Here is a 57,671-nt window from a genome sequence, read left to right on the forward strand (position 1 = left end):
AAATGCTGCAGCTGGCCTATATTGATGAGCTGACCCAGTTACCGCAGCGCCGGGCACTGATGGGGCATTTAAACCGGCTCGGTAAAAAAAGCGCCGTCACCATGCTGGATGTCGATCACTTTAAAAAATTTAATGACACTTATGGCCATGATGTCGGCGATCAGGTACTTCGTTTGCTGGGCGCTATTTTGGCTAAGCAGCGCGGCATGACCGCCTACCGCTATGGCGGCGAAGAATTTACCCTGGTCTTTCATCATGCCAACCCGAAAAAGCTGAAAGAGCAGCTGGAGCAAGTGCGCCAGCAAGTGGCCGATTACCCGCTGGTGGTGCGACAAGCCGGCCGCCCCAAAGACAGCGATACCGGCAAAAAGCAGCGTAGTTCAGGGAGTAAGCGTGGTGGCAATGGCGGCAGTAAAACGGTGCAAATCACTATCAGTTTAGGCTGCGCCATCCGCCTGACCGGCGAAAAACCCGAGCCTTTACTTAAACGGGCCGATGAAGCTCTCTATAAAGCCAAGAAAAAAGGCCGCAATTGCGTGGTGCTGGCAGCCAGCTAACAAAAAGCCAGGCAAAAGCCCGGCTGGTTTGAGGTCGTAGCACTGTTCAAGAGGTTTTAAAACGGGCTACCTGCTTACCTAAGTCGGTGGCAACACGCTGCAACGCGGCGACAGCACCACGGTTTTGCTGCATCACCACGGCATTATCGCGCGACATACTGGCAATTTGCTCAATATGCTGTGCCAGCTCAGTCACCGCAGTGGATTGCTCTTTGGTTGAACGGGCCACATCCCGGACATTGTTCAAAGAGTCCATCGCCTGGCTGCGAATTTGTTGCAGCATGCTGGCGGCATCATTGGCTCTGGATAAGCCTTGCGCCACCCTGGGCGCCGCTTTTTCCATGGACACCACCGCCAGCTGAGTATCATCCTGCACCAACTGAATCATGCCGGCAATTTCGGTGGTCGCTTTGCTGGTGCGCTCGGCCAGTTGCCGCACTTCATCGGCTACCACTGCAAAGCCCCGGCCAGATTCACCGGCTCTGGCTGCTTCGATGGCTGCATTTAGCGCCAGTAGATTGGTTTGTTCGGCAATGCTTTTAATCACATTGGCAATACCAGCAATTTCCTTGGAGCGCTGCTGTAACTCGCCAATTTTGCTTGCCGATTGCTCCACTGTTTCGGCGACTACCGCTATTTCTGTGGCAGCGTCTTGCACCAGCCGCGCGCCCTGGTCCGACAAATCCGCTGTTTTTTGCGAGTTCTGTTCCGTTAAATCGACCACGCTAGCCACCTGCTTCAGACTCACGGTCATTTGCTCGATGCTGGCCGCTGAAGCGGTGGATGAATGGGCCTGGTGTTGGGTGGATTCCAGCGCCTCCAATGCAGTCTGATCCAATTCATCCGCCTGAGCCGATACCGTGGTGGCAGCATCAACCACTTCGCTCAAGGTCTGGCGAAGCTGCAACTGCATATTGGCCACTGCCGCCAACATGCTGTTTGGCAGGCTGTCACGGATCTGGGTAGTCAGATCACCAGCGGCAATCTGGCTGACCAGCTCGGCGGCTTCATCTGGCTCGCCTCCCAGTGCCTTTCGCAGATAACGCTGAATCCAAACCGCCATGGCGACGCCGATGAAAATAGCCACCAGAGTGAGTAGCACCATGGTCAGGGCAAAGGCACCAGCCACGCCTTGCGCGCTGTCGGTCGCTTGCTGATTTTTGGCTTCCTGATAGTCGATAAAAGCATTGATGCTGGCCAACCAGTCGACAAAGACCGGCCCCGCTTGTGCCAGCAACAAACGCTGCGCTTCACTTTGCTGGCCTTGCTGGCGTAACTGAATCACTTGGCTGGCTAAAGGCAGAGCTCTGGCTTCGACAGCATCTATCGCCTGCAGCAGTTGCCGCTCCGTCGGGCTAACGCCATTTCGCTGAGCAAAGATATCGTCCATCAAGCGCCTGGAGTCGCGGTAAAAGCCTTCCAGCCGTTCGATATCACGGAGCAACGCCGGGACTTCACGCAGGTTCTCTACCAAAGTGACATCACGCAGCGAAATGGCCCTGTCGTGCACGCTGCCACGAAAGTTAATGGCATAGCGCTGTTTCACCGAATTTAACTCGGTCATCTCGGTCAAGGTTTGATTGATACGCTGGACGCGCTCTACCCCAATCAGGGTGAGCCCCACCATCAGCAACAGCACGATGCCAAAACCCAGGCCAAGTCGCTTGGCCACCGTCATCGATTGCTTCTTTTGCATCACACACCTCATTACTGCTTAAAGGCGACATGCCCATAATGAGGTGCACTCTAGCTGTAACAATCATCAGTGACTATTGCATTAAACAAGAAGGCTCTTTCGAAAAAGACGACTGATCCGATGTGTTTAAATCACCGTAGCACAATGATAAACCGCATGTATTACTTGCTCAGCAATGGTTCTAAAGCCTCGGCCAGCAAGGGTGCCATGCTGATGGCGTTGCTAGGGTGTGCGATGCAGTCGGTACTCCAGACGTGCCTCACACCGGCTGCCTGAATGGTGGCAAGCGCATCGCCAGCGAAAAGAGCATGCGTCACCGCGACATCGACCGACGCCGCTCCGGCTGCTAGCAGTTGCTGGCAGGCCCCGGCCAAGGTACGGCCAGAGCTGGCGACATCGTCCATCAACACCAACTGACGCCCTGCCACCGGCATATCGGGCAGCGCAATCACCACCTCTTTATCGCCATGACGTACCTTGCTGCAGACGCCAAAATCACAGCCAATGCGGGCAGCTGCCAGCTCGACCCATTGCCGTGATTCGGCATCCGGACCGATCAGCAACGGCTGCTGGCATTTTTCAGCAATCAAATCGGCCAGCCTTGGCGCTCCGCTCAGCGCTATGGCATCTCCCTTTGGAATAGCCTCACTTAAGTGCTCGATGCGATGCAGGTGCGGGTCGACCGTGATCACCGCATCAAATAAATCCGCCAACAGGCTGCCAATGATTTTTTGGCTGACAATTTCTCCTGGATGAAAAGCAATGTCCTGCCGCATATAGGCCAGGTAAGGCGCGACCAGCAGCAGCCGCTTTACACCACAGCCCCGCAAGTGCTTTGTCAGCAGAATCAGTTCGACCAACTTATCATTCGGCCGGTCCAGACTGCGATACAACACCAGTTGGGTTGGTGCATCGCCATCGGCAAACGGCAGGGTCAGCTTTAGCTCATCATCCGGGAAACGATGCTGCTGATAGCACAGCAGCGGCAGCTTACAGGCATTGGCCAGCCGCTCTGCGGCAGCTTGTTCATCGGGGGAACACAACATCATCGTCATCAGATTCAATACTCCACATGCAGGGACAACAGCTGACTGGCATCGCCAATCCGGTAGCCAGAGCTGCGCTCACAGGCCTGGCGAGCAAAAGTCAACTCGGTTGGGTAGGCGGCATACACCCGATAAAGTGGCTGGCCGGCAACAACCGTGTCACCCAGTTTGACCAAGAGGTCAACCCCGGAGCCCTTAGCGCGCGGCGCACCGGCCGAACGGGCAATACGCGCCAGCTGAATGTTGTCTATCGCCACTACAGTACCGGACTCCGGTGCAACGATGTCAAACGACAAGGGCGACAAAGGCGGATTTTCAGGGTCAAAGTCGCGCTGGCCCTGGGCCTCCATTATGGCCTGCATTTTTTCCAGTGCCCGGCCCGAGTCCAGAATATCCCGGGCAATGCCAAAACCATCCCCCCCACGTACATCCGGATCAAACTCCAGCATGCGGCCAGCCAGCCGCAAGGATTTTTGCCGCAAATCATTGGGAGCTTTGGGGTGGTTTTGCAGGACCCGCATCACATCACGCGCTTCCAGCGCCGGGCCTATGCCGTTGCCAATTGGCTGGCGACCGTCGGTAATCACCACATCGATGGTTAGCCCCATGCGTTTGGCGACAAACTCGAATAATTTACGCAGGCGCTGTGCCTCCGGCATGCTGCGCACCTTAGCCGTTGGTCCAATCGGAATATCCAGCAGCAAGTGACTGGAGCCGGCGGCCACTTTTTTCGACAAAATAGAGGCGACCATCTGGCCTGGCGAGTCAATCGACAAAGGCCGCTCCACCGAAATCAGCACATCATCGGCCGGTGATAAATCGCTGGTACCGCCCCAGGCCAGACAACCCCGATGGCGATGGACGATCTCGGTTAATTGTTCAAACGGCATATCCACCGCCGCCAGCAGTTCCATGGTATCGGCCGTCCCGGCCGGCGAGGTAATAGCCCGCGATGAGGTTTTGGGGCATAGCATGCCATGAGCTGCCACAATCGGCACCAGCAGCATCGAGGTACGATTGCCGGGAATGCCACCAATGCAGTGCTTATCCACCACCGGATGCTCCTGCCAATCCAGCTTGCGGCCCACTTTACTCATGGCATCGCTTAAAAAGAACACTTCTTCGCGGTCCAGCTCGCCTTGATTACAGGCCACTACAAAGGCGGTCAGCTCAATTTTGGAGTAGCGATGGGCGGCAATGTCTTTGACGATGTGGGCAAAGTCATCCCGAGTCAGGCGTTCACCGGCAATTTTACGATGCAAAGCGGGAATCGAGTGTGGCGGCTCGGCCGGTGAAACGGTGACTGCACCGCCGTCGGGCACTCCCAGCAAACTAAATGCCTCTTCCGATAAGCCCAGTTGCTGGCCATTGACGATATTGGCATCGTCCACCACATTAAGACTGGCCAGTATATGCTTGCCGTTGGCAGCGATTTCCACCTTAGCCAATGCCTGAAAGCCCTCAGCGCGGTAGATTTCACAATCACGATGCAGATAAGCAACGTTTTCATGGTAGGTATCAATGCCCACTCGTTTCAGCGCTAATTGTTTAGTTGTGTTTGGGCTTTTGTCGGCAGGTGATTTCATCGTAAAACTCAGCACCATAAAACAACTACTCTAGCTGTCTGACCGCCTGGTGCCAAGTTTTAATCTTGCAGGTGTTTTGATGCAGATCTAATTGCGATGCTTATATTGGGTGGGACAATAAGCTCTGAGTACCCCATCGGATCGAAGGCTGGCATGTTTCGTCACACGACCGGCAACGCGCTGACGCCAACGCCGGAAGCTACCAGCTGTTAGCTCCTGACGCATAAGACGAATGACCCCGGCTTCACTGAGGCCATAGTTTTGTTGGATCGCTTCAAAGGGGGTGCGATCCTCCCACGCCATTTCAATAATGCGCGAAAGCTGCTCTTGATTAAAGTTCTGTGTCATTCTGCGGTACCCACATGCTAAGCTTTGAATCTTAATTACGCAGGTTTGGCCTTAGTGGATGCACACCATGACAACGAAGACTTCAAAGAACAGGCTGATGCACTTTTTACTGGTTGCCTTGCTGCTAAGTGGTTGTAGTGGCACACCCAATACCGTTCAGCCGGTAACACCTTTCGAGCTCGCATCCTATCTGGGTGACTGGCATGAAATCGCCCGGCTTGATCACCGGTTTGAGCGGGGTCTGACAGAGGTGACCGCCAGTTACAGCTTGCGCGATGATGGTGGCGTTCGGGTGCTGAATCGCGGCTACCATGCTAACCGCGATGAATGGCGTGAAGCTGAAGGACGGGCTTACTTTGTCGATGACAGCAACACTGGCAAGCTGAAAGTATCTTTTTTCGGGCCCTTTTTTGCCAGCTACAACATTGCCAAACTGGAGCCGGACTACAGCATGGCGCTGGTGGTGGGCCATAACCTGAATTACGCCTGGATTTTGGCACGCAGCCCCAAACCGGATCGGCAGCTATGCCAAGCCTATCTGCAAAAAGCCAGGGACATCGGTGTAGACACCGAAGCACTGATTTGGCTGAGTGATTGTGTTACAACCACAATACCGGATTAAGCCGGTAAAACTGCTGCAATTGCTGATAAAGCTCCGGCTCTTGTTGTTGCAAGGCGTGCGGTTGTTCAAAGAAAACCTCCGAGGCCACGGCAAAAAACTCGGCCGGATTGGTGGCAGCATAAGGATCAAACACACCGAGCTGACCCCGGTTTAATTGTTGCTGCAGTCGGGCAAAGGATTGTTGAAATACCGCAGACCAGCGGCTTAGATCCAGGCCGGCCCCCAGCACAGGAGCACCATTGGCATAGCCTTTTTGCTGGTCAAGCTGATGGGCAAACTCATGGATCACCACATTATGGCCATCGAAGGGATCGGCAGCGCCTTTTAGCGAATCCTGCCAGGATAAAATCACCTGCCCCTGCCCCCAGGACTCACCCAGCAGTACCCCAGCCCCATCATGCACGATACCGGCACCATCCGGCTGCCGGTTCGGTACCACAAAGGCCGCCGGATACACCAGAATTTGCCGTAAACCGGGGTAGAGATCATTCGGCCGGCCCAGCAGCAGCAAACAAGCCTGGGCAGCAATGGTGACCCGGATTTCATCATCAATCACCAGTCCGGCACAGCCCACAAAATCTTTTTCTGCCACAAACAGCTGGATCAGCTTTTTCAGCTTTAGTTGCAAGTCGGCCGGCAAAGCCCGAAAATAAGGCAGCCGGCGTTTTAAAATCTGTCGCCAACTGTGTGGAAAAGGCTGTTTGAGTAGCCGCTGACGCTGCCAACGTCGCCAGTAAGGTTGCCCCAGCAGCCAGCCAAGCAACAACAGCGTAATCAACGCCAGCAGAACCATTGCCATAAAAAGCACTCAGATAATCATGAACTGATCTGTACAATTGGGTAGTTGCGTAAAAAAATCAAGCAGCTGCCCGCGCTAACAGGAGTAGGTATGTTTCAATTATTTAAGCAATTGCTGGATCGCAGTGGCGCCGAACCGATCGCCGACTGCCCGGCGCTTAAGCTGGTGAACGAAGCTCAGTTGATGTCGGTGGTGTTGATGCTGGAAGTGGCAGCAGCTGATTTTCAGGATGCCAGTGCCGAACACGATTTGGTACTTAACTACCTGACCGGCGAGTATCAGTTAGATGCAGCCGATGCCGAGGTGGTGTTCAGCCGGGCAAAAGAACTGAGCAGCGATTCAGTCTGCCTGCACCGCTTTACTTCTAAAATGAAAGACTTAAGCTATCCTGAGCGGCTGGATCTGCTGGAGCAGCTTTGGCGTATTGCCTACCATGACGGCGCGCTGGACCCACACGAAGAAGCCATGCTGCGCAAAATTGCTGATTTGCTGTTTATCCGCCACAGCGATTACATTCAATGCAAACTGGCGGTGCAAGCATAGCGACAACAGCATACCGACAACGGTATTGATAAGGTTCCGCTACTCTTCTTTTTTGCCGACCACTTCGCCTTCAATTACACGATGCCCGGACGGGCTCTGCTGTTCCGCCTGCTGTTGATACTGCTGCTGTGCTTGATTGGCCGCCTGCTGAAAGGCTCGCATTCTGCGGCGATAACGCCAGTAAAACAGCGGAATAAGCAACCAACTTAACACCAGCATCAGCAACAACAGGAAAAAACCAGCCACCAGCAAGACACCCATGACCAGCCAGGCCAGAATGCGCTGCAGTGGGCCTGCTGCTTGCTGTTGTCGCCAGATTTTTTGCCACTGGCCGTTTTGACGCTGAAATGAAAACATGATCGTACCTTTTCTTTAAGGCCTGCCAGCAAAAATGACTGGCACATGGGCATCACCAGAGCACCCATTGTACTGCCTTAGGCTGAGCGGCCACTGAACAAAGCAGCCGCTGAAAGACTCTTGATATGGGCTAATCGCTCGAAAAACAACTCAGGCTTGTTGCGCCAGTATACCAAGCTTTTGAATCGCTTGCTCCAGCTCCGGCTGCCAGCGCACGCCAAAGCTCAGCCGAAAGCAATTGCGAAACTTTTGCGAAGGCGAGAATAAGGTGCCCGGTGCTATACTGATGCCCTGCTGCAAGGCCTGCTGAAACAAGCGACTGCAATCCGCCTGCTTAGCGAGCTCGACCCAGAGCACAGCGCCACCTTGCGGATTACTGACCTTGGTCCCTTCAGGAAAATACTGCTGCACCAGCGCCATCATCCGCTCTTTATTCAGTTTAAGTACCTGCCGCAGCTTTTTCAGGTTGCGATCGTAATCACCACTGGCAATAAACTCCGACATAGTCCACTGGTTCAACAAGGAAGAAGCAAAAGAAAGCGCCCGCTTTAAGCGCCATACTTCGGTGCCAAAACGCCCCGGTAGCAACCAGCCGACCCGGTAACTGGGTGCCACGGTTTTGGAAAACGAGCTGCAGGTCAACACCAAACCTTTTTGGCTAAAACACTGCGCTGGCCGGCCGCGGGCCGCACCAAAATAAAGCTCGCCATAGACATCGTCTTCAATCAGCGGAATGCCGCGCTGCTCCAGCATCTGCACCAGTGCTTCGCGCTGCGCATCCGGCATAAAAGAGCCCATCGGATTGCTAATGGACGATGAAAAGACACAGGCACGGATGGGCTGATGTGCCAGCGCATGCTGTAAATCATCCAGCCAGATGCCATCGTCCGGACAGACCGGAATTTCCACCGCCATCATGCCCAGGGTTTCAATCAACTCCAGCACGCCAAAGTAAGTCGGCGATTCCACCGCGATCACATCACCGGCTTTGGCCACAGCCTGTAAAGCGATGGCCAGCGCTTCCTGGCCTCCATTGGTGATGATCAACTCATCCGGCTGCAAGGACAAGCCAACATCCAGATAACGAAAAGCCAGTTGACGCTTGAGCGGTGCAAAACCATCGATGGGGCCATAATGCATCACCTGCTGACCGGCTAGGGTTGTTACCCGGCGCATGGTGCGCAGCAAGGCTTTTTCTGAGGGCTGCGCCATGCTGGGCTGGGCAATACCCAGTGGCAAGATCCCCGGTTGATGCACGGCCTGATAAAACTGCTCCAGCAAACTTTGCTGGCGCACCGGCACCGGCTCACTGCTCAGTGGTAAGCGGGCAGGCCGGCACGTCGGCCGGTTTTCTGCTTTTAGGTAATAGCCCGAGCGGTCCCTTGCTTCAACTACACCCAGCCGCTCCAGCTCCTCATACCCCTGGCGTACCGTTGGGATGCTGATGCCAAGCTGCTGGCTGAGTTGACGCAAAGATGGCAAACGATCGCCGGCCCGCAGCAGCTGTTGCTGCTGCAACTGCCGAACCAGCCGCACCACCTGCTGGTACAAAAACTCCGCTTGATCGCGCTGAATCGCCGGGTTCATCATCACCTCAACTGTATAGGTCATATTTCTTATTTTCTGTACATGGTGAGTATACAGAAATTCGCTACCATACACAGGCCTGCCTAGCCCGCTTCGGAGATTTTATGCAAACCGCCTTGCTGTATTTGATGACCGTGCTGATCTGGGGATCCACCTGGTTTGCCATCGAGTTCCAATTGGGTGAGGTGGCAGTTGAAGTATCGCTGGTCTACCGGTTTGGATTGGCTGCGCTGTTGCTCTGGCTGTGGTGTCTATGGCGAAAGCTACCGATGCAAATGCCTGCACCCATGCACCTAAGTGTCGCCCTGATGGCGCTGCTGAACTTTGCCCTGAATTATTTCCTGTTGTATCAGGCCCAATTGCACCTGACCTCGGCCATGGCCGCCATTGCCTTTTCCACCATGTTGTTGATGAACATTATCAATACCCGGCTGTTTTTTGGTCAGCCGATCGCCAAACGGATTTATGCTGGCGCTTTGGTTGGTATCGCCGGTATTGCCGTGCTGTTTGCGCCGGATTTAACCGAGCTGTCGCTGGCCAATACCAGCTTACTGGGTTTACTGCTGGTTCTATCCGGCACCTTAAGTGCCTCTTTTGGCAATATGCTCAGTGTGCGCAACTCGCGGCACGGTCTGGCTATCCTGCCAATGAATGCCTGGGGCATGCTGTATGGTAGCCTGGCGCTGGCAGCCCTGGCGCTGCTAAATGGTAAAACCTTTACCATCAGCAGCGAGCCGGCTTACCTATGGTCACTGCTCTATCTATCGGTGTTTGGCTCGGTCATTGCTTTTGGCAGCTATTTTGCGCTGTTAAAACGCATGGGTCCGGAAAAAGCCAGTTACGTTATTGTGCTGTTCCCTTTAGTGGCTGTGGTGTTCAGCTCTTTGTTTGAAGGTTTCCAGTGGCAAGTGAGCACTGTGGTCGGTTTTTGTCTGGTGCTCACTGGCAATGCACTGGTACTCACTCCATTTTACAAACTGAAGCAGCTTTGGTTGCGCTTCAAGCCAGGCAAGCGCCTACCAGTCGTTACTTAGCGCTATACATAGTCTGTTACAAAGGTTCACAGAATGAACGCTTGATCGTTTTTTGAATCTGATTCAAAATATGCCACCTTATCAACTGAGGTGGTTATGGGTACATCCGAACGCAAACAACGGGAACGGGAAGAGCGGGAACAGCTGTTTCTGGATGCTGCTGAGCAATTGATTGCCGAAGAAGGCTTTCTCCAGCTGCAAATGGCCAGGCTGGCCAAAGCCTGTGATTACGCCACCGGCACCTTATACCAGCATTTTACCTCGAAAGAGGATCTGCTGATGGCGCTGATGGCCCGCCAATCGGCGCTGCATCTGGAACTATTTGAGCGCATTGAGCAGTGGCAGGCGCCCTCGCGCCAGCGCATTTTTGCCATTTGTGTGGCTGAGCAGGATTTCAACCAGCGCCAGGCCAACTACGTCAAGTTATCGCAGTACGTGATGACCGAAGCCGTTTGGGAAAACGCTTCCGAAGCCAGACGGCAGCAATTGCTGCAGTGTGGTCAACCCATTTGCCGCATTGTCAGTGGCATTGTGCAACAAGCCATCGATGCCGGTGATCTGGATCCTCAGGGTGCCAGTACCATGGAGCTTGCTTATGGTACCTGGGCCTTGTGCCAGGGCAGTCATACGCTGGATCATACTCAGGGTTTGCTGGAAGCTTTTTCCATTCCGCGCGGACCTATGACCATGTACCGCAATATGAACCGGTTACTGAACGGTATGCAGTGGCAGCCGCTGCTGGATCTCAGTCAACCCAAAGTGCTGCAACAATTGGTGCAGCATATCGAACAGCATTTAGGGATTGCATAACAGCCTGGAAGTCTCCTGGCCCTGCATCGTTTTTTTGAATCAGTTGGCTGCATAGCAGCCTATCAAGGAGTCATCATGTTTAAGCGCATGAGTCTGATGTTAGTTGCCGTACTCATCGTATTTGGCGGCATTTTTGGTTACAAAGCCATCGGCAATCACTTTATGAATCAATTTTTCGACAACATGCCAATGCCAACCGCCAGCATTACTGCTACCAAAGCAGAACCGGACCGTTGGGAGGCTGCGATCAGCGCAGTGGGCAGCTTTGTTGCAAGGCAAGGCACCGAGCTGACCAGCGAGACCAGCGGTATTGTGCGGGAAATTTTGTTTGAAAGCGGTGCCGCAGTAGAAAAAGGCCAGCTGCTGGTCAAACTGGATGACAGCATCGACCAGCCCGAGCTGGCCCGCTTGCAGGCCGCCGAGAAACTGGCACACATCGAGTTAAACCGCAACCAGCGCTTGTTTCAGGAGCGCAGTGTGTCCGAGCTGGACCTGCGTCGTCGTGAAAGCGAGGCTGAGCAGGCAGCCGCTGCAGTTCGAATGCAGCAAGCACGTATTGCGCAAAAAGAAATCCGTGCGCCTTTTAGTGGCATTCTTGGCATTCGGCGGGTGAACTTAGGCCAGTTGCTATCACCCGGCTCGGCGGTGGTCTCACTGGAGGCTCTGGACCCGGTCTATGTAAACTTCACCCTGCCCGAGCAGCGGCTGTCGCAAATTCATGTCGGCCAGCAGGTACGGGTTCGGGTCGATGCCCATCAGGAACAGGCGTTTGAGGGTGAAATCACCGCAATCGCGCCTGGTGTTCGCCCTTCCAGTCGCAGTGTAGAAATCCAGGCCACCCTGCAAAACCCGGAGCACCAGCTGCGTCCAGGCATGTTTGGCCGGGTCGAAGTACTAACCGGTCAGGTGCAGGACGTGTTGTTGGTGCCTCAGACGGCGATTCAGTTCAATACCTATGGCAATTCGGTCTTTGTGCTGCGTGAAGAAGACGGCCAGTTAAAAGCCTTCCAGCGCTTTGTCCAAACCGGCGAGACCCGAGGTGACTTAATCAATGTGCTCAGCGGTCTGGAGTCAGGTGACCAGGTCGCGACTTCGGGCCTGTTAAAGCTGCGTAATGGTGCTGCGGTGAAAGTCAGTGACAATGGCAATGCGCAACCAAGCGCTGAGCTGAATCCGCAACCGGCCAACCAATAAGGAATTCAAAGATGCGTTTTACCGACGTCTTTATCCGTAAGCCCGTGCTGGCAACGGTGGTTAGCCTCTTTATTGTGCTGCTGGGGCTGCGTTCTTTATTCGATATGAATGTGCGCCAGTTTCCGGAAATTAAAAATGCTGTGGTCACCGTATCTACCACCTACATTGGTGCCGATGCCGACCTGATCCAGGGCTTTATTACCAGTCCGCTGGAGCGGGAAATTGCAGCCGCTGAAGGCATCGATTACATCGTGTCGACTTCTGTCGCCGGCATGAGCTCGATTGAGGCTTACCTGCGGCTGGATTACGATCCGAATGAAGCCCTGACTCAGATTGCCGCTCAGGTCAACAAAGTACGCTCCGAGCTGCCGGAAAATGCCCGGGATCCTGTGGTCAATCTGAAAGTTGGCCAGGATGTAGCTGCCATGTACCTGTCGTTTTACAGTGAGGTGCTCGGCAACAACCAAATCACCGACTATCTGGTACGGGTGGTTGAACCTCAGCTGGCGACCATTCCCGGGGTGCAACGGGCAGAAATCCTCGGTGCCCGTACCTTTGCCATGCGGATCTGGCTGGATCCAAACCGGATGGCCTCGCTGGGCGTCACCGGCAGTGATGTGACTCAGGCCCTGCGTAGCAATAATGTGCTGGCAGCCCTTGGCCGCACCAAAGGCCAAATGGTAGCGGTAGATTTAAATGCAGCCACCGATCTTCGCAGTGTGGCAGAATTTGAGCAACTGGTGGTCCGCACCGATCAGGATGCACTGGTGCGTTTAATGGACATTGCCGAAGTCGAGCTTGGTGCCGAAAGCTACGAGAGCTCGGTCAGCTTTAATGGCCTGGCTGCCACCTTTATGGGCATCGAAATTGCGCCGGATGCCAATGCGCTGGATGTGATTGCCGATGTGCGCCGCATTTGGGACAACGACATTATCCCACAGTTGCCGGAAGGACTCAGCGCCGATATTCCGTACGATTCTACCGAGTACATTGAAAACGCCATCAACGAAGTGGTGGTCTCCATCGTACTGGCACTGCTGATCGTAGTATTGGTGATCTATGCTTTTTTAGGCTCGATGCGCAGTGTCATTATCCCGGCCATCGCTATCCCGGTTTCCCTGGTCGGTACCTTTTTCTTAATGTGGCTAATGGGCTTTTCCATCAACCTGCTCACTCTGCTGGCCATGGTGCTGGCCATTGGTATCGTGGTCGATGATGCCATCATCATGCTGGAGAACATTCACCGCTTTATGGAAGAAGGCAAGTCGAGGATCGAGGCGGCTATTTTGGGTGCCCGTCAGTTGGCCTGGCCCATTATCGCCATGTCCACCACCTTGGTAGCGGTCTTTATTCCGATTGGCTTTGTCGGTGGACTGACCGGCGTGCTCTTTGTTGAGTTTGCCTTTACTCTGGCCGCCACGGTGATTTTATCCGGCGTAGTCGCATTGACACTCTCTCCGGTGATGTGTGCTTACATTTTAAAAGCGCATAAATCCGAAGCAGACAAACCACGCCTGGAAGCTTGGCTGGACCGACGTTTTGCCAGTCTGCGCCGCGGTTACCAAAAGCAACTGCATGGTGCCTTGAACTACCTGCCGGTACTGCTCACCTTTGGCGGTATTGTGCTGGTGTCCTGCTACTTTTTGTTTGTTACCAGCCCATCCGAGCTGGAGCCAGCCGAGGATCAGGGCTTTGTGTTTTCGATTCTGTCGGCCGACAGTTACGCCACGCTGGATTATCTGGAACGCAATACCAAGGAATTAAACCGGCTGCTGGATGATATTCCTGAACTGGAAAACGTATTTATCATCAATGGTATGGGTGGTACCAACACGGCCATTGCAGGCCTGGTATTATCCCCTTGGGATCAGCGCAGCCGCAGCACGCAGCAAGTGCTGGAAACACAGATTCAGCCATTTCTGGACAACCTGCCTGGCCTGAACAGCTTTGCCCTGGTGCCCCCATCTCTGCCTTCACCAGGCGGCGGCTTGCCGGTGGAGTTTGTGATTGGCTCCACCCAGCCGTTTGAAGCCCTGCAGGAAGTAGCGCAACAAGTGATGGGCCGTGCCATGGCCAGTGGTCGCTTTATCTTTGTCGACAACGATCTGAAGATCGACCGGCCACGCCAGACGGTGCATGTAGACCGCGATAAAGCCGCCCTGATGGGGGTCAGTATGCAACAAATCGCCGCCGATCTCGGCAGCTTACTGGCCGGTGCTGATGCCGGGCGCTTTGCGCTGGACAACCGCTCCTACCGGGTTATTCCGCAAGTTGAACGGGTTGAACGCTTAAACCCAGAGCAGCTGAAAAACTACTACACCCGCAACCGGGATGGCGAGCTGGTGCCTCTGTCTACCTTGATCACGTTGGAAGAAAGCGTGCAACCACAAGCTTTGAAAGGCTTTCAGCAGCTGAACGCAGTGAAGATTTCTGGCCTGCCCCGCCCTGGTGTGCCTTTGGGCGAAGCCTTAGCCGTACTGGAAGACATTGCTGCCGAAGTGCTACCAGCGGGTTATACCGTGGATTACGCCGGTCAATCACGCCAGTACAAGGCAGAAGGTCAGCAACTGGTGATCACCTTCTTCTTTGCTTTGATCGTGATCTTCCTGGTACTGGCCGCCCAGTTTGAGTCCTTTAAAAATGCGGTGATCATTCTGGTGACAGTACCAATGAGTGTATGTGGTGCCTTGATCTTTATCAGCCTCGGCTTTACCAGTCTGAATATTTATACCCAGGTCGGTTTGCTTACCCTGGTGGGCCTGATCGCCAAGCACGGTATCTTGATTGTCGAGTTTGCCAATCAGCTGCAACAGGAAGGGCGCAGCAAACGTGAAGCTATCGAAGAAGCGACCGCGGTGCGTCTGCGGCCTATTCTGATGACCACTGCCGCTACCGTGCTCGCCATGATCCCGCTATTGATGGCAAGCGGAGCGGGTGCCGCTTCGCGCTATGCCATGGGGCTGGTGATTGCCAGCGGCATGACCATAGGGACGGCCTTCACCTTGTTTGTGGTACCAGCCATGTACCTGCTGTTGGCACGGGATCTAAGCACCGACCCGGATAACAGCGAGCCCGTAACAGCAAGTTAAGCGTTCTCTTTGGCCGGGGTTTTGCCCGGCCTTGCCCACACCAGCGACTCTGTCGCTGGTTTTTTTATCTTGAAATCATGAGATTAACGACGAGCCAGTTGCTGCATCAACCGTTGGCTGTGCTCAAGCACCTTGGCATTGGCTGTCGTTTTACTAAGCTGCAGATACAGCAGATGGCACAAATGTTGAGCACCAAGCTGCTCCAATAATGGATCAAGTCGCGGGCTGCTGTCGCCAGCCAGCACATACAAAGGAGTTTGCACCAATAGGCTTAAAGGATTGGTTTTGAAAGCAGTCAACGATATCAGTTGAACTTTTTGTGACTTCAGTCCGCGCGCCAGTCGCAACACATCCTGATTTTCACCGCTTTGCGAGATGGCAAAAAGCACACTCTGCTCAGACAGTTGAGCACTGTATTGCATTTGCACTGCAGGGTCCGGATGATAGCACACGGTTTTTCCCAGTTGCTGCAATCGAAAAGCAAAGTCAGCAGCTACCAGGCCGGAGCCGCCAAAACCTACCAATAAAATTTTATCTGCACCATCCAGCAGTTGCGTTGCACGCGTTAGCGTTTTCTGTTCGTTGATTTCCAGCAAAGCTCGGTAACTGGCCTGCAGTTGCAGTTGGAACTGTTCTACTTCAGCTAATGGTGCTTTCTTTTGGTCACTGCTCTCTTCCCGGCTCAAACTGGATTGCGCCACCAAAGCTTCGCTGACCGCCAGCTTGAAATCCGGATAGCCTTTGTAACCTACCTTCTGGCAAAACTTCACTACGCTGGATTGACTCACTCCCACAGCATCTGCCAATTGCTGCGATGAGTAGTCACGAAGTAAATGCGAGTTATCCAGAATAAAGTCAGCAAGTTTGCGTTCAATAGCAGACATCTGGTCTTGCAAACCTCTGATTTTCAGTAGACACACCATATTGTTTTTGTACTCGTGTTAAGCCAGGGCCAGCAGCGCTACTATAACCTGAACAGCCAGCTCCGGTAAACAATGTTAAAAATCTGGCATCTGATCCCAACTCAGCTGCTCCTCAATCTCAATACGACGGCGTACCAGCGCCGATTGCTGGCCGGATACCAGTATTTCCGGCACCAATGCCCTGGTGTTGTAGCAGGACGCCATCACAGCGCCATAGGCACCCGCCTGGCCAATGGCCACCGTTTCGCCGGGAGTAAGCTCAGGCAGAGACTGCCCTATACTGAAAGTATCGCCAGTCTCACAGATCGGGCCAACCACATCGTAGCGCTGACTGACTCGCTCCGAATCTAGCTGTACCGGCCAAATATCGTGCACAGCCCCGTACATGGCAGGACGCAGCAAATCATTCATCGCCGCATCCAAAATCAAAAAAGTCTTGCCAGGTCCCTGCTTGACGTACTCCACCTGGCAAAGCAACACACCGGCATTGGCCGCCAGTGAACGCCCTGGCTCTAAAATCAACCGGCAGCCCTTGTTGGCAAAGTGCTGTCGCACCAGCGCCATGTAATCATCAATCGAAACCGCTTGCCGGGCATCCGGGTACAAAATGCCAAGGCCTCCGCCAAGGTCAATGGTATCGATGGGGTGACCCAGCGCCTGCAAACGTTCCACCAGCTCCAACATACGCTTAAAGGCAGCCTGATAAGGCGCTAAATCGGTAATTTGCGAGCCGATATGCATATCGACGCCCTGAATACGGATCCCCGGCAACTCTGCTGCCAGTGCATACACCTGCTCCACCTGCTGCCAACTGATGCCAAATTTGTTTTCTGCTTTGCCGGTGGCAATTTTTTCGTGGGTACCGGCATCGACATCCGGATTGACCCGGATAGCAATCGCAGCCTCCTGGCAAAGGGCTGTTGCCACCTCACTTAACCGCTGCAACTCGGGGATGGACTCGACATTAAATTGCAAAATCCCGGCTTTCAGTGCCAGCGCCATATCAGCCTTGGTTTTACCAACCCCGGAGTAGACAATACGATTTGCAGCAAAACCGGCAGCCAATGCCCGTTGCAACTCGCCGACCGAGACCACATCAGCCCCGGCACCTGCAGCGGCAAACAACTGCAATACCGCCAGATTGGAGTTGGCTTTGACGGCAAAGCAAATCAGCGCATCCAAACCGGTTGCGGCTTGCTGATAAGCCTGTAAATTGGTCAGTAACTGGGCTTTGGAATACACATAACAGGGGGAACCGTATTGCTGCAGCAAAGCCTGGGCGGATAGCTGCTCGATATGCAGCTGTTGCTGCTGGTAGCCAATGGCCATGTAGGGACTCCTGAACGGGCAGAATTATTTATTCTAAATGATAGCTGTACAGAATAAATTATTCCACCCCTATTGCAGGGGTGATCGATTGTTTTTTTAGTTATGGTATCAGGTTAGCGTCTTGCTGATGCTGTGTCAGCGCCTGGCGCAAAAAGCCAGCTTGCTGTGCCAACAAAGCGGCCGCTTCTGATTTGGCTAAACCGGTCAAAATACGCAGTATCGCCAGCTTGGCATTGTAATCGGACTCACTCAGTATTTGTTTGGCCTGCTCATGGCTGCAACCTGTGGCTTCGGCCACAATGCGTGCTGCCCGTACCAACAGCTTCTGATTGCTGGCATGCAGATCCACCATCAGATTTTGATAGACCTTACCGCTTCGCACCATGCTGGCGGTTGATAGCATATTGAGCAGCAGCTTTTGGGCGGTGCCGGACTTCATCCGGGTAGAGCCGGTTAATACCTCAGGCCCTACTGCGGCGCACAAAGGAATATCAGCCGCTTCAAGCACCGCTGTATCCGGGTTGCAGCTGATGCCAATGATGGTAGCACCCAGCTCGCGCCCATACTGCATGGCAGCCACTACATAGGGGGTACGGCCGCTGGCAGCTATACCTACCAGTACGTCTTTGGCAGACAAAGCGATCGCCTTTACATCGGCCACGCCCTGAGCGGCATCGTCTTCAGCCCCTTCCACCGCTTGCAAAATAGCAGCTGGCCCGCCAGCAATCAGTGCCTGCACCTGCTGTGGCGGGGTACTGAAGGTGGGCGGACATTCAGCCGCATCCAAAATGCCTAAGCGGCCACTGGTGCCGGCACCGATGTAAATCAGTCGGCCGCCAGCAGCAAAGGCAGCGACGATGGCATCAACCGCCTGGGCCACTTGCGGCAGGATCCCGGCGATGACCTGAGGTACCTGCAGATCAGCCTGATTGATGCGTTGCAACAGCGCAAGGGTATCCAGCTGATCCAGATCCATGCTATCCGGGTTGCGGCTTTCTGATAAGAAGCTGCTCAGCTGCTGCAGCAATTGCTGCTCCTGCTGGCTATCTAGCTCTGGTTGCATGCTCATAGCCTGGGCTCCGTTTTTTCCAGCTCACCACTGCGCCATTTTTTCGCCAGCAACAAGGCGCCATCTACCGAGGTTCCTGCCGCTGGAATGATCTGCTGACGAATACGCGCTGGCAGGTGCGGTATGGTGCCTTCAGCCAGGCCACCCAGAATAACGATGGGTAAGCGCACATCCAGGCAAGTCAGGTCGATCAGTTCCACCACGTCCTTCAGGTAACGGGCAAACACCTTGGCGGCTTGCGGGCAGGACGCGGCCAGCGGCAACACCAGTGGCGCCAGCCTGGAAAAGTCATTAACAGCGGCATGCTTTAACCAGCCCAGAATGTTGGCCGGATCGGTTCCGATCACAGCGGTTACTGCTTTGGCGAGTGCAGAACCAAAACCGCGGCTGCGATCAAACTCATCCAGCACCTCGCGTACCGCCATTTTGCCTAAGATAGCGCCACTGCCTTCATCACCAATATTAAAACCCCAGCCGCCAAACTGCCTTTCTTCCCCGCTGGGTTCAAGCCGCATGCCGACCGAGCCGGTCCCAAGCGCCACCACCGCCACCGGCTGGCCATTGTTGGCGCCCCAGACCGAGGTTTTTGCATCGGTGGTGATCCAAAGCTGTGGGCAAAGCTCTGCCAGATGCAGCTCGAGCGATTTGCGCAGCTGCAAATTGCCGGCGCCGGGCACCCCAGCTACCACAGTGACCTGATCCCCAGTGCAGTGTGCCTGCTCGAACAGATTGCTGATCAGCTGATACAGGGTTGCGGCTGCATTGTTGTAGTCGTTGGTCAGCGAGGCTGAACCCATTTTTAGTTGCCAACTGCGTCCAGACGCCAGATGCAGCAAGCGGCCGAGGGTTTTAGTGCCACCGGCATCAATACCAAGTATAAAATCCGTCACGCTGCATCTCCTGTTGCTGCGGCTGATAACAAAGACTGCTGTGCTTTTGGCCTACCCATACAGCAGACGGCAAAGGCTAATAAAGTACCCAGACAAAGCTGCCAGGTAAAGCCCAAATCCCACTCAGCCAGGCCGGGGCCAAACCATTGCAGCACATAGGGCTGAAAAAACAGCGGCACTAAGAAACCACAAATCAGCGCCGCTGCCACACTTTGGGCATTCCCGCGACGGGTGAACAGCACGGTAAAATAAACGCCCAGCAAGCCGCTGTAGGAGAACACCATCACACTTAGGGCAAAAGCCAGCAATGGCATATCGCTAAACTGCTGCCAGTAAAAACACAGCACCGCCATCGCCGACAGCGCCGTTGCTGTCAGCAACATGCCAAACTGCCCGGCCCGGACAAAGTGCCGCTCAGAGCTATCAGGCTTGTGCCGCAGCCGCCAGGGCCGGTACAAATCTTCCACCAAGACCGAGGACATGGAGTTCAGGCCTGATGTCATGGTTGAAAGCGCCGCAGCCACTACCCCTACGGTGACCAGGCCGCGCAAACCAGCCGGCATTTCATTGAGCACAAAGTACATAAAAACTGTCACGGTTTCACCGGCAAAACTGCTGGCCAACGAAGCTCCGCCTTGCTGCATCAGATCGGGTCGCAGGTAAAAGACATAGAGCAACATGCCGATGGCAATAAACAATAGCATCACCGGAATAATCAGCACCACCGACAGCAGCATGGCTCTGGCACCTTCTTTGGCGGTTTTACAGGTCAGTACCCGTTGGGTCATGTCCTGATCCAGCCCAAAAGCTGCAATATTGAGCAGCACAAAGCCGGTAATGGCCGACCAAAAGGTAAAAACCCCTGAAGAGCCAAAATCCAGCGAAAAATCCAGCAGCTGCAACTTGGAACCAGTGCCATCCAGTGGCTGCTGAAGCGCCGATAGAATGGCTGCTGGCTCGGCCGGGATCAGCCACAGCAGGTAGATCAATACGGCCAGCGCCGCCAGCACATAGACAGCGCACTGAAAGGCATCGGTGTAAATCACCGAACGAATACCACCGACCACCGAATAAGCCAGGGCGCCAAAGGCCAACAAGGCAATCGACAACACTACGCTGCTGGCTTCAATGTTATGGAAAATCACCATCGACACGGCGATCGCTGCCATATAGAGGCGAGCCCCACTGGCAAAAACCCGGCCAAACAGATACATGCTGCCGGCCTGGCGCTTCGCGCTGCCACCAAAGCGTTGCTGCAGTAAGCCATACACGGTGCTCACTCTGGCCTGATAATAGCGCGGGATCAAGTAGATGATCACCACCAAAGCGGCAATAAAGGCACCGATATTGGTTGCCAGATAGGTCAGATCGCCACGAAAGCCCTGATCCGGCCCGCCCAAAAAGGTAGCTGCCGACTGCGAGGTCGCCATCACCGAAATCGCCACTGCCCACATCGGCATCTGATTACCGCCAAGAAAGTAATCACGGGCATTGCCGGCGCGGCGCTGACTTAATACCCAGCCCATGGCAGCCAGCAACACAAAGTAGCCGGCAAACACCAACCAGTCCAGCGCTGTCAATTTTATATCCATCGGTTGTCCTTTTGTGCTGCGCGCTCTGTTGCGCCATGCCTATTCTGCTGCATGGTGCTGAATGGCGCTGCTATAACCCCAGCATGGCCTGATACACCAGGCTCATCACGCTGCCATACATGCCGGTTTGAAACCGATCACCGCTAAAATAGTAGCCGCTGCCATCCCGCTGGATCGGTGAATGCTTTTTGTTGGTTAACAGCACCACCAGCAAATCGTACTGTGGATCGATAAGCGTGGCAGTGCCTGTCCAGCCGGTATGACCAAAAGCATATCGACTGGCATAAGGGCCAAAGTGCCAATCCAGATCGCCACCTACCGCGGTGCGCCAGCCGAGGCCAAAACGGTGATCCCGGCTCGATGGCCGCACAAACTGCTGGATCACCGGCTGGCTAAACACCGGCAGGTCGCCATAGCCACCATGTTGTGCCAGCATCATCAGCACGGCCAGCTCACGGGCAGTGCTGAATAAGCCAGCATGGCCAGCCACCCCAGCCAGCGAGTAAAAGGCTTTTTCATCATGGACTTCACCGCGCAGCACGCCCCTTCGCATCGCCGGAAACTGCTGGCGTAAGCCCCCTCTGGTGTTGCCATCCAGTTCGGTGGCCGCAATCCGACTGGCCGCTATACCTTTTTGCAACGGATTGAACATGGTACTGCCTAAGCCCAGCGGCTGGTACAGGTGTTGCTCCAGATAGCTGTCCAGTGCCATGCCGGCCACCTGCTCTACCAGAGCCCCCAGCAACATAAAACCGGTATCGCTGTAGACAGCGCTTTGGCCTCGCGGCCGCTCAAAAGGCACTTTTTCTATCAGCAACTGCTTGGTACGCTCAGGCTCTATCGAATAAAAAGCAGCACCTAGACGGTTATCAGGCCGGAAAAAATGCAACTCCGGGCCATAGCCAGCCGTGTGATCCAGCAGATCCCGTATCAGCCGCAGTTCACGCCCATCCCCCAGATACTCCGGCAGGTACTGCACAATGGGTGCATTGATATCCAGCAGACCATCGCTGACCAGCTTCATCACTGCATAAACAGTCGCATACATTTTACTGTTGGAAGCAATATCAAACAGCGTATCGGTTTGCATCGGCTCGGGCTCTGCCAAGGGCTGTCCGGCACTGTCGTAGCGCTTGGCATACCCATAGGCCGTTTCTTTAATCACCCGGCCGTTTTTGGCAATGAGCAGCACCGCCCCCGGAAAACCAGCGGCAACTTCCTGCTCAATCAGTGCATCCAGTTCAGCCAGCCGCTTTGCTGAGAACCCGGCTTCGACGGCAGAGCCCTGTACCAACCTTGGGTAATCAAAACGCAAACGAATAGCGGCCCCTGACGGCTCCATAGCTGCAACATGCAATTGATTCAGCCCATCGCGGGTGTAATCGGCCAGTGACAGGATCATCGGCTGCTTCGATAGCTCCGCGGGCAAAGCCAGCTCACGACCATTGATCTCAATCCGAGCCGCCGTAGCTTGTTGCAAATCCAGCCAGAGTGCACCCTGGCCCTGATAACTGTAAAAAATTCGCCGGTCATTGACCAAAGTACGCTGACTGCGCTGCTCTGGCAGCTCGACACTGAGCTGAGCCGGTTCTCGCACCCTGATATCCCAGTCGCTGCTGGCCATCACAGGCCAGACGATGGCCACCAATGACAGCGCTAGCAACCCAAGCCGGACGAATCGCTTAGCCTGGTGATCAGAACCTGTCATTCGTGCGCCTCCCTAACCACCAAGTCTGGCACAGTCAGTCGTACCGGCAACTCCCCATGCATGGGCGTAAGGCCAAGCAAGGCTTCGGCAACTACCTGATAAGTGGGTCCATACAATGAGCCATCATGGCTTTGTTCAATGCCATGATGGTAGGCCAGCATACTGATATCACTATAGGGCATTAAAGGGATAAGCTCATATGGCGTGCCGAAGCCCAGTAGGATTACCCTTGTGTCAGCGTACCTAGCTGCCTGCAGCACCTGTTCACTGGCTTGCATCGCAGCAGCATAACTCATCGCAGGACGCTGCTGCCTGGTTGCATCGGCCATACCGCCCAGATCCACCAGGCTGGCCAGCCGCTGCCAACCAGCATGGATCACCAAATCAGCCTGCTGACTAAGCTGCAGTGCCTGCTCTGGTTGCCAGTCATCAAAGCTGGATTCTGTCCAACGCACCTGCCCTTTGGCCAGCTCTGGCCAATGCTGGCTCAGCGACTGCCTGAGCATCCGAGCCTGCAACGGAGTAGCGGCCAGAAGATGAATGTGTGAAAACTGCTCAGTCACTAAAGGCAGTGTGCCAGGCTCTGCATGCAGTAGCGTCAGTGCCTGCCGGGCCAACTCCTGTTCTAGTTCCCTATGACGCGGTTGACCAAGCTGCTGCCGTGCCGCCTGATACAAGGCGCTGCGATCGACAACAGGCTTGGTGCTTGCCAGCCAGCGCTGTTTTACGCTACGGATGCGCTGCCAGGACGTTTCCAGTTCGGCGGCACTAAGCTCTCCTTGTCGCACCGCACTCGCCAGCTCAGCAATCAAGGCTTTGAACGCCACCAGATCCTCTGGCCGCCTGATCGGATAGGGCATTAAAGCGATATCTGCTCCGGCAGCAAAGGTTTCTTGCACGGCCTGGCTGGGCGTAAAATAGTGACTGATGGCTGCCATATCTAGCGCATCGGTAATCACCAAACCTTCAAACCCCATCTGCTGGCGCAATAAATCCGTCAGAATTGCGCGCGACATCGTCGCAGGTCGAATCATGCTCTGCCCTGCTGTACTGAGGATGGTGCTGGCATCCAGCGCCGGATACTGAATGTGTGCGGTCATGATCATCGGCACTTCGGTGTGCTCAATGGCCCACTGAAAAGGTGCTAAATCCAGTTGCTCAATATGGGCATGTGTATGGCTCACCAACGGCAAAGCCAGATGACTATCGAGGTAGGTATCGCCATGACCAGGAAAGTGCTTTAGCGTGCCCAGCACGCCTTGCTGCTGCATACTGCTAAGCAGCGCCACTGATAACTCAGCCACAGGCTGAGGATGTTCACCAAAAGCACGCACATTGATCACAGGATTGGCCGGATTGCTATTCACATCCACCACAGGGGCATGGTTGGTATTGATACCCAGCACTGCCAGTTCTTTGCCAAGCACAGCACCAACTTGTTCGGCATAAAAAACACCATGCCGCGCATAGGTCGCCCCTATCGCCATGTTGCCGGAAAAACCGGTACTGAAACTACGCGGAGTTCGAAATACCCGGCCGCCTTCCTGATCTACCGAGATAAAAAGCGGTTGACCAACAGGGGACTGCATAGCGGCGTGTTGCAAGTCCTGCGTTAGATCGATGATTTGCTCGGGCGTTTGCAGATTTTCTGCAAATAAAATCACGCCACCCAGGCCGGTTTCCGTAATCAGTTGACTAAGCTCTTGCGGCAAACGGGTAACCGCCTGGCGGCACGGCTCCTCGCCTGGCTGCGGGCAAAAATAGCGCACATCAATCATCAGCTTCTGAGCGATTTTTTGCTCCAGCGAAAGTTCAGTTTGCACAGCAGTCAATCCCAGATAAAGGCCAATACCAGCTATAGTAGCAATCCAGCCAAAATGCAGTACACGTTTTTTCATCAGCAACCTGATAGTGCATAAATTTCCAGCACACCATAACAAAGCCTTTCGGTTTCCACAACGGCACTATTCCAAAATGAATAGCGCCAATGGAATTTTTTATTCTTACTAAATCCTTCTTTTCGTGAGATTCTATCTGACTTTGGTGAAAAACAGGCCAAAGAATCAGCAGGAAGCATTTTACATTGGAATAATTTATGCTAATGTTGATGTTCAAATAGAATATTTAATTACGTCGCTGTGGATAGCTGATGATTACTGATGGTTTTTTATTTCTGACGGTTTTACTGCTGATAGCTGCAGGCCTGGGTTTGCTGGAAAAATACAGCGGCTGGCGCCTCTTCACCATTTTACCTGGCATTGTGCTGCTGTATTTCGGCGTGATGCTGGCATCCAGTTTAGGCCTTTGGAGTCAAACCGACAGTATTCGAGCCACTTACAGCGCGGTACGCAATAACTTGCTACCAGCCATGATCTTCCTGATGTTGTTGAAAAGTGATTTACGAGCGATTGCCCACCTTGGTCCCCGCATGTTGGGGGCCTTTTTTACCGCGGTAGTCACTATCATGTTGGGCTTTGTGATCACTTTTGCTCTGTTTCATCGCTGGTTGGAGCCCGATAGCTGGAAAACTTTTGCCGCCTTATCTGGCAGCTGGATGGGCGGCACCGGCAATATGGCCGCCATCCAATCTGCATTGGATGTGCCAGACAGCCGCATGGGTTACACCTTACTGATGGACTCGATTGACTACGCCATCTGGGTGATGATTTTGCTGGCTCTGGTACCCTTTGCGGGCCTGTTCAATCGCTGGACCAAAGCAGACAGTAGTTTGCTGGCCAAAGCGGGTGAGCGGCTGGCAGTACAGCAAGATGATAAAGCCGTGACACAATTAAATTTATTGGTGCTACTGAGCCTGAGTTTTCTGGTTTCTGCAGTCAGCCAACAATTGGCCAGCTTGTTACCAACCACAGCTTTTTTAACCACCATGACCTGGACCATTCTGTTGGTTACCCTGGCCGGTGTGTTAGCAGCCATGACTCGGCTTGGTAAGCTGGCTGGCTCAGTGGAGTTATCACAGATCATGCTGCTGGTGATTATCGCACTGATTGCCTCCAGAGCAGACTTTGCCGATTTAGCCAAAGCGCCGATTTATGTGACAGCCGGACTGATGATCCTTTGCATTCATGGTGTGCTGATGGCGCTGGTCGCCAAGCTATTCCGGTTGGATTTATTTACTTGTGGTGTGGCCTCACTCGCGAATATTGGCGGGGTGGCTTCGGCTCCAATACTGGCAGCGGCTTACTCAAAGGCGTTGATCCCGGTTGGTGTTTTAATGGCCATGCTGGGTTACGTGGTCGGCACAGCGGGCGGCCTGCTGGTCGGTAAAATGCTGTCTTGGCTAGCCTGATTACAACGCAGTCATTATAGTGGTATAGCAAGCAACTGCTTTCTTGCGCTCGAGGTTTGACATGAAAATAACTGATATCCGTTTGGGCATGCTGAAAGTGCCGCTGAAAACGCCGTTTAAAACGGCGCTGCGCACAGTGCATGAGATTGAAGATGTCGTGGTGATCGTCGAAACCGATACCGGCCATGTCGGTTATGGGGAAGCACCGGCCACCGCCGTGATCACTGGTGATATTCATGGCTCCATCATTGAAGCCATTCGCACCATAATCAAGCCCAAGCTGATTGGTCTCGACATCTCCGATCTGAATCATGTCACCCGGGTGATTCAAGGCTGTATTATGAAAAATTACAGCGCTAAAGCGGCGGTAGAAATTGCTATCTACGATTTGTTTGCTCAGCTGTATGGTGCCCCTTTGTACAAGATGCTAGGCGGCGGAGTGCCGAAACTGACCACCGATCTGACCATCAGCGTGGATTACATCGATAAGATGGTGGCGGACTCGCTTGAAGCCGTTGACCGGGGCTTTGAGACACTCAAAGTAAAAGTAGGAAAAGACATAGGCGTTGATATCGAGCGGGTAAAAGCCATTTATGCCGCGGTAGAAGGCCGGGCGCTGATCCGGCTGGATGCTAATCAGGGTTGGACTGCGAAAGAAGCCGTGTATGCACTGCACAAGCTGGAAGATGCAGGTGTGCGACTGGAACTGGTAGAGCAGCCGGTGAAAGCGCTGGATATCGATGGCCTGAAGTACGTGACTGACCGAGTGCATACGCCGGTAATGGCCGATGAAGCTACCTTCAGTCCCCGCGAAGTGATTGAGCTGATTAAAATGCGCGCCGCCGATATCATCAACATCAAGTTGATGAAAACTGGCGGTATCTCCAATGCCATCAAAATTGCTGATATCTGCTCTTTCTACGATATGCAGTGCATGATTGGTTGCATGCTGGAAACCAGCATCAGCGTTTCTGCAGCTGTCCACCTGGCAGTCGCGAAATCCGATGTCATCACCAAGGTCGATTTAGATGGGCCTTCGCTATGTGCTTTTGATCCTGTTGAAGGCAATGTGCTATTCGAGGGTGCTGATATTAGCATTCAAGACACGCCAGGCCTCGGCATTCGTAGCATCAAAGGCCTGCAAATGTTAGCTTAAACGGCATCTCCCTGCCGATACCACCGCCGGTAGCCGCAAGGTTACCGGTTTTTTTGTGTTAGAGACCTATGTATTCAACCAAGTTGCCAGCTATAAGGCAAAAAAAACCGCAGCACCAGGGCTGCGGTTTTGCTCGTTTCATGGCACTACCTTAGAAGGTGTACTCTACCAACAGAGTATAAGCCCGGCCACGAGGGTCGGCCACACGAGGCTCCCAGGCAGAACCCGCTGCCGAGTCCATATTGTGCGACGAGAATGGTGGATCCTGGTCGAACAGGTTTTTAATACCCATGGTAATCAGGGTATTTTCCAGACCTCGGTAGGTCAGACTGTAGTTGTAAGTGGTGTAGCTTTTCACACGATAATCAAAGTTTGGCGGGTTGTGAACGCCACTGGCAATCCGGGCAAAGACCGCACTTTCATAGCCATGACGGTAGATTTGCGTCAGACTGTGCATGAAGTCACCATGGGTGTAGCTGAAGTTCACTGTGTGCTTCCACTTGATAGGCAAGTTGTTGTTGTAGACAAACTGACCAACCAGGTTCTCGCTGTAGGGCAGCGTATCCAGCGCTTTGGTTTTAAAGCTCTGCAGATAGTTACCATTTAACCGCAGCCGCCAGCTTCCACCTGCCAGCTCGCCGGTCAGATTAGCATCCACTTCAATACCTCGGGTTAAGGTACCACCCGAGTTAATAAAGCGCGCATCAATGGCCGTGATCTCACCGGCACTGTTACGGATAAAGTTGTTCTGGAAGGACTGGTAGTTTTGTAACAACACATTCTGGGTCGCAACCCGAATGGTATTGGTACGCTCAATCTCCCACCAGTCGACACTGATGTTGAAATTATCCGTGGGTACTAACACCACACCAATACTCTTCTGAGTGGACTCTTCCGGCTCCAGGTCGACCTTGCCGCCCCGGATCAGGTTCGGTTGAATCGACTCACAACCCGGAGTTTCACTCACCTGCCCATCTGGACAGCTGGCCGGATCGAACCAGGTATCTACTGTAATAGGCTCAGAGCGCTCGCCTTCAAACAATTGGTTAAAGTTAGGCACTTTAAAACCAGTGCTGTAGGCAGCCCGGACCATCACTTGCTCAACTGGCTGGTACTTTAAAGAGACTTTTGGATTGGTGGTGCTGCCAAAGCCGCTGTAATGATCATACCGACCTGCCAACGTCAGATCCAGGTTGTCCAGTAGCGGGAAATACACTTCCGCGAAGACAGCCTTGATATTACGACTGACTTTATCCAAGGCATTTTGATCATCAAAGGGTGCCAGAGGCACTGTCCGGCCTGGCTCTAAATCTGAACCATTGAACTTGTATTCCTCACGGCGCAAATCCGTACCTACTGCCGCCTGAATAAAGCCACCTGGCAGTTCCAATCCCAAGTCACCGGAAATAACAGCATCAAGTTGGGTTAGAGTCGTGGTGCCGTCATACAGCTGTACACCCGCAGCAGAGGCTGCAGCTAAACCGTCCAATGCTGCTTGCGACTGCTGTCCCTGAAATGCAAATGGGTCCAAAGTACCACTGCCCAGCAAGGTTTGTAGTTGGTCCAGATAGTAGTAACCATCAACCAGGGTTGTCTTTGAAGTATTTGCTGAACGCGACAGACCTATGGTGTAATCGTAATCAGCGACCATGCCTTCAAAAGCCAGCAAAGCCCGATAGGAGGTAGTGTCGGTGTCGAAAGTCCGAGGACCACACTCTATACAACGCCAACGATAGGCAATAGGTGCACCATAGTTCAGACCATCGTAACCAAAGTAATCACCCAAGGCATGGAATATCCGATCATAGTTGGCACCGGTACTTGGGTACCAGGTCGATGGATTAAACTGAGCAGTAGCCAACGCGCTGGAGCTAATCTGATATTGCTCAAAACTCTTTCTGGACTCGACTTGAGCAGCAGAGAGCTCGAAGAACATCTCATGACTATCCCCCAGGTTAAACGAAACCCGACCAACAAAGTCCAGACTTTCCAAAGGCGATTGCAGCATACGATGGCGGCCATACTCCCAGGCACAAGCATACTGGGACTGAGGTGACCAGGGGTACAGATTCGGATCAAAGCGGCCCATAAAATCGCCACCGGCTTCACAACCCGGCCCCCCCGGTAAAGCAAGTATGTTGATTGCATCCTGACGGGCCACAGGGCTGTTTGGATTAGGGTCAATCAAACCAGAGCCAATCAGACCAGGTGCTGCGGCGGTACTGACGTTAAAAATGGTTGCAAAAGGCGTACCGCGGGTATCCGGTGATAAACCCCGATCCTCCTGAAAGGAGTTGGTAAAATCACGCTGGGTACCTCGAATACCTAGATTGCGCTTGGCAGTAATGGTGGCGAAAGCATTCCAGCCATCACGATCAAAATCACCAACCCCAAAAAGCGCATTGGCCCGATAGATATGGCCTGCCCCTGCTTCAGTCACATCGGCAAAGCCAGAAACCTGAGCCCCCGTATAATCGCGGCGAGTAATAAAGTTAATAACCCCACCAATAGCATCGGTACCATAGACAGCTGAGGCGCCATCTCGCAAGATCTCGACCCGGTCGAGCGCCGCAAAAGGAATCGAGTTCAAATCAACACTGCGCCCTTTTAAACCATGTGGTGCTAAACGACGACCGTTTAGCAATACCAAGGTCGCATCCGAGCCCTGACCGCGCAGGTTAGCACCGGAATTACCATGATTAGCCCGGTTATCTGCTGTTGAGATGCCTTCATTACTGGCCATATTATCGACGCCATTACCAGCAATGTTCAGTTGCATCAGCAACTGCTCACCCGAGGTAATACCGGCCGCATTGATCTCATCGCGGGTGAAAACGGTAATAGGAAGCTCTCCTTCCAACGTCGTACGTTTGATACTGGAGCCGGTGACCCGAATTCGTTCAACGGCGTCTTCGGCCTCTGCGGCAGACAGATTGTCGTTCGCTATCGCGTGTGTGCCTAGCCCGGCCAAGGCTAAGCAACCGATTAATGGTTTCAACTTCACGTGCATCTCTCCTAACTGGTCACCTGGATTTCTTATAATGCGCTGTTCGTTTTCCGAACAGTTTTAACATAGCAAAGATTCACGCAATTTGAAATAAATTATGCTGAATAATTTGAAAACAAAGAATATTTCATTCCTAACGTAGGGTAAGACCATGTTTCAAATAGGAATAGACAATGAAGCCAGCTAAATTATTTCAGCTGCAGCTAAGCAAGCTCAGCGCTTTTCATTGCCAATTGGACGGCTTTTTTATGCAAAGCAGCTTCATTTGCCGTAGAATATGCCGCCAATGATCTACCGGTTGTCAAAAGTCCTGAACTTCATGCTGTAAGGAGTCTTTCGTGGAATTAGTTGTTTCGTCCATCTTTTTTGCTTTTATCGTACTGGGTCTGACTTTTGGCCTGAGCTGTCTGATCTATGCCTGTTTGTTGCCGGCTGACCTAAGCCCAGAGCGAAAAATGGAAGTGCGCATCGAGTTCGGCATTTTCAGCGCAGGAAGCTTTGCTATGCTTGCGGTGATGCTGTTTGCGATGTGCTATCACTAAGACAGGCGTCATCGGTTACTCCCCCATCCAGCTGGCTTTGTTTCCCGGCTGGATTCAACTCAAGCCGAGCTTTTTCCAATAGCTCTGCATCCAATTCACTTTTTACCGCCACGCCTAGTTCTTTAAACTCAGCGGCTTGCTTAATCAAGTTGCCCCGACCGCTATACAACTGACCAAAGGCTTTGTCATAACTTTCACGAGCTTTATCCAGCTGTTTACCTACGCCCTGCATACTGTCCAGGAACAACTTAAGCTTGTTGTAAAATTTCTCAGCCCGTGTAGCCAGTTCAGCGCTGTGTTTGCTTTGATCCTCAAAACGCCACAGCTGACGCACAATATTAAGGCTGGTGAGTAAGGTAGTCGGGGTAGCTACCAACACATTGCGCTCCAGCGCCCTTTGATACAACTCCGGATCGTATTTCAGCGCTTCGACATAGGCCGATTCAATCGGGATAAAAAGAAACACTACTTCCGGTGAGTTTAGTCCGGCAAGCTGATAGTAACTTTTATCCGCCAACTCCGTAATTCGGTCCTTCACCGCCTGACAGTGCTCAGCCAAGGCACGAGCCCTTTCGTTGTCGTCCTCAGCATTGACATAACGCGTGTAAGCAGCCAGTGAGGTTTTGGCATCAACCACCATATGCCGCTGCTGCGGCAGGTAGATAATGGCATCTGGCCGGCGCTTGCCATCGTCACTGTCGAAACTAACTTCGCGCTGGTAGTCGATTCCGGCGCGTAAGCCAGAGTTATCCAACACATTCTCCAGCATCAACTCACCCCAGTTGCCCTGCACCTTTTTTTGCCCTTGCAACGCCCTGGTTAATTGTTCAGCCTGATCGGTAATGCGGTTATTTAATTGCTGCAGATTAATGAGCTCTGTTTTTAGTGCACTGCGCTGTTGCAGCTCCTCACTGTGAATACGCTCCATTTTGTCCCTGAAACCTTTCATATCCTGCTGCAATGGCGACAACAGCTGCTGCAGCTGCTGCTGGCTCAGTTCGCTGAAAGCCTTTCCCTTGCGCTCCAGCACCTCTTGCGCCAGCAATTCAAACTCCTTTTTCAACTGGTCACGGCTGTCTTTAATCAGCGCCAGCTGTTCCGCAAAATGCTGCTCCTTCGCGGTGAGGGTACTGTGCAAGCGGTCGTGCTGCTCCTTCACTGCCAGAAAGTCACTCTGTAATGTCTTCTGCTCAGATTTTTGCTGCTGCAATGCCTGTTTTAGCTCAGCAAGCTGCAGCTCGCGTTCACGCAGCTCAATCTGGCGTACCTGGACTAATTCGCGGCTACGCGCAGCCTGCTCCGTTTGTGTCTGAAGCTCCTGCTGATGCTGTTGCTGCAATGCCTGCAGCACCAAACGCCGCTTATGTAGCATGAACAGCATGGCTGGAAGCAACAACACAATCGCTGCAGCAAAGCCAGAGAAGGCGTAAAGGTAGAGTTCACTCATGGTATGCAAGTTAACGATTTTAGATAGCCACTATGCTGACCTATATCGCACCAGACAACAAGCCGTTATCACTTAGGTTTGGTTTGATGCTGAAAGATTGATCTAGATCAATGAATCCCTAAATTAGACTGATCGTTTATAGGGACAAATTGGTATAAGCTTTCAACAAATAACCATTATAAAAGTAAGGACTTGAAATGCGCAGGAATCAGGATGTCACTCAGCGCGAAGCCAACTTCCCACGAGATGCCCATCTTATCACTACCACCGATAAGCGCGGTGTTATCACTTATGCCAATCCAGAATTTATTGCCGTCTCCGGTTATCAAAAAGACGAGCTGCTGGGTAAAAACCATAACCTTATCCGTCATCCTGATATGCCAGCAGCAGCCTTTAAAGACATGTGGCGCACTATCCAAAGTGGCCATTCCTGGCGAGGTGCCGTCAAGAACCGCTGTAAAAATGGCGATCATTACTGGGTGGATGCCTATGTTACTCCGGTGATGGAGAATGGCGACATTGTCGAGTACCAATCCATTAGAACCGTCTTGCAACCCGAGCAAAAACAGCGAGCCGAACGTTTATACCAACAGTGGCGGCAGGAAGAGCTACCAAAGTGCATCAGCGCTTCACCTTATCAAACTGTGAATTTGTTATTACTTGGGCTACTACTGTGCTTTCTCGGTAGTTGTGTTGCTTTATTTTTCGTTGCCAGCTGGTGGTCTTTTCTGATGATACTACCTGCCATCATGACCTGGCTGCTTATTCGCTATCAAAAGCAGCAGTGCCGACGACTCCTTCAAATCGCCAATAAGACCTATTTCAACCCGGCGATGAGCTGGGTCTATTCTGGCGGTGTCGATTTTAAAAGCAGGGTGTCTTTTGCTCTATCCACCCAACGTCAGGAAAACCGAGCCTTGATGGCACGGCTGGTAAATAGCTCCGGCTACTTGCAACAAGCCAGGCAGCAAGCTTCGGTAGCGATAACCAAAGCTTCAACACAAAGCATGCAGCAGCATCAATCCACCGATGGATTTCTGCAACAACTTGCCCAGCTTAGACACCAGCAAAACCAGGTCGATGCAGCAGTGGCTGAAATGGAGCAACACTCCAACGAATCGGAACAGGCCGCTTTAGCAGGAAATCAGCAGCTGCAACACATGCTGACTGCAAGCCAGAGTATGCAACACCAGCTGAATGAGCTCAGTCAACGCTTTGCAGAGGTCAATAAGCAAGGTGAAGCCATCGCTAAAGTGGTTAAGGTGATCCGGGAAGTGGCGGAGCAAACCAATTTGCTGGCATTAAATGCAGCCATAGAGGCAGCTCGTGCTGGCGAGTTAGGCAGAGGCTTTGCCGTGGTAGCCGATGAAATCCGCGCTCTGGCCAGCCGAACGCACCACTCTACCCATGAAATTCAGACCATTATTCACCAACTGTATGAAGGCATCCAGCAAGCCGATCAAGCCCTGCATCAAGGCGTAAGTGCTTCCGAGCAAACGGCACAAAGTGCTGCCAGCACCGCCGCTGGTATGCTGCAAATTCAGCAAGGAATTGGCACCATGCGCCATAAGTCTCGCCAAATCAGTCAAGCCAGCCTGCAGCAATTGAATACCGTCGAACAGTTGAGCGTCGAAACGCAAAAATTGGCCAACCTGGCGCAAAGTTCGGCCCACGCCGCCGATGAAGCAAAGCAGCAAGGCGATGTGCTTTCAGTGCAACTCAATCAGCTAACCACATTGGCACAACACTTTTTGCATGCTCAACAAAAGGCGCTTACCCATGCTGACTGACTTACCAAACATTCATCAGGACATTGTTGAACAGCTGGATTATTTTATCAGTACCGTAAGCACTGATTTTCGGCTACTGACGCTAAACCCCTTTGGCAGAAAACTCTGTGGTATTACTGCCGAACACAATCTGATGCAACAACCACTCTATGTGCACAACTTTCACGATAAAGAAAATTACCACTATCTGCTCAACACAGTGTTTCCGCATGTGCAAAAACACTCGTATTGGCAAGGCCCACTCTGCTTTTTCGATCAACAAAATAACTGCATCCCTACCCAGTTGAAAGTGTTGGCACACCGCGATCTGGCTGGCAACATTATCAGCTACACCGGCATAGCGCATACACTGCCTAGCCTGACCGAGCAAACCCTGGATGAATTAAACAAACAGATATTTGATGATGCTATTGAAGGCATTATGGTGACCGACGCTCAGGCCCGTATCCTCAAAGTCAACCCAGCTTTTACTTCGATTACCGGCTACAAGGCTGCAGAAGTGATTGGCAAAACACCGGCTATTTTGCGCTCTTCGCACCATGGCCCCGACTTTTACCGCCAGATGTGGCAAACCATTGAGAAAAAAGGCTACTGGCAAGGCGAAATCTGGAACCGAAAAAAAGATCTGACGGTGTATCAGCAGTGGTTGAAAATTTCACGCGTGCAAAGCAGCGATGGCGCCTTGAGCCACTATTTGGCTGTCTTTCAGGATCTGAGCGTTATACGTTCCAAGGATCAGCAAATTCATCAACTAGTGAACTTTGATCGGCTCACCAGACTGGGAAACAGGGAACTGCTGGTAAGCCGTTTTCCACAGACACTGGCACAATGCAAGCAACAAAAAAGCAAACTGCTGATCTGCTGGATTGATGGCAGCCAGCTCAGTGATGTTAATCAGCAGCTTGGTCTGACTTATGGCGATCGACTGATCCAGCTGCAAGCAGAACGCTTGCAGCAACTGGCTGGGCCAGAGGATACGCTAGTACGAATTTATGCAGACGATTATATCCTGTTGCATCAGACCTCAACCAATTTAAGCCAAAGCAACAAACTGATCAGTCGTTTGCTGGAGGAGTTAAAACAACCAGCCAGGCTCGGCGATGAAGTCCTGCTGCCAACTCCGCATATCGGGGTTGCCTGCTACCCAGAAGATGGCGAGCAAGAAGAGGATTTATTGCATGCAGCCGAGTTGGCAATGTTTGCAGCCAAAGAAAAAGGCGGACCCAGTTTAAATTTCTACAACAGACAGGTCGGTGCAGACTACCACCGCAAAGCACTGATTCGTCAAAAGCTTCTGGCAGCCTTGCAAGCGAATGAGGTGCACTTGCAGTTGTATTTCCAGCCCAAAGTAAAACTGAGTAATGGCAGCCTTGCCGGCGCTGAAGCCTTAATCCGCTGGCAGGACCCGGAGCTAGGGGCCATTTCCCCGGCCGACTTTATTCCGATTGCTGAGCAAAGCAGTCTGATTATTGAATTGGACCGCTGGGTGGTAAAACAATTATGTCGGCAACTGGTTTCCTGGCAACAACAACATCTTAGTGTGCCAGTGATTTCATTTAATATCTCAGCCAGGCATTTAGTAGAGCCGGACTTTACCAGCTGGCTGCTGGCTTGCCTGCAGGAGTACCGAATCTCGGCTTCAGCGCTGGAAATGGAAATTACCGAAACGGCCCTGATTGATAACGAAGCCAATGCCATCAGCAAGCTGCAACTGCTAAAAGACAACGGCATGAGAATAGCTCTGGATGATTTCGGTACCGGCTACTCCAGTTTGTGTTACCTGAAGAACATGCCATTGGATACCGTCAAAATTGATCGTTCCGTGGTGTCGGATCTCACCACCAACGCCAAAGCCTTGTGCATTATTAAAAGCATTCAATTGCTGGCCAGCGAGCTGCAACTAGGGCTCACGGTAGAGGGTATTGAAAATCAACAGCAGCACCAGATCCTTGTTGAAGTCGGTTGTCAGCAAGCGCAAGGTTACTGGTACGCCAGGCCCATGCCAGCCAATCAAATGGCGTTGCAGTTAAGCGGTAGCCTTTAAAGTCATGCCGCTTCCTATTACACTGAAGTTTTGACGGTTTAGCAGGATGCAACCATGCCACCTATTATTATGATTCTGGGCTTACTCTTTGTTGCCTTATTTATACTGGTGACAGTGTTAGAAAAATACGGCAAACGTCGTAGTGAAGAAGAGCTGAGTAAAATAACCCGCTATATTTTCCCGCTGGTAGGTATCGTACTGCTGGCGCAGCTGCTGTATATGCTGTTTCGCTAATCATCTCAAGCCACAGGCAAGCAGCCGGTTTTTGCTTGCCTGCCATCGGTAAGTGCGTTGCAATGAGCACATCCCACGATTGGAGTTTATTTATGTTCCGACTTTTCGCTGCACTGTGTTTGTTATGGCCGCTGGTGCTCACTGCTGAGCCACGCGGTATGCTGCCAGACGATTACTACCGCTTTGTCTTTGTCGCAGACCCTCAGCTGGCACCCAATGGCCAACAGGTAGCTTTTGTCCACAGCACCATCGCCGACGATAAGCGTAGCCGCCACAGCAATCTTTGGCTGGTAGCTACGGATGCTAAGTCCGAGCCACGCCAAGTCACCTTTAGCAACAAAGATCGCAGCCCACGCTGGTCACCGGACGGTCGTCAGCTGGCCTTTATTTCTGGCCGTGGTGATGGCCAGCAGCTCTATCTGCTGCCAATGGCCGGTGGCGAAGCTAGAGCAATCACCACACTAAAGCAGGCCGGTATTCGTGATTTCAGCTGGTCACCGGATGGTACCCAGCTGCTGCTTACTTTGGCTGTCGATCCGGCCATTGAGGATCCAACCACCGACAAAGCCAAAAGCGAACAACCGGAAGCCGATGTGGTGGTCATTCGTCACGCTCTGTATAAAAGTGATGGCAGCGGCTACCTGAACGAGCGTCGCTCCGGTCTTTGGCTGCTGGATATCGCCACCCAGCAGCTCAACCGCCTGACTGGCGATGCCCGCTGGCACGATCACTCGGCGCAATTCTCCCCCGATGGCAGGCACATCGTCTTTGCGTCCGATCGCAGTGAGGATGCTTTGGAAGGCAGTATGCAACAGGATTTGTTTGTGCTTTCGCTAAGCGATGGCAGTGTCTCCCGTCTGGACACCCTGCCCGGCCAGGCCAGCTCACCGCAGTGGTCACCGGATGGCCGCCAGTTGCTCTATCAGTACCAGGCTGACTACTTTGAGCCCCAACAGCTGGTGCTGCACCAACTGCGTGATGGTAGCAACCGCCTGATTGCGAAAGATTGGGATCGCACCGCCAACAGTGTGCAGTGGCAAAGCAAGGACCGCCTATTACTAAGCGCCGACCATCTGGGCTCGCGGCCAATTTTTGAACTGGACCTGCGCCGTGATAGCCCCGGAATCCGTCTAAGTAAGCAAGGCAGCGCAGCCAGTCTGACACTGGCAGCTGATGGCAAACGTCTTAGCTACCTGTGGCAGGACGAACAAAGCCTGCCTGAGATCTGGTTTCAAGATGGCACCAAAGCGCCCCGTCAGCTGACCCGATTTAATCAGGAGCTGCTGGCCGGGCTGCACCTGCAGCCACTGGAGTCATTCTGGTTTGAACACGAGCACGGCCAAAGTCAGGGTTTTTTGCTTAAACCTGTTGGTTGGCAAGCTGGCCAGTCCTATCCCCTGATCCTGAACATCAAAGGCGGCCCAGGTGGCATGTGGGGCCATCAATGGTTTCATGAGTTTCAGATGATGGCAGCAGCTGGCTATGCTGTGGTTTTTACCAACTACCGTGGCAGCACCGGCTACGGCTTTGCGCATCATAACGCGGTGCATGCCGATTACGGCGGTGTGGATTACCGCGATAACATAGCCGTGCTGGATCATGTGTTGCAGCAATACGACTGGCTGGATAGCTCGCGGCTGTACCTGACCGGCGGCAGTCATGGTGGTTTTTTAACCAACTGGATCACCACCCAGACCGATCGCTTTAAAGCCGCTGTAACCCAGCGTAGTGTTAGTAATTGGTTGTCTGAGGCCGGCACTCAGCAGTATCCACCCAACTCGATGCGCCGCGAATTTGCTGGCACTATCTGGCAGAATTTCGAGCTGTACTGGAACCGCTCGCCATTAAAATACGCCAATCAGGTCAGCACTCCTACGCTGATCATTCACAGCACCGAGGATCATATCACCCCAATTGGCCAGGGCGAAGAATGGTTTTATGCGCTCAAAGCCAATCAGGTGCCAGTCGAGATGGTGGTGTTTAAAGGCGAAGGTCATAGCCTGTCAAGAAATGGCACCCCGGTCAATCTGGTCGAGCGGCTCAAACGCATTTTGGAATGGTTTGAGCGTCATGCGGACTAAAACTTGGTCATGCAGCTGTGGTTAGCTGCTAAGCGCTGGGACTCATGATTAAAAGTTATGCCCCAGCGACAAATACCAAGAGTCAACCTGGCTGCGTTCATCACTCTGAGCGCGGCCATAGCCGAAAAACAATGGGCCCAGCGGGCTGTCCCAGCCCAGGAACAGACTGCCGGCCCAGAGCCAGGTATCAGTTTGCTGTGCCTGATTCAGATTCAGCAAATCATCCTGTACCCGGCCCCGCTCAATGGAGCCGCCGACAAACCAGGGCATGTTTAAAAATGACATCTGCGACTCTGTCAGCTGATATTGATAGACCAGACTGCCAAAACTGACTGTACTGCCATACAAATACTGGTGCGGATAACCCGATAAGTTTAAGAAACCGCCCAAGCTAAACTGCTCCAAAATCAGTTCTGGATCATCATTACGGTAACGCTGCCAACGCCAGCGACTATGCAACCGATGTGCCTGCCAGCTTTTGGCAGCCAGCACATCCAGGCTTAAAGTTCGACTGCTACCACGCCCGGCACCGGATCGATCCTGCAGCCATTGAACTTCCGAATGTAGCCGTATGCCCCGTCCCGGGAAATTGATGTTATCGAGCGTATCCCAGTGCCCCTGCAGCACAGGGCCATGTCGTTGGTAAGAGATACGTTGACCAAGTTCGCTTTCAGTAAATGACCCCGGGGCCCGGTAGCGTCCGACGCGACGTGTCCAACCACTGGCCAGAGTTAAATGATCGCTTGGATGCCAGCCAGCTAACAGCGTACTGGTAAACTCACTGTGATTCAGATCGCCCAGCGAGCGTCGGTTTTCATCCTCCAGCACCTGTCGCTCACTAAATGCCGCCAGCTTGCCACTGACAAAAGTCGCCGGGCTCACAAGAGGCCAGTACAGCTCCGTACTGATAAGTTTATCGCTGCCGATGCCAAGCTCCGAATACCACTCTGCGCCAAGCGGACTCAGATTGGTATACAAATAGCTGGCAGCCAGCTGGTAGTGGTGTTTGTTCTGAAAATCATCTTCAAAGCGCAAACGAAAATTCAGGTAACCAGGCCCCCAGCTTTTTTCCTGCACCTGTACCTGCAGCTCAGTACTGTCGTCGTCCAAAATAGTCAGTTGCTGTGAGACCCGTTCAAACTGATCCAAGCCATACAGGCGCCGGATGCCTTTTTTTACTACCTCCGTATCGTACAAGTCTCCCGGTTTAATACCCAAACGCTTCAACAAGATGCTATCGCCCAGCGCCGATTGATTGTGCAGTACAACCCGATCGATACGTTGTTCGCTGGACTCAGGCAACCGATGCGCCAATAGCCATTGGTGGTAATCTTCTGCCGGTACGGCCAGTTGTTGCAACGCCTGGTGTGCTGCCGCAGTTTGGTAACCGATATCGGCGCCTTCCATCAGGCGGTCGAAATCCAGGGTGCCAATACCAGTCAGGCTGGGTTGCAATAACACATCCTGCTCCGTCAGCAACGCTAATTGCACAGCCAGCCCGCGACGGACCAGAAAGTTGGTTAACTGTTCCGACACACTAAAAGCATCGGTCAGATCTTCCTTTTGCAATAATGGGGCATCAATACTAACCGCAATAATCCGTTCAGCGCCCAAGGCTTTGGCGATATCGACCGGCAGATTGTTAGCAACACCACCATCGACCAGAATGCGTTGGTCCATTTCCAACGGGCTGACCACGCCAGGAATTGACATCGAAGCCTGTACCGCTTGCAGCAAACTCCCTTCCGCCAGCACTACCGCTTCTCCGCTGACCAAGTCAGCCGCCACCGCCCGAAAAGGGATCGCCAGCGCATTAAAATCCAGTTGATTGGCCTGAAGACCATAAGCCCGTTGCAACAACTCAGCCATGGCCTGACCATGCAGCACCCCTTTCGGCAAATGTACCCCATCCAGCCGCACCCCTAATTCCAGTTGAATAGGGTAAGCATCGCGCTGCTGTTTGCGCCGGGCCGGCATCTCATGGCGCTGTACCCGGTCCTGAAACCCCTGACTCCAGGGCAACTCGGTTAAAATACGCTCAATTTGAGCGGGGCTTTTGCCACTGGCATACAAACCACCTACGAATGCGCCAATGCTGGTGCCTACCACCAGATCGACCGGGATTTGTTGCTGCTCCAGATAGCGAATCACTCCAAGGTGGGCCCCGCCGCGGGCACCGCCCCCACCTAGTACCAGCGCCACGCAAGGTCGCCCCTCCACCTTGTCACATGGCCCAACCGGAGACTGCAGCTCTGCTGCCTGAGCACACTGCTTTGCCAAACTCAGCAAGAAAACGCCGGCCAACCAACAGGTTTTTTTGTGTTTTACCATGCGGTTAAGTTGTGCTCCTAATGAAAATCAATTTGTCATGATGAACAGAACCTTGCTAAGGTTAAGGCAATCACTACCGCCAAACGATAGGGTTTCATGATGACATCCAGCCTGAGAGTGTTTTGCGCCTTCGCCTTAGCTAGCTTAGTGCACTTCAACGCTGCTGCCAATGACTGGCGAATCACGGTTGTGGATCAGGCCGGCAAGCCTTTGGACGATGCAGTAGTAGAACTGGTCTCTCTTGATGCTGGCTCCGAGGCCGATGCGGCAGTTATGCAACAAACCAGTATCAAACAACAGGGTTTAAACTTTGTACCCTTCGTCTCAGCCGTTCAGGTCGGCACCGAAATCGACTTTCCAAACCTGGATCGCACCCGACATCATGTGTATTCCTTCTCGCCGGCCAAGGTGTTTGAGATCCAGTTGTATCATGATCGTCCAGAACAACCCATCTTGTTCGATCAGGCTGGCATCGTTGCACTGGGCTGCAATATCCACGACTATATGGAGGCTTATGTCTTTATCAGCGAAAGCAACTTGGTAGGGGTAACGGACCCAACCGGACAATTTCATTTCAGTCAGCTCAACCCGGGGCGTTATCAGCTCCGGTTGTGGCACCCTTTCCAACTGGATGATATGCCCTCTATCGAAATGACTTTGGACGACAGCAGCAATGAGGCTACGTTTAGCCTGAAGGTACAGCACAGACCAAAACAGCCCACTCCGCAGCGTGGTTTTGGGTCATGAGTGATCACGCATGCTGAGCTCTTTACGACATCGCTTACTGCTGGTCATTATTTCCTTGCTTGGCCTGTTGGCACTGGCTACCGCACTGGCTAGCCTGACAGCGATGAAACAGGACAGTCAGCAGCAGGCTCGCCAGGTCTTGCAGCTTGGTGCCAATGTCTTTAGCCAGTTATTGCATGACCGCTCGATGCAACTTGGTCAGTCAGTTCAGGTACTGGCGGCTGACTTTGGTTTTCGCCAGGCGGTGGCTACCTCCGAATCTGCTACCATTCAGTCGGTACTGGAAAATCATGGCAGCCGGATTGACGCACAATTGGTCGTGCTGCTGAGTCCACAAGGCAGCTTACTGGCAAGTACCCGACAGGAACTGAGCGAAAACCAACTCCGCCCCTTGCTTCAGGCAGCGCAACAACCATCATCTAGCATGCATAGCACCATTTTACCTCTGGCCGAACAGGCCTACCAATTGGTGTTGGTGCCAGTACGAGCGCCCAATGTTATTGCCTGGGTAGGTATGGGCTTTGTGTTGGACGATGCCTTGGCCGAACAGCTCAAAGCCATCACAGGTTTGGACATCAGTTTTATACAGCACAGAGCTGGCCAAGACATTCGCTTACTCACCTCGACTCTGAACACTCAGAGTCTGTCGGACTTACTGCCTGAAAGCATCGTCTTAGCCGAATTAACCGATGAACCCTCTGCCAGTCAGGATCAGCGTTATCTGACGTTAAGCAGGCCCCTTGAACATGCCGAGCTTTGGGCTTTGTTGCATTTACCAAACAGCCGCTGGTTGCTGAACTACCAAAGCATGCGCAGCCAATTGCTTGGGATCTTCGGAATTGCCTTAACGATGGCCTTACTGGTGGCATTCTGGCTGGGCCGCAGCATTACCGAACCTTTGCAAAAGCTAACCAACTTTGCCAGGCAACTGGGGGAAGGCAAAGCTACCATCGCTTTACCTCAAGCCAGCGGTGAAGTCGGTGTGCTCAGTCAAACCCTCAGTCAGATGCAGCAGCGGCTGGCCGAACGGGAACGTTTACTCATTGAGCAAGCTGAGCAGGATGCACTTACCGGCCTTTATAACCGTAGTGCGGCCGAAAGCTGGCTAAAAGACTTTGCCCGTGAGCATGCTGGCGTCCTGCTACTGCTGAATATTCGCAGCTTCCGCCACATCAATGATGCCTTTGGCTTGGATACCGGTGATCAACTCTTGCAACTGCTGGCAAGCCGTATTCGACAACTGTCCCCCCCGCCTTTGTTTTGTGCCAGGGTCGGTGGCGATGAGTTCCTGTTGGTCTATGCCGAGTTACCAGACGAATTGACTCAGTTTGTCTCTCTTCTACAAACCCCTTATCAACTGCAACAAAGCAGCATCACTTTACAGCTGACGCTCGGCTATTATCGCTTTGCAGCGCACACTGCTGAGCCTGTGATGGTCAGCAACCTGCTACGCCGGGTCGATATCGCCAGTGCCAATGCCAAGCAACTAAGCGAAGGCATTGCAGGCTATCAGGCTGGTCAGGATGAACGCCACCTGCGCGAGCTGACCATTATTCAGGATCTCCCCTTGGCTCTGGCTGCGGACCAATTGAGCATTTGTTACCAACCTAAAGTATCGCTGCAGCAACAAAGCTGTCAGGCAGCAGAAGCCTTGATCCGCTGGCAACATCCCAGTCTGGGTTTTGTACCACCGGACGAGTTTATTCGTTTAGCCGAACATGCCGGCCTGATTCAGTTGGTCACTGACTGGATGCTTAGCCGGGTGATTCGTCAGGCGGCACTCTGGCAAACCAGTTTTCCAGGCTTAAAAGTGGCCGTGAACCTGTCACCAATGGATCTGATCGATGAGCAATTACCGGCACGTATCCAGCAATTACTAAACCAGGCCAAGGTATCGGCTAGGGTATTGGCATTGGAAGTCACCGAGGGGGCTGTGATGCAGGACCCGGAACGGGTCATTCGGATCCTGCGTCAGTTGGCTGAACTGAGTATCGAGCTGGCGATTGACGACTTTGGTACCGGCCACTCATCGCTGGCCTATCTGAAATTGCTGCCAGTGCATGAAGTAAAAATCGACCGGGCTTTTATCAAAGACATCGAGCACAATAACGACGATGAGCTGATTGTCGAGGCGGCCAGCCGCTTAGCCAAAGGCTTAGGCTTTCAGGTCACTGCCGAAGGACTGGAAAACCGCGAAGGTCTTGCCAAATTAATGACGCTGGGCTGTGATACCGTGCAAGGTTATTATTTCGCAAAGCCCATGGCTGCATTGGATTTTGAGCGCTGGCTGCAGCAGTTTCAACTAACAGCCGTCGATTATTTTAGCGAGGACAGCGCATGAACAATCTGATGATGTGTGTATTTTTTACTGTGCTGGCACTGCCGGTTCAGGCAGGCAGTCGAGTGCTGGCGACAGGTGGGGCCACCACCATTGAAGGCAGTGCCGGTGGTGGCATAGTGCCCTGGGCGGTGATAAACGGCTATGGCAGTGATGATGAGTGGAGTGTGCAGGCTTTTGGTAGCCGGGTTGGAGTCGATGACTTTACCCTGCACTCAGCAGGTGTGGGGCTAAGCTTCGATAATCGCTGGGAGCTGTCCTATGCCCGGCAACAATTTAAGCTCGATACCATTGGTGGTCAATTGCGGCAGGATATTGTAGGCGTCAAGTACCGTCTGGCTGGCCAGTTACTGTACACCTCCCTGCCTCAAATCAGTCTGGGCCTTCAGTACAAGCGCCATCTGGACTTTGAGTTGCCCTCCCTGGTCGGAGCCTATTCCCGTAGTGGCGTTGATCTGTACCTGGCGGCCAGCAAGGTCTGGCTGGATGCCATTGCTGGCCGTAACTTGCTGCTAAACGGCACCATCCGTGCCACTCAGGCCAACCAAACGGGTTTACTGGGCTTTGGCAACACAGACCAACAGCGTCATCAACTGATGTTTGAAGGCTCCGCAGCTCTGCTACTGACACATAACCTGGCCGTCGGCGTTGAGTTCCGCCAAAAACCCAATCGACTGGCATTTGCCGATGAGCAGCACTGGCGTGATGTTTTTGTCGCCTGGTTTGTTAACGCTAACCTGTCGGTAACAGCAGCCTATGTGGATTTAGGCGACATTGCTGGTTTGCCTTCACAACAAGGTTGGTATCTCTCTTTAGAAGGAAGCTGGTAATGAAGTCTCTGCTTATTTTACTGAGTATGGCCCTGCTACTGGTAGCCTGCAATCAGACACCTAAGCCTAACTTATATCAACAACTGGGCGAAGAAGCCGGCATCACTGCACTTACTGATCACCTGCTCCATCAGATTGAACATGACCCACTGATCGTCCACCATTTTCGCGATACTGATATTCCGCGCTTCCGGCGTTTATTGATTGAACAACTGTGTGAGCTCTCCGGTGGCCCTTGCGTATACAGCGGCGCCACCATGGAAGAAAGCCATACCGGCCTAAACCTGAACACCCGCGATTTTGACCGGCTGGTCAATCACCTGATCAGTGCAATGCAACAGCAAGGCATTCCCTATGGCGCACAAAACCAGTTGCTTGCCTTGCTGGCCCCGATGTACCCAGAAGTGATTGGCCGCTGAGCCCTTCTTTATGACTGACGGATCAGCTTAGCTGTAAGGCGCCGGCTAAGCGGGGCAAAAATCAGCACCAGTGGAAATGCACAAGCATGAGCCACCAGATAAGCTTTCAGCCAGCTCAGTAAAAAGCCACTGAACCAACCAAGATTCAGCAGGGTCAGTATGCCTGACATCAAAAAAGCCATAAAACCGGACATGATAAAAGCAAACACCAGCGGCTGAAATTTCGTGGGCAACATAAGCAATACCTGATACAAAAACGGCATTATAGCGCAGAAGAATTGGCAACTACACAGCAGTTTCTACCCGAAGCCTTGGCTTGATACAAAGCCTTGTCGGCATGCTGCATTAACTCGGTCAGGCTTTGCCTGGGTTGCAGCTCTGCTACCCCTATGGATAACTGCAAGGCTAAGGTTTTATTGCGGTAACGTATCGGGTGAAGCTCCAGCTGCTGCTGAATACGCTCAGCGACTTGCACCGCCTCCTTAGCCGGAATATCAGCCAGCAAAATGACAAACTCCTCACCACCGTAACGGGCAAAAAGATCATAGTCTCGCAGCTGCGACTGAATATGCTGACAGATAAACTGCAACGCTTTATCACCAGCCAAATGGCCATGAGCATCATTCAATTGTTTGAAATGATCGATATCCAACATCAGCAAGCTACAAGCTGCACCGGTTCGCTGCTGATGTTTGAGCACCTTGACAGCTTGCTGCATAAAATAGCGGCGGTTGGCAATGCCAGTAAGAACATCGGTGTTGGCCTGGCTTCTCAGCAGCTGCTCTGCTTGTTGCAGTGCAAACTGCAAGCGCTTTTGCTCCGTGATGTCTTTGGCATGCAATAAGATGGCTCCCTCCGCATTGCATTGTTCTGACATCAAATACCAATGTCCATGGACTGTATCGGCTTCAAAAATTCGAAAGGGAACACTACGCCGGCGTTGTGCGGCATAGAGCAACCAATCATCCAGATCGGTTGCTTCAATATTTAAACCTAATTGTTGCCGGTGGCAGTGGCGAATAATCTGCTCAAAACTCATGCCTATAAGCTGCTCCAACTCAATGGCAAAAATCTCCCCCAGTGCTGGATTGGCGAATACCAGCTGATCCTTGGCATCAAAAATGCCGTAGCCATCGCCACTGACATAGAGGAAATCAACAAGGGCTTTATGCATTGGGGCCGCCGTTTTTGCATAAAAAACACAGACTACTTCAATACTAGCTTACGTCATGCAAAGCAGTTAGGATCAGGCCATACCAAAATTTCTTAAGGCACTTATGACCTTCACGGCTGCTTTTCTAGATGCAGGCTCAGTTGGCAAAGCAGTGTTAAGCCCTTTGCAACAGTTGCCGATTCAATTGAAGTTGTATCCCAGCACTGGTCCAGAACACGTGCTTACCCGATTGCAAGGTTGTCAAATAGCCATTGTTAATAAGGTAGTACTGGACGAAACCACCCTGCGACAACTGCCAGAGCTGCGTTACATAGCTGTCACCGCGACAGGCACCAACAATATTGACTTGACTGCCGCGGCCGCCGCTGGCATCAGAGTAGAAAACGTGGAAGACTATGCCAGCGCTGCGGTTGCCCAACATGTTTTTGCCTTATTGCTGTACTTTAGCAACCATTGCCAAGCCTATCAGCAGAGCGTGCAGCGAGGAGATTGGAGCAAAAGCCCACATTTCTGCTTACTGGATCATCCGATGCAGGAATTAGCAGGACAAACCATGACCATTCTGGGCTACGGCACACTCGGTCAAGCCACAGCAAAGCTGGCTCAAGCTTTTGGTATGCACATTTGCATTGCCGAACGGCCAGAGAGCACCAGCTGCCGTCCAGGGCGAACGCCCTTTAAGCAAGCACTAGAACAAGCCGACGTGCTGTCGTTGCACTGCCCACTTACCGTTAATAATCATCATTTGATTGGTGCCGAACAACTGGCCTGGTTAAAGCCAACAGCCATCCTGATCAATACCGCCCGGGGCGGCCTGGTAGATCCTGCGGCCTTGCTAAGTGCCCTGCAGCAAAATAAGCTGCAGGCTGCAGCACTCGATGTGCTGGAACAAGAGCCACCTGCCAGTGATCATCCGCTATTGCAACAACCTCATCCCAGGTTGCTGATCACCCCCCATGTAGCCTGGGCAACCCAGGCTGCACGCAATCGGCTGATCGCCAAAACTGCAAACCAACTTGGCCATTGGCTAAAGCAAGAAGCCGGATAAAGCTGTACAGCCCCCCAAAACTGAAGCACAATGACCCTAATAAATTTATGACACCTGCTTGATTCTTTATGCATGCTGCTTTTATCCTGCTGCTGTTATTTTTCCTGAGTATTGGCCCTGCTTTTAGCGCAGCGCCCGAATTCAGATCCACTCTGATCCGTCAGGATCCGGAGCGTTTCCTTGAACAGGCCATGCAACAACCGGCACACGGCTCCAGCAGCTACTGGCTTGAGCTTGCCTATGCTCAGATGCTGCTAAATCAAAAGGAAAGTGCCTTGCTCAACATTGAGCAAGCCATTGAACTGGCAGTTCTGTTGGATGACCATCCGCGATATCAGGCCCAGCTGTATCATATCAAAGCTCAAATCTACGGCCGTTTATATCGCAATACCGAACTCGGTATCGAGGCTTTACTGCAAGCCGTGCAATGGCTTGAGCCCTTGCAGGATGAGCCGGCGCGTAAAGAAAAAAACGAGTTGTATGAAAGCTTGGCACAGGCACACCTGCAGAACAGCGATTACCCACAAGCCATCTACTATGCTGAAAAAAGTCTGGCCGAAGCCTTATTACCGCAACAAGAGTTAAATGCTCATTTTTTGTTGGGGCGTTTGCATCTGCAAATGAACCGGATCAATCAGGCTTTTGCCCATCTCCAATCCACTCTGGAACTTGCTACCCAACTGGAAGCCTTTCATGCCTACCCATTGGTCCAGTTACGTTATGGTATGGGCTACCAAAAAATGGGGCTGCCCGAACTAGCACTGCAAGCTTTCATGCAAGCAAAAGAAGGCTTTGCCAACCATCAGCACGAGCGCGGTTACATCAACAGCCTTTTACGGGTAGTGAGTGTCCAGCTGGACCAAAACTGGCTGGATGAATACACCTACGCCTATCTGCAAGAAGCGCTGCAATCCAGTCACCAGCATGGTGATGCTTACAGCATAGCGGAGAGTAAATTTTACCTTGGGCAATGGTATCTGCTGCATCAAGATCAAACTCTAGCCAACGACTATTTTGAGCAAGCGATCACTATTGCCGTTCAAATCAACAACCGTGACTTATTGAACAGAGTGCAACTGACGCTGGCAGAAAGTCTGGTCCAGCAACAGGAGTTTGAGCGTGCGGAGCAGCTGTTTCAGCAACTGGCTATTCAGCCAGAGGATCACAACCAAGCCTTATTTTTGCGCTACCGGTATGCTGAATTAGCTGCTGATTTAGCGGCTTGGAAACACGAATGGCAGCAAGCTTTCCAATACAGCCAACTGGCACGCGCTCTACGCTTTGATGATTTGCATGAACAGTACAATCTAAAACTGGACTATTTGCATCAGAGTATCCCAGTTCCTTCAATCACAAGCTCTCATCCAGCCACTCCTTCCCTCTACTGGCTGATAACCACTTTATCTTTCTTGCTCCTTCTCGGGGGAGCAATCAGCTGGATAGCATTGCAGCGACGTCGTCAGCAAGCCACGCCGAATCAGCTGATTTTCTCCAGACAATGGATCCAGTTTAGTGAGAAACTTGCTGCTGAGCAGCGGCAAAAGCAACCATTGCAGTTGATGGCCGTAACGTTACGAGGCTGTCAGCAGTATAAGCAGCGCCATGGTGAGGTCCAGCTGCGCCGGGCCTTGGTCAGCTTGCTGCAAAGTCTTAATTTACCTGAAATTATTCAGGTGACCATTCACAGTGATGTGCTTTGGTTGGGTCTGAACTGCCAGGATGATAAACTAGCAGCACTGGAACAAAAAGTGCTGTTGCATTTGGGACAGCAACGTAAAGCTTTAACACCCACCCCTCAGTTACAAACCCTGGTGTTGCCTTTGCAGGCATTGTTGGGCCAACAATTCAAAGCACAGCACCTGCAGGCACTGCGTGAAGCAGTTTGGTTGAGCTGGTACCTGGCAGAACAGCTCAACCCGAGTGATGATAACCTTTATTTGCAACTCAAAGTGCTGGAGCAGCGCCCTTGTGAGTGGATGGCAGAAAACATTCGGCAGGATTTACTCAATGCGTTGCAACTGGGCAGTATTGAGCTCTGGCAGCAACAACGCTTGCTCAATACCAGCATCAAAGAGCTGCTGGACTGACAAACATCTGGTCCTGACACTAATCGTGAAACAAACGCATCGGCTCTGGTAAGCTGATGGCTTTCGTCGTTTTATCTCGTGGACACTGCCACGACAACTCTACAGCTTGCAACGCTAAAGTATTTGCCGCCGAAGTGCTATTTCCGTAGCGGGGATCGCCCATCACCGGGTGACCGACAGCAGCAAAGTGACGGCGGATCTGATGTTTCCGACCGGTTTGTAAGTCGACTTCCAGCCAACTCACACCACTCTCGAGCTGTTTGCAAACGTTAAAACGCGTAACGCATGCTTTGCCATCCAGTGCCAGCCTTATCTCCCCGGTATTTTTCTGAGCATCCGATAACCACCCTTGCACCGCCACATGGTATAGCTTCTTGACCTGCCCCAGTTGAAATTGTTGACTCAGGCTGGCTGCAACCTTGCCATCATGCGCCAGCAACAACAAACCACTGGCTTCCCGGTCCAGCCGATGCACCAGAAATACCGGACGCTTTGTTTGCAGCTCGGCCTGGCGCAGTAACGACAAATGATCGCCCCACAAACTTCCCTGTGACAAGACGCCTGCGGGCTTCCACCAGACAGAGTAGGAACGCTGATCCAACAGCAACTGGCTATTTTCCGCTGAGCGTTGCAGGATATCCGCATCGTAATGCAGCGCCAGTGTTTGCCCAGGCTGCACTTCAGCTTGCGCCCGACGCAGCCTTTTTTGTTTTTTACCCTGCTGCAACCAGACCGCGCCTTTTAGCATGGCATCTTTCAACCTGCCCTTCGATAACTCAGGCAACTGCTCAGCTAAAAACTGGATCGCCACAACTTTCTCGTCAATCAGCCAACTACGGCTTAGCTTGGTCACCTTAATTCCTTATAGTTCAGCAGGGATTCATGCCCTTCACTCTATACCTTGTATTGTACGCAAGTGTGAAAGGAAGGAATAGCCATGAAATTGCTACTAAGTGTCTTGCTGTTTTTCTCCACGGTTAGCCTAAGTGCTGAGCAGCCCATCAGTACCACTACAGAGCAACGTGGCTCTGAACAATCAGAAGCCATGAGTGATGCATCCGAGCGGGTCAGTGCACAAAGTTACAGTACCGATGTTTGGTTTCACCGCCTTGAGCTGGAGCTAAGTGGCGATATCAACAACAACGGCTTTTATCATCAGCTGTATCTGAAGTTTGATGCAGACACCAATCGCTCCAGCCAGCCCGTTTGGGCTGAGTTTAGCTTGCAACGCCCTGGCCGGGCCGAGCAACTCTTTCATATCAGTTCGATTTTCACTTTATACCGTCAAAGCCGTAATGACTGGTTTGCCATCGATACCACCCTGGAAGAGAGCTATCCAACCGACTATTACGACCTGATTATTCGTCTTTATGATGCCAATAGCGGCTGGTTAGTGGCAGAAATATCCGGCTATGACGAGCTGATTCTGGCTGACTTGCCGCTGGAAGATTACCGACGCGATCAGCAAGTACTGACGGTGGTGGAAAGCTATGGGGGAAGCCTTGGTATTTTTGCCCTGTTCGGGCTAAGCTTACTGCTCTGGCGGCAACAAATTACAAGGTGCAAGTGAGCCGAACTCTAGCGCTTTCTCTCAGTTTTTGGTTGCTGGTTTGCCTTGCTCCATCGGGAACAGTAGCAGCCAGCATGCAACTGCAACGTAGCAGCTCTCAGGATGGCGAGTTGCAGTTCCACTATCGCTGGCAACAGCAGGGTCAGACGGTTGACTTCTCATTTCAACTGCCAGAGCAAAGTGTGCAACAGCATCTGAGTAGCTTTCGCCGTTACTCACCCCAATTGGCCAATACCTTGATGCGCCAGGCACTGCAACAAGAGCTAGGCAGACGTAACACAGCAGGTATGCAGGTGGAGTTGCCTCCAACAGGCTCCCCTTTCCCTCTAAAGGTCAAAGCACGCCGAGCTGCTGATGCACGCGAACTTCAGCAACAACTAACAGCTCAGCTGCAACAAGCCAGACAAGATTACCTGCACCAGATTTATCATACCGAACTGAGGCTCCAACCCAATCGGCAGGTGATTATGGTGGATCATCAACGCATTCTGGCCGACAGCCTGCAAGACTTACTACCTGTCGCTGCCGCACTGCAACAAAAGTTTCCTTACACCACCACCCGCGAAATCAGTCAGTTTCTGCTAGACTGGCTGCAGCGCATTCCTTATCAATCACTCAATGAGCGCAGTCAAAGTTCTGCTGCTGGCTTCTTACCCCCGCTGCAACTGATCCAGCAACACCGGGGCGACTGTGACAGTAAAGTGGTGCTGATGGCTGCCCTTCTCCGCTTGCTGTTGCCTGATGTCCCCCTAGTGATTGTTTACTTACCTAACCACGCAGTGCTCGGCATCGGTATGCAAAGCCAAAGCAGTGATCAGCAGCTGCGTCTGGATGGACAAAACTTTGTGCTGGCCGACCCAACTGGGCCGGCCTTGCAACCGGTTGGTGAAATTACAGCACGCTATCAACTGTATCTGCAACCGGGTATCGCCAACTACCGCAGACTATAGATTCTCTTCAGCAAAGGATGCTAAGCGGCTTCGTACCACTCCATTCAAATTAATGGTGGCACTACCTGGGAAGTTCTTAAAACGCTCCACAATATAGGTTAAGCCCGAGGTGACAGCCGTCAAATAATTGCTGTCGATCTGGCTGAGGTTGCCCGAGCAAATCAACTTGGTGCCTTCGCCACAGCGGGTAATAATGGTTTTTAACTGGGCCGCACTTAAGTTCTGACATTCATCCAAAATAACTATGGCATTCTGAATACTACGACCGCGCATAAAGTTGACGGATTTAAACTGGATATTGGCTTTATCCATAATGTAACCCACACTGGCATGAGGATGCTCGTCGGTTTTATGCAGTACTTCCAGCGAATCGGTAATAGCCGCCAACCAAGGTGCCATTTTCTCTTCTTCAGTACCGGGTAAAAAGCCTATAGATTCAGCAATTTCCGGCGTATTTCGCGTAACGATGACTTTATCGTACACGCCCTTTTCTATCACCAGCTCCAGGGCTGCGGCCAGCGCAATCAAGGTTTTGCCACAACCCGCAGGGCCTGTCAGGATCACCAAATCCATGTTGGGATCGAGCAAAGCTTCCAGCGCCATCGCCTGATAAATATTTTTTGGGGTTATGCCCCAGGCATGACGGTGCATCATGCGCTCATACCCTAGATCTCGTACCCGGATTTGTTGCTCATTGATGGCAACCACCTGACCGGCGAAAGACTCGGCTTCATCAATCAAAAACTCATTGATGTAAGCATCTGGCAGCAACTTACGCTCCAGCAAATGCAAAATATCCCGGTCTTTTTGTTCGGTTTGACATTCTTTTACCTGACTCCAGAACTCGCCAGGAAACCGGTAATAGCCTTTATAAAGAAAGCGCACATCGTCTATCAACTGATCGGTGCGGTAATCCTCCACCAGCTTCAAGCCTGCACCTTTGGCTTTCAGTCGCATATTGATGTCTTTGGTAACCAGAATCACTTTTTGCGGGCTGCGCTCACGCTGTAAATACAAGGCAGTATTGATGATCAAGTGATCATTTTCTCCACCTGGCAAGCCCGGTAACTCATCTTTGAGGTGATGATCATTGATGATGGTCAGGTGACCCGAGACCTTCTGCTCACCATGCAGTGGTAAAGCTACCCCATGCAACATTTGCTCTGGGCTCGCATCGCGCAATACATCCTCCAGCGCTCGTATCGCCACCCGGGCATCCCGGCTAACATCTTTGTTGCGGTCTTTAATATGATCCAGCTCTTCCAGCACCGTCATCGGAATAACGACATCGTGCTCCTGAAAGTTTAAAAATGCGAAGGGCTCGTGAAGAAGTATATTAGTATCAAGTACATATATTTTTTTACTTCGTTTTCTCGCCATGAATATCTCCTTGAGGGCGCAGAGGGCAGCTAGCAAGCTTCCTATTAAGGATAGTGGAAGCTGTCGGGGACGCTGGCAATTTTCAATTCAACCGCACAAAAAATCAGCAAACAGTGCATGACAAGCCTAAGACACCCTCATGACCAAATAATGACACCGATGGATTTCAGGATGCAGAACAACCGATTTCGCTGTACCATAGCGCCCCCTGCTCGTTACTGGATACATCATGTCGTTTGCTTTAGGTCAGCGCTGGATTAGCGAAAGTGAATCCGATTTAGGTTTAGGCGCAGTGGTCGCATTGGATGACCGCTCAGTCACCATCTTGTTTCCTGCTAGTGGTGAGCAACGTTGCTACGCCAGACAGCAGGCTCCATTGTCCCGTATTCGCTTCCTGCCAGGCGACCGGGTACGAAGCGCCGAAGGCTTTGAGCTGGTCATCAGCCATGTCGAAGAGGTTACTGAGACACTGGTGTATCATGGCAGCCGCGTTGATACCCAAGAAAGCATCCAACTGCGTGAAATCCTGCTCGATCACTTTCTGAGCTTTAGTCAGCCACAAGACCGCATGTATGCCGGCCAAATCGACCGGCTGGAAACCTTTAGTTTGCGTTATCAAAGCCAGCAACAGCTGCACCGCCTGCAACAAGATCCATTACGGGGGCTGTCCGGTGCGCGTATTAGCTTGATCCCGCATCAGCTCTTCATTGCGGAGGAAGTCGCCAAACGACACGCACCCAGAGTAATGCTGGCCGATGAGGTCGGGCTTGGCAAAACCATTGAGGCTGGCCTGATCCTGCATCAACAGTTGATAAGTGGCCTGGCCCAGCGAGCGCTGATTCTGGTACCTGAGTCCCTGCAACATCAATGGTTGGTCGAAATGTTGCGCCGTTTTAATCTGACGGTGGCCATCTTTGATCAGGAGCGTTGCGAACAAAGCGCCATCGATCAACAAAATCCGTTTGAAACAGCGCAAATCGTTTTATGCAGCCTGGAGTTTTTGAGTAATGCGCCCGAATGGCTGGCGCAAGCTGTTGCCGCCCCCTGGGATTTGTTGGTGGTCGACGAGGCGCATCATCTCAGTTGGGATGCTGAAACCCCAAGCCTGGCTTATCAATGCGTTGCCAAGCTTGCGGCGCAAATCCCGGGGGTGATCCTGTTGACCGCAACCCCGGATCAATTAGGCCATCGCAGCCACTTTGCCCGCTTACAGCTGCTCGATGCCGATCGTTTTTACGATTATCAGGCGTTTTTAGAGCAAGAAACTCACTTCCAGCAAGTTGCCGCTCTGGCTGATCAGCTACTGCATCAAGAACCACTCTTAGCAGAGACAGCAGACGCCCTGCAGCAGTTGTTGCAGGATCCAGCCTTGTTGCTGGTATTGCAGCAATTGCAACAAACAACGCGAAACAAGGCAGAGCGCGAACAACTGCAACAGCAAGTCCTGCAACCCTTGCTGGATCGCCATGGTACTGGCCGTATCCTGTTTCGTAACAGCCGTCGAACCATTGCGGGCTTCCCAAAGCGCATCCCCCATTTTATCGGCTTGGATATGCCCACAGCCTATCGGCAAAGTGCTGAGCAACTGCAGCATGAAGCAACTGAGCCTGCCGAGCTACAAGCGTTACTGACCCCAGAGCGCCTGTACAGTCAGCAGGTTGCAACCATCGCCTGGCAAGAGCTGGATCCGCGCATTGACGCCCTGATCCAACTCTTAAAACAATACAAAACGGAAAAGTTCTTGCTGATCTGTGCCCATGCCGAAACCGCCATGGAACTGGACAAAGCATTAATGCAGCGTGAAGGCATTCGTGCTGCAGTGTTTCATGAGCGTATGAGCATTCTGGAGCGGGATAAAGCAGCAGCCTATTTTGCTCAGCAAGACTACAGTGCGCAAATTTTGCTCTGCTCAGAAATAGGCAGTGAAGGCCGTAATTTCCAGTTTGCGCACCATTTGGTATTATTTGATTTGCCACTGAATCCAGATTTGCTGGAACAACGCATAGGCCGGCTCGATCGGATTGGCCAGCAGCAGGATATCCAGCTGCACATTCTGTATTTCAAACAATCGGCTCAGGATTACCAACAACAATGGTACCACCAGGTACTCAATGCCTTTGCGCACACCTGCCAGACAGGTGCTGCTGTGTTTCAGCAAACAGCCAGCTTATTCTGGTCGCTGCTGCAAACTCCCGGCTGGCAACCTGAACAACTGGCGCAGTGGCTGAGTCAAAGCGCTGAGCTGCAACAACAGCTGCAACAGCAACTCGAACAGGGCCGTGATCAATTGCTGGAACTGAACTCATCGGGTGGCGCACAGGCCAATGCGCTTAGTCAGCAATTAGCAGCGCTGGATAATCAGCCCGATTTGGCACTGTTTATGTGCCAAAGCTGGGATCAGTTGGGTGTGCAACAAGAAGAACGCTCCGATACCTGCCTGATCCTTAAACCATCCGAACAACTGGAAGATAGTTATTGCCCTGGGCTGCACGAAGATGGTGTGAGTATTACCTTCGATCGCAGCACGGCTTTAGCTCAAGAGGACATTCAATTTTTAAGCTGGGACCACCCGATAGTACTGAGCACACTCGATTACCTGACGGAACAGCAACGAGGCAATAACAGCGTTGCCCTGTTGCACAATCCAGCGCTTCCCGCCGGCAGTTGGTTCCTGGAGTTAATTTATCTGGTTGAAGCCAGCGCACCAGCCAAGCTCCAGTTAGGTCGGTACCTGCCAGTCACACCAATCCGCTTGCTGATGGATCCCCAAGGGAGGGATCTGGCAAAAGCAGTCTCCTTTGCGCAACTGGAAAAACAACTGGCCCCCCTTGCCAGGCAAGGGGCGGCAAAAGTGGTCAAAGCACTGCGTAAACAACTGGATATCACTCTGGCACAGGCCGAACAGCTGGCACTGCAACAACTGCCAGCCATTCAGCAGCAAGCCCAGCACAGCATGCAACACGCCTTGGGTGGAGAGGCTGAGCGCTTACAGCAACTTCGTCAAGTGAACCCTGCGGTGCGCCAGGAAGAAATTGCTTATTTACAACAACAACAAACGGACCTAAGCAATTACATTGCCAAAGCCCGCCTCAAGCTGGATGCCATCCGCTTGGTTGTAGTCAGTCATGACAGGCCTTAAGCCAAAATGTTGATTGATTACCGGCCACCCCTTCAGCCTTATCTGGATATTCAATACCAGGATGAGGATATTCTGGTATTGAATAAACCGAGCGGCTTGTTATCGGTACCCGGTAAAGCACCAGAGCATCAGGATAGTCTAAGCTGGCGAGTGCAACGGGTTTTCCCGACAGCCCGGGTGGTCCATCGGTTGGATATGGCAACCTCGGGTTTAGTGGTGATGGCCATGCACTTGCAAAGCCAACGGCATTTGAACCGTCAGTTTGCCGAACGACAAGTGCAAAAACGCTATATTGCCTGGTTGGAAGGCCAATTAACCATCCAGACAGGTACCATCGAAGTTCCCCTTATTTGCGATTGGCCCAAACGCCCGCAACAAAAAGTTTGCTTTTTACATGGCAAGCCGGCTTGCACACACTTTCGGCTTCTGGCCCATAGCGATGCAGCAAGCAAGGTGGCACTCATCCCGGTGACCGGCCGCTCGCACCAACTGCGGGTGCATATGCAGTGGCTTGGACATCCCATTGTTGGTGATAAATTTTACAGCAAACAATCTGCGCCTTCTGCGCAGCGACTCCTGTTGCATGCAGAGTCACTGGGGTTTCATCATCCGGTTCACGGCAACTGGCTTCAGTTCCATAGCGACTGCGTATTTTAACTGAATATGCCCACAGAAATCGTAATGCCAAAACCATAAAAAACTGCTACACTTAGCGCATTTTGTTAACCTGGGGTTCAGCTTCCCTGCTTAAGATAGCTGTGACTATCAGAAACTGTTGTTTTTCAGCATTTGCCTGCTTTATTTACGGGATTGGTTTGTTAAGTAATCAATTTCCCTATAAAATTGGCAAGTAAGACTTCACCTAAAGGAGAAATGGATGAAACGTAAAATTTGTTCAGTAGCTGTAGCTGTTGCTTTGCCAATGATGGCCGGCACTGCTTATGCTAACACCCCATCAGCCGCAGAGCTGCAAGAGCGTATGTTTGGTTCTGTGTTTGCAGAATACTACATGCCAGATCGCAAAAAAACTCGCAATGTTGAGTTCGATTACCTGACCCGTGGACCTGGTGTAGGTCTGGAGCTGGGTTACCGCTTTGATGACAACTGGGCAGTTCGTGCCGATTACGCCCGCCAGCGTCTGAAAAACAAGTTAACTGGTGATCGTATTACTGGCAACCGCTTTGGTGTTGATGCTATGTACCATTTAAACGATAGCAACATTTACCTGGTTGCTGGTTTAAACCGTCATACCATTGACAAAACCAACTCTG

The 57,671-nt window shown here is 52.4% G+C and carries 46 protein-coding genes (1 of these 46 running past the window's edge); 25 read left to right on the forward strand and 21 right to left on the reverse strand.

What is annotated here, in order from left to right:
- Nucleotides 1–557 (forward strand): GGDEF domain-containing protein (locus JJU14_RS05110; RefSeq protein ID WP_228611513.1); only part of this gene is annotated, 557 nt, incomplete at its 5' end.
- Between the two features lie 46 nt (nt 558–603).
- Here the strand turns inward: JJU14_RS05110 and JJU14_RS05115 are convergent.
- The 4 genes from JJU14_RS05115 to JJU14_RS05130 all read right to left on the reverse strand — a co-directional run bounded on the left by JJU14_RS05115 (nt 604) and on the right by JJU14_RS05130 (nt 5,233).
- Nucleotides 604–2,253 carry a methyl-accepting chemotaxis protein gene (locus JJU14_RS05115; RefSeq protein WP_228611514.1) on the reverse strand — a complete coding sequence of 550 codons (1,650 nt, stop codon included), beginning with the start codon at nt 2,251–2,253 and terminating at the stop codon, nt 604–606.
- A gap of 161 nt (nt 2,254–2,414) precedes the next feature.
- Nucleotides 2,415–3,308 (reverse strand): ribose-phosphate diphosphokinase, encoded by an 894-nt coding sequence (locus JJU14_RS05120; protein ID WP_228611515.1) that lies wholly within the window; start codon nt 3,306–3,308, stop codon nt 2,415–2,417.
- 5 nt (nt 3,309–3,313) lie between these two features.
- On the reverse strand, nt 3,314–4,885 hold the full coding sequence (locus JJU14_RS05125) for a thymidine phosphorylase family protein (RefSeq protein ID WP_228611516.1): 1,572 nt from the start codon (nt 4,883–4,885) through the stop codon (nt 3,314–3,316).
- A gap of 87 nt (nt 4,886–4,972) precedes the next feature.
- Entirely contained in the window at nt 4,973–5,233 is a 261-nt protein-coding gene (locus JJU14_RS05130) for a TIGR03643 family protein (RefSeq protein ID WP_228611517.1), read from the reverse strand.
- Between the two features lie 67 nt (nt 5,234–5,300).
- On the opposite strand from JJU14_RS05130, the gene JJU14_RS05135 reads away from it, so the two are divergent.
- The gene (locus JJU14_RS05135; RefSeq protein ID WP_228611518.1) at nt 5,301–5,855 is read left to right on the forward strand and encodes a lipocalin family protein; all 555 of its coding nucleotides are present in this window, start codon (nt 5,301–5,303) and stop codon (nt 5,853–5,855) included.
- Here the strand turns inward: JJU14_RS05135 and JJU14_RS05140 are convergent.
- A complete protein-coding gene (locus JJU14_RS05140; protein ID WP_228611519.1) occupies nt 5,833–6,654 on the reverse strand; it encodes a M90 family metallopeptidase in 822 nt (273 codons plus the stop codon). The genes JJU14_RS05135 and JJU14_RS05140 overlap by 23 nt on opposite strands.
- A gap of 90 nt (nt 6,655–6,744) precedes the next feature.
- Here JJU14_RS05140 and JJU14_RS05145 point away from each other — a divergent pair, with 90 nt between their 5' ends.
- Nucleotides 6,745–7,197: a TerB family tellurite resistance protein gene (locus JJU14_RS05145; RefSeq protein ID WP_228611520.1), complete on the forward strand. Its 453-nt coding sequence runs from the start codon at nt 6,745–6,747 to the stop codon at nt 7,195–7,197.
- 39 nt (nt 7,198–7,236) lie between these two features.
- On the opposite strand, the gene JJU14_RS05150 is transcribed toward JJU14_RS05145, so the two are convergent.
- Both JJU14_RS05150 and JJU14_RS05155 read right to left on the reverse strand, forming a co-directional pair.
- Nucleotides 7,237–7,554 carry a hypothetical protein gene (locus JJU14_RS05150; RefSeq protein WP_228611521.1) on the reverse strand — a complete coding sequence of 106 codons (318 nt, stop codon included), beginning with the start codon at nt 7,552–7,554 and terminating at the stop codon, nt 7,237–7,239.
- A 150-nt stretch (nt 7,555–7,704) separates the two neighbouring features.
- Complete coding sequence (locus JJU14_RS05155) at nt 7,705–9,165, reverse strand: PLP-dependent aminotransferase family protein (RefSeq protein WP_228611522.1); 1,461 nt, start codon at nt 9,163–9,165, stop codon at nt 7,705–7,707.
- Nucleotides 9,166–9,245: 80 nt separating this feature from the next.
- Between JJU14_RS05155 and JJU14_RS05160 the strand changes: the two genes are divergently transcribed.
- From JJU14_RS05160 to JJU14_RS05175, 4 genes are all read left to right on the forward strand, one after another.
- Nucleotides 9,246–10,175 (forward strand): EamA family transporter, encoded by a 930-nt coding sequence (locus JJU14_RS05160; RefSeq protein ID WP_228611523.1) that lies wholly within the window; start codon nt 9,246–9,248, stop codon nt 10,173–10,175.
- Nucleotides 10,176–10,271: 96 nt separating this feature from the next.
- Nucleotides 10,272–10,985 carry a TetR/AcrR family transcriptional regulator gene (locus JJU14_RS05165; protein ID WP_228611524.1) on the forward strand — a complete coding sequence of 238 codons (714 nt, stop codon included), beginning with the start codon at nt 10,272–10,274 and terminating at the stop codon, nt 10,983–10,985.
- 75 nt (nt 10,986–11,060) lie between these two features.
- Nucleotides 11,061–12,179 (forward strand): efflux RND transporter periplasmic adaptor subunit, encoded by a 1,119-nt coding sequence (locus JJU14_RS05170; RefSeq protein ID WP_228611525.1) that lies wholly within the window; start codon nt 11,061–11,063, stop codon nt 12,177–12,179.
- An 11-nt stretch (nt 12,180–12,190) separates the two neighbouring features.
- Complete coding sequence (locus tag JJU14_RS05175; RefSeq protein ID WP_228611526.1) at nt 12,191–15,268, forward strand: efflux RND transporter permease subunit; 3,078 nt, start codon at nt 12,191–12,193, stop codon at nt 15,266–15,268.
- An 83-nt stretch (nt 15,269–15,351) separates the two neighbouring features.
- Here JJU14_RS05175 and JJU14_RS05180 read toward each other — a convergent pair whose 3' ends face one another.
- The 7 genes from JJU14_RS05180 to JJU14_RS05210 form a co-directional block, all read right to left on the reverse strand.
- Entirely contained in the window at nt 15,352–16,191 is an 840-nt protein-coding gene (locus tag JJU14_RS05180; RefSeq protein ID WP_228611527.1) for a MurR/RpiR family transcriptional regulator, read from the reverse strand.
- 75 nt (nt 16,192–16,266) lie between these two features.
- Complete coding sequence (gene lysA, locus JJU14_RS05185; RefSeq protein ID WP_228611528.1) at nt 16,267–17,520, reverse strand: diaminopimelate decarboxylase; 1,254 nt, start codon at nt 17,518–17,520, stop codon at nt 16,267–16,269.
- A 100-nt stretch (nt 17,521–17,620) separates the two neighbouring features.
- Complete coding sequence (murQ, locus tag JJU14_RS05190; RefSeq protein WP_228611529.1) at nt 17,621–18,589, reverse strand: N-acetylmuramic acid 6-phosphate etherase; 969 nt, start codon at nt 18,587–18,589, stop codon at nt 17,621–17,623.
- Nucleotides 18,586–19,479 carry a BadF/BadG/BcrA/BcrD ATPase family protein gene (locus JJU14_RS05195; RefSeq protein WP_228611530.1) on the reverse strand — a complete coding sequence of 298 codons (894 nt, stop codon included), beginning with the start codon at nt 19,477–19,479 and terminating at the stop codon, nt 18,586–18,588. The genes murQ and JJU14_RS05195 overlap by 4 nt, the downstream gene beginning before the upstream one ends.
- On the reverse strand, nt 19,476–21,071 hold the full coding sequence (locus tag JJU14_RS05200) for a sodium:solute symporter (RefSeq protein WP_228611531.1): 1,596 nt from the start codon (nt 21,069–21,071) through the stop codon (nt 19,476–19,478). Before JJU14_RS05200 ends, JJU14_RS05195 begins: the two co-directional genes overlap by 4 nt.
- 70 nt (nt 21,072–21,141) lie before the next feature.
- Complete coding sequence (pbp4b, locus tag JJU14_RS05205) at nt 21,142–22,779, reverse strand: penicillin binding protein PBP4B (protein ID WP_228611532.1); 1,638 nt, start codon at nt 22,777–22,779, stop codon at nt 21,142–21,144.
- Nucleotides 22,776–24,677 carry a glycoside hydrolase family 3 protein gene (locus JJU14_RS05210; protein WP_228611533.1) on the reverse strand — a complete coding sequence of 634 codons (1,902 nt, stop codon included), beginning with the start codon at nt 24,675–24,677 and terminating at the stop codon, nt 22,776–22,778. The genes pbp4b and JJU14_RS05210 overlap by 4 nt, the downstream gene beginning before the upstream one ends.
- Before the next feature lie 251 nt (nt 24,678–24,928).
- Between JJU14_RS05210 and JJU14_RS05215 the strand changes: the two genes are divergently transcribed.
- A complete protein-coding gene (locus tag JJU14_RS05215) occupies nt 24,929–26,086 on the forward strand; it encodes a DUF819 family protein (RefSeq protein WP_228611534.1) in 1,158 nt (385 codons plus the stop codon).
- 61 nt (nt 26,087–26,147) lie between these two features.
- Nucleotides 26,148–27,242 carry a dipeptide epimerase gene (locus JJU14_RS05220; RefSeq protein WP_228611535.1) on the forward strand — a complete coding sequence of 365 codons (1,095 nt, stop codon included), beginning with the start codon at nt 26,148–26,150 and terminating at the stop codon, nt 27,240–27,242.
- Between the two features lie 151 nt (nt 27,243–27,393).
- Here JJU14_RS05220 and JJU14_RS05225 read toward each other — a convergent pair whose 3' ends face one another.
- Nucleotides 27,394–30,252: a TonB-dependent receptor gene (locus JJU14_RS05225; RefSeq protein ID WP_228611536.1), complete on the reverse strand. Its 2,859-nt coding sequence runs from the start codon at nt 30,250–30,252 to the stop codon at nt 27,394–27,396.
- A 335-nt stretch (nt 30,253–30,587) separates the two neighbouring features.
- Between JJU14_RS05225 and JJU14_RS05230 the strand changes: the two genes are divergently transcribed.
- Nucleotides 30,588–30,791 carry a hypothetical protein gene (locus tag JJU14_RS05230; RefSeq protein WP_228611537.1) on the forward strand — a complete coding sequence of 68 codons (204 nt, stop codon included), beginning with the start codon at nt 30,588–30,590 and terminating at the stop codon, nt 30,789–30,791.
- Here JJU14_RS05230 and JJU14_RS05235 read toward each other — a convergent pair.
- Complete coding sequence (locus JJU14_RS05235) at nt 30,751–32,238, reverse strand: DNA recombination protein RmuC (RefSeq protein ID WP_228611538.1); 1,488 nt, start codon at nt 32,236–32,238, stop codon at nt 30,751–30,753. The genes JJU14_RS05230 and JJU14_RS05235 overlap by 41 nt on opposite strands.
- A 197-nt stretch (nt 32,239–32,435) precedes the next feature.
- Between JJU14_RS05235 and JJU14_RS05240 the strand changes: the two genes are divergently transcribed.
- From JJU14_RS05240 to JJU14_RS05255, 4 genes are all read left to right on the forward strand, one after another.
- Nucleotides 32,436–34,028 carry a methyl-accepting chemotaxis protein gene (locus tag JJU14_RS05240; protein WP_228611539.1) on the forward strand — a complete coding sequence of 531 codons (1,593 nt, stop codon included), beginning with the start codon at nt 32,436–32,438 and terminating at the stop codon, nt 34,026–34,028.
- Complete coding sequence (locus JJU14_RS05245; RefSeq protein ID WP_228611540.1) at nt 34,018–36,072, forward strand: bifunctional diguanylate cyclase/phosphodiesterase; 2,055 nt, start codon at nt 34,018–34,020, stop codon at nt 36,070–36,072. Before JJU14_RS05240 ends, JJU14_RS05245 begins: the two co-directional genes overlap by 11 nt.
- A 54-nt stretch (nt 36,073–36,126) precedes the next feature.
- Nucleotides 36,127–36,306: a hypothetical protein gene (locus JJU14_RS05250; RefSeq protein ID WP_228611541.1), complete on the forward strand. Its 180-nt coding sequence runs from the start codon at nt 36,127–36,129 to the stop codon at nt 36,304–36,306.
- Nucleotides 36,307–36,398: 92 nt separating this feature from the next.
- On the forward strand, nt 36,399–38,387 hold the full coding sequence (locus tag JJU14_RS05255; protein WP_228611542.1) for a S9 family peptidase: 1,989 nt from the start codon (nt 36,399–36,401) through the stop codon (nt 38,385–38,387).
- A gap of 48 nt (nt 38,388–38,435) precedes the next feature.
- Here the strand turns inward: JJU14_RS05255 and JJU14_RS05260 are convergent, their stop codons facing one another.
- Nucleotides 38,436–40,718: a patatin-like phospholipase family protein gene (locus JJU14_RS05260; RefSeq protein WP_228611543.1), complete on the reverse strand. Its 2,283-nt coding sequence runs from the start codon at nt 40,716–40,718 to the stop codon at nt 38,436–38,438.
- Between the two features lie 99 nt (nt 40,719–40,817).
- Between JJU14_RS05260 and JJU14_RS05265 the strand changes: the two genes are divergently transcribed.
- The 4 genes from JJU14_RS05265 to JJU14_RS05280 are packed head-to-tail and all read left to right on the forward strand — an operon-like array spanning nt 40,818 to nt 45,052.
- Nucleotides 40,818–41,465: a carboxypeptidase regulatory-like domain-containing protein gene (locus tag JJU14_RS05265; protein WP_228611544.1), complete on the forward strand. Its 648-nt coding sequence runs from the start codon at nt 40,818–40,820 to the stop codon at nt 41,463–41,465.
- A gap of 10 nt (nt 41,466–41,475) precedes the next feature.
- On the forward strand, nt 41,476–43,806 hold the full coding sequence (locus JJU14_RS05270) for an EAL domain-containing protein (RefSeq protein WP_228611545.1): 2,331 nt from the start codon (nt 41,476–41,478) through the stop codon (nt 43,804–43,806).
- Nucleotides 43,803–44,633: a DUF3034 family protein gene (locus JJU14_RS05275; protein ID WP_228611546.1), complete on the forward strand. Its 831-nt coding sequence runs from the start codon at nt 43,803–43,805 to the stop codon at nt 44,631–44,633. Before JJU14_RS05270 ends, JJU14_RS05275 begins: the two co-directional genes overlap by 4 nt.
- Nucleotides 44,633–45,052 carry a group 1 truncated hemoglobin gene (locus JJU14_RS05280; protein ID WP_228611547.1) on the forward strand — a complete coding sequence of 140 codons (420 nt, stop codon included), beginning with the start codon at nt 44,633–44,635 and terminating at the stop codon, nt 45,050–45,052. The genes JJU14_RS05275 and JJU14_RS05280 overlap by 1 nt, the downstream gene beginning before the upstream one ends.
- Before the next feature lie 8 nt (nt 45,053–45,060).
- Here the strand turns inward: JJU14_RS05280 and JJU14_RS05285 are convergent, their stop codons facing one another.
- Both JJU14_RS05285 and JJU14_RS05290 read right to left on the reverse strand, forming a co-directional pair.
- A complete protein-coding gene (locus JJU14_RS05285) occupies nt 45,061–45,288 on the reverse strand; it encodes a DUF2798 domain-containing protein (RefSeq protein WP_228611548.1) in 228 nt (75 codons plus the stop codon).
- A gap of 26 nt (nt 45,289–45,314) precedes the next feature.
- On the reverse strand, nt 45,315–46,226 hold the full coding sequence (locus JJU14_RS05290) for a sensor domain-containing diguanylate cyclase (RefSeq protein ID WP_228611549.1): 912 nt from the start codon (nt 46,224–46,226) through the stop codon (nt 45,315–45,317).
- Between the two features lie 103 nt (nt 46,227–46,329).
- Between JJU14_RS05290 and JJU14_RS05295 the strand changes: the two genes are divergently transcribed.
- Entirely contained in the window at nt 46,330–47,274 is a 945-nt protein-coding gene (locus JJU14_RS05295) for a D-2-hydroxyacid dehydrogenase (RefSeq protein WP_228611550.1), read from the forward strand.
- A 68-nt stretch (nt 47,275–47,342) separates the two neighbouring features.
- Complete coding sequence (locus tag JJU14_RS05300; RefSeq protein WP_228611551.1) at nt 47,343–49,361, forward strand: hypothetical protein; 2,019 nt, start codon at nt 47,343–47,345, stop codon at nt 49,359–49,361.
- A 19-nt stretch (nt 49,362–49,380) separates the two neighbouring features.
- On the opposite strand, the gene JJU14_RS05305 is transcribed toward JJU14_RS05300, so the two are convergent.
- On the reverse strand, nt 49,381–50,214 hold the full coding sequence (locus JJU14_RS05305; protein WP_228611552.1) for a pseudouridine synthase: 834 nt from the start codon (nt 50,212–50,214) through the stop codon (nt 49,381–49,383).
- 84 nt (nt 50,215–50,298) lie between these two features.
- On the opposite strand from JJU14_RS05305, the gene JJU14_RS05310 reads away from it, so the two are divergent.
- Together JJU14_RS05310 and JJU14_RS05315 are read left to right on the forward strand one after the other, a co-directional pair.
- The gene (locus JJU14_RS05310; RefSeq protein ID WP_228611553.1) at nt 50,299–50,931 is read left to right on the forward strand and encodes a choice-of-anchor H family protein; all 633 of its coding nucleotides are present in this window, start codon (nt 50,299–50,301) and stop codon (nt 50,929–50,931) included.
- Nucleotides 50,932–51,005: 74 nt separating this feature from the next.
- A complete protein-coding gene (locus JJU14_RS05315; RefSeq protein ID WP_228611554.1) occupies nt 51,006–51,881 on the forward strand; it encodes a hypothetical protein in 876 nt (291 codons plus the stop codon).
- Here JJU14_RS05315 and JJU14_RS05320 read toward each other — a convergent pair.
- A complete protein-coding gene (locus JJU14_RS05320) occupies nt 51,876–53,261 on the reverse strand; it encodes a PhoH family protein (protein WP_228611555.1) in 1,386 nt (461 codons plus the stop codon). The two genes, JJU14_RS05315 and JJU14_RS05320, sit on opposite strands and share 6 nt — an antisense overlap.
- Before the next feature lie 229 nt (nt 53,262–53,490).
- Between JJU14_RS05320 and rapA the strand changes: the two genes are divergently transcribed.
- From rapA to JJU14_RS05335, 3 genes are all read left to right on the forward strand, one after another.
- Nucleotides 53,491–56,400 carry an RNA polymerase-associated protein RapA gene (rapA, locus tag JJU14_RS05325; protein ID WP_228611556.1) on the forward strand — a complete coding sequence of 970 codons (2,910 nt, stop codon included), beginning with the start codon at nt 53,491–53,493 and terminating at the stop codon, nt 56,398–56,400.
- A 6-nt stretch (nt 56,401–56,406) separates the two neighbouring features.
- A complete protein-coding gene (locus JJU14_RS05330) occupies nt 56,407–57,057 on the forward strand; it encodes an RluA family pseudouridine synthase (protein WP_228611557.1) in 651 nt (216 codons plus the stop codon).
- 220 nt (nt 57,058–57,277) lie between these two features.
- On the forward strand, nt 57,278–57,671 hold the 5' portion of the coding sequence (locus JJU14_RS05335; RefSeq protein ID WP_228611558.1) for an OmpA family protein. 677 nt of this gene lie beyond the right edge of the window; the window shows 394 of its 1,071 coding nt (coding positions 1–394); it begins with the start codon at nt 57,278–57,280; the stop codon falls past the right edge of the window.

Source organism: Alkalimonas sp. (genome assembly GCF_020831925.1).
Taxonomy (GTDB): domain Bacteria; phylum Pseudomonadota; class Gammaproteobacteria; order Enterobacterales; family Alteromonadaceae; genus Alkalimonas.

Bases quoted from the DNA above. Each gene is read 5' to 3' on its own strand.
- JJU14_RS05165 (WP_228611524.1), top strand. From the start codon at position 10,272: ATGGGTACATCCGAACGCAAACAACGGGAACGGGAAGAGCGGGAACAG.
- JJU14_RS05180 (WP_228611527.1), bottom strand. From the start codon at position 16,191: ATGGTGTGTCTACTGAAAATCAGAGGTTTGCAAGACCAGATGTCTGCT.
- JJU14_RS05330 (WP_228611557.1), top strand. From the start codon at position 56,407: ATGTTGATTGATTACCGGCCACCCCTTCAGCCTTATCTGGATATTCAA.
- JJU14_RS05225 (WP_228611536.1), bottom strand. From the start codon at position 30,252: ATGCACGTGAAGTTGAAACCATTAATCGGTTGCTTAGCCTTGGCCGGG.
- JJU14_RS05235 (WP_228611538.1), bottom strand. From the start codon at position 32,238: ATGAGTGAACTCTACCTTTACGCCTTCTCTGGCTTTGCTGCAGCGATT.
- JJU14_RS05250 (WP_228611541.1), top strand. From the start codon at position 36,127: ATGCCACCTATTATTATGATTCTGGGCTTACTCTTTGTTGCCTTATTT.
- JJU14_RS05135 (WP_228611518.1), top strand. From the start codon at position 5,301: ATGACAACGAAGACTTCAAAGAACAGGCTGATGCACTTTTTACTGGTT.
- JJU14_RS05120 (WP_228611515.1), bottom strand. From the start codon at position 3,308: ATGACGATGATGTTGTGTTCCCCCGATGAACAAGCTGCCGCAGAGCGG.
- JJU14_RS05140 (WP_228611519.1), bottom strand. From the start codon at position 6,654: ATGGCAATGGTTCTGCTGGCGTTGATTACGCTGTTGTTGCTTGGCTGG.
- JJU14_RS05315 (WP_228611554.1), top strand. From the start codon at position 51,006: ATGCAACTGCAACGTAGCAGCTCTCAGGATGGCGAGTTGCAGTTCCAC.
- JJU14_RS05130 (WP_228611517.1), bottom strand. From the start codon at position 5,233: ATGACACAGAACTTTAATCAAGAGCAGCTTTCGCGCATTATTGAAATG.
- JJU14_RS05285 (WP_228611548.1), bottom strand. From the start codon at position 45,288: ATGTTGCCCACGAAATTTCAGCCGCTGGTGTTTGCTTTTATCATGTCC.
- JJU14_RS05290 (WP_228611549.1), bottom strand. From the start codon at position 46,226: ATGCATAAAGCCCTTGTTGATTTCCTCTATGTCAGTGGCGATGGCTAC.
- JJU14_RS05215 (WP_228611534.1), top strand. From the start codon at position 24,929: ATGATTACTGATGGTTTTTTATTTCTGACGGTTTTACTGCTGATAGCT.
- JJU14_RS05170 (WP_228611525.1), top strand. From the start codon at position 11,061: ATGTTTAAGCGCATGAGTCTGATGTTAGTTGCCGTACTCATCGTATTT.
- JJU14_RS05295 (WP_228611550.1), top strand. From the start codon at position 46,330: ATGACCTTCACGGCTGCTTTTCTAGATGCAGGCTCAGTTGGCAAAGCA.
- JJU14_RS05220 (WP_228611535.1), top strand. From the start codon at position 26,148: ATGAAAATAACTGATATCCGTTTGGGCATGCTGAAAGTGCCGCTGAAA.
- JJU14_RS05125 (WP_228611516.1), bottom strand. From the start codon at position 4,885: ATGAAATCACCTGCCGACAAAAGCCCAAACACAACTAAACAATTAGCG.
- JJU14_RS05175 (WP_228611526.1), top strand. From the start codon at position 12,191: ATGCGTTTTACCGACGTCTTTATCCGTAAGCCCGTGCTGGCAACGGTG.
- JJU14_RS05255 (WP_228611542.1), top strand. From the start codon at position 36,399: ATGTTCCGACTTTTCGCTGCACTGTGTTTGTTATGGCCGCTGGTGCTC.
- JJU14_RS05310 (WP_228611553.1), top strand. From the start codon at position 50,299: ATGAAATTGCTACTAAGTGTCTTGCTGTTTTTCTCCACGGTTAGCCTA.
- JJU14_RS05115 (WP_228611514.1), bottom strand. From the start codon at position 2,253: ATGCAAAAGAAGCAATCGATGACGGTGGCCAAGCGACTTGGCCTGGGT.
- JJU14_RS05210 (WP_228611533.1), bottom strand. From the start codon at position 24,677: ATGAAAAAACGTGTACTGCATTTTGGCTGGATTGCTACTATAGCTGGT.
- JJU14_RS05280 (WP_228611547.1), top strand. From the start codon at position 44,633: ATGAAGTCTCTGCTTATTTTACTGAGTATGGCCCTGCTACTGGTAGCC.
- murQ (WP_228611529.1), bottom strand. From the start codon at position 18,589: ATGAGCATGCAACCAGAGCTAGATAGCCAGCAGGAGCAGCAATTGCTG.
- JJU14_RS05270 (WP_228611545.1), top strand. From the start codon at position 41,476: ATGCTGAGCTCTTTACGACATCGCTTACTGCTGGTCATTATTTCCTTG.
- JJU14_RS05245 (WP_228611540.1), top strand. From the start codon at position 34,018: ATGCTGACTGACTTACCAAACATTCATCAGGACATTGTTGAACAGCTG.
- JJU14_RS05265 (WP_228611544.1), top strand. From the start codon at position 40,818: ATGACATCCAGCCTGAGAGTGTTTTGCGCCTTCGCCTTAGCTAGCTTA.
- JJU14_RS05150 (WP_228611521.1), bottom strand. From the start codon at position 7,554: ATGTTTTCATTTCAGCGTCAAAACGGCCAGTGGCAAAAAATCTGGCGA.
- JJU14_RS05200 (WP_228611531.1), bottom strand. From the start codon at position 21,071: ATGGATATAAAATTGACAGCGCTGGACTGGTTGGTGTTTGCCGGCTAC.
- JJU14_RS05320 (WP_228611555.1), bottom strand. From the start codon at position 53,261: ATGGCGAGAAAACGAAGTAAAAAAATATATGTACTTGATACTAATATA.
- JJU14_RS05160 (WP_228611523.1), top strand. From the start codon at position 9,246: ATGCAAACCGCCTTGCTGTATTTGATGACCGTGCTGATCTGGGGATCC.
- JJU14_RS05240 (WP_228611539.1), top strand. From the start codon at position 32,436: ATGCGCAGGAATCAGGATGTCACTCAGCGCGAAGCCAACTTCCCACGA.
- JJU14_RS05275 (WP_228611546.1), top strand. From the start codon at position 43,803: ATGAACAATCTGATGATGTGTGTATTTTTTACTGTGCTGGCACTGCCG.
- rapA (WP_228611556.1), top strand. From the start codon at position 53,491: ATGTCGTTTGCTTTAGGTCAGCGCTGGATTAGCGAAAGTGAATCCGAT.
- lysA (WP_228611528.1), bottom strand. From the start codon at position 17,520: ATGGCCATTGGCTACCAGCAGCAACAGCTGCATATCGAGCAGCTATCC.
- pbp4b (WP_228611532.1), bottom strand. From the start codon at position 22,779: ATGACAGGTTCTGATCACCAGGCTAAGCGATTCGTCCGGCTTGGGTTG.
- JJU14_RS05260 (WP_228611543.1), bottom strand. From the start codon at position 40,718: ATGGTAAAACACAAAAAAACCTGTTGGTTGGCCGGCGTTTTCTTGCTG.
- JJU14_RS05145 (WP_228611520.1), top strand. From the start codon at position 6,745: ATGTTTCAATTATTTAAGCAATTGCTGGATCGCAGTGGCGCCGAACCG.
- JJU14_RS05300 (WP_228611551.1), top strand. From the start codon at position 47,343: ATGCATGCTGCTTTTATCCTGCTGCTGTTATTTTTCCTGAGTATTGGC.
- JJU14_RS05155 (WP_228611522.1), bottom strand. From the start codon at position 9,165: ATGACCTATACAGTTGAGGTGATGATGAACCCGGCGATTCAGCGCGAT.